Raw genomic sequence first — 44,146 nt, forward strand, 5'->3', positions numbered from 1 at the left:
CTTCATCTGCTTTTACAGTGTTTACAAAGGAAAACACCAATGCAAACAACAGCAGGTATACTGTTTTTTTCATGAAAAAATAATTAGTTAGTGATGCTGTAAAGTTAATCAATATCAGCACAAAACGACAACCCCAATCTATAAAGTGACAATCGGCGATTACGCCTTAATTTCGAACAGGTTAAGGCTTCCGCCCCTGTAGTGCAAAGGCAACTCCTCTTCAAATCCCATTACCGTAATCCCTTTATCCTCAAAACCACAGTTAAAATAGTAGTTATTCAGCTTATCATTGCCGGCGGTAGTATCCATTCTTACAAACTCCTTACCGGTTTCTTTTGCGTGCCCTTTAGCCCATTCTACAATTTGCTTAACAAAAGAACTACCCCTAAATGATGGATTGGTTGCTATACGATGAATATAAATTGAAGGATCAGCATCCCTTTCCTTCCAAATTAACGGATCATTATAAGTGATTACAAAAACACAGGCAATTACACCATCCACTATAATTTTGTACTGTCTCTGTTCTTCAATCTCTCTTTTAACAAGCGATCTTTCAAAGCCTTTCCAATAATTAATAGTTTGTTTCTTCTGATACTCGGTAGCATCATCATAGATTTTAAAAATAGAATCTAAATCGTTCTGGGTGCTGTGTAAAATAGTCATATCTGCACTGTTAAAATAATAAAACAAAATTGAACAATATAATTACACCAACACAGATACAATTTTATTAAATTTGACCAATACAGCTGTAACCTATGGAAATAAAGCAACAACCTAAATCAGCGCCTTACTTATACCTTCAAATAGCTGCCCGCATCGAGAAACAAATCATGAGCGAGGTGCTAAAAGCAGGCGACAAACTACCTTCTGTAAGGATGCTTTGTCGAGAACTTGGCCATAATATGAGTACAGTTACGCAAGCCTATTATGAGTTAGAAAGCCGATCATTGATTGAAACAAGGCCCAGATCTGGTTATTACGTTTCTGTTCCTCCTAAAAAACGTTTAGCTGTACCCGGAACGAGCAACCCCTCTGCCGAGGCTACGCTGCATAATCAGGATGACCTGATTACTAGGGTCCATAAGGATAGCGAAAACCCTAATGTAACGCTGCTTTCATTAGGAGTGCCCGACAAAAGCCTCCTTCCTATTGCAAAGTTAAACAAGGGAATGTTGCAAGCCATGAGAACACTGGATGGTAGCGGAACTGCTTACGATCATGTACAAGGGAACGATAAGCTAAGAAGAGAAATTGCAAAATGGTCGCTCTCCTGGGGTGGCGATCTTGACGATACAGATATCATAACTACCTCCGGCTGCATGAACGCCGTTGCCTACTGTTTACACGCATTAACCAAACCCGGCGACACGGTAGCTGTTGAAAGCCCTGCTTATTTTGGCATCCTTCAGCTTACCCAAACCATGGGGTTAAATGTTTTGGAACTGCCAACAAATGCAACTACAGGAATAGAACTTGAAGCTTTAAAAAAGGCTTTAACACAGAACAAAATCAAGGTATGTCTGTTGATTAGCAATTTTAACAACCCTTGTGGCGCCTCTATGCCTAATGAACATAAAAAAGAAGTAGTTAAATTACTGGAGCACTTTAATGTGCCCTTAATTGAAGATGATCTTTATGGCGATCTTTATTTTGGCAGCAACAGACCAACCACTTGCAAAACATACGATGAAAGTGGAATGGTGCTTTACTGCAATTCCATATCTAAAACACTAGCTCCGGGCTACAGAGTTGGCTGGGTTGCCCCCGGAAAGTTTAAAGATCAAGTGTTGAGATTAAAACTGAGTCACTCTATTTCCTCTACCACAATCACTTCCGAAGTTGTTGCCGATTTTTTAAAGAATGGTCGCTACGAGAACCATTTAAGAAAAATACGCCAGATACTCCACAACAACAGTATGAAGTATAGCCGTGCCATTGCCAATTACTTTCCGGAAAGCACGTGTGTAAGCCGACCCGAAGGCGGTTATTTTTTATGGGTTGAGCTCGATAAAGACATCAATACGCTCGATTTATATGAACGTGCAATAAAACACAACATAAGCATTGCTCCCGGAAGAATGTTCAGCTTGAAACAGCAGTTCGATAATTGCTTAAGATTAAGCTTTGGACTGCCATGGAGCGATGAGTTAGAAAAGAAAATTAAGCTACTAGGAATACTGATTAACAAGGGATAGCACTATGGAGAAATAGTCTGTCCCTCAAGCCAGGCCTTAAAACCACTAACCCGTTCCCTACTAATAATCGCTTCTACATCAACTGCCGGTTGCAATTGCAAAATAAACCGGCTATTATAATAGGTGGTAATTTTTTTAATCGCATCAATATGAATAATCAGTTTCCGGTTAATCCTAAAAAACAGATTCTTATCCAACATTTTCTCAATCTGATCTAAAGAATAATCCAAGGGAATCCTCTGATCCGTCATTGTAGTAGCCCATGTTAACCCATCAGCAAAGTAAATATGTGCAATATCTTTGGCCTTAACATAAATAAGCTGATTGTTGATTTTACCTATAAAACGCGTGTTTTCGCGCTTTGAAAACTCTTCTGCAATTTTAGAAATATTAACCCCTGAGTTTGCCGGAAGCTTAAAATATTCATATTTCTCAATAGCTCGCTTAAGGTCTTTTATATCAATAGGCTTCATCAAATAATCAACACTATAAACCTTAAATGCCTGTAAAGCAAAACTATCATAAGCGGTAGTAAAAACTATAGGAATCTGAACATCTCTCCTTTCAAACAGCTCAAAACAATTACCATCCGACAGCTGAATATCCATAAATATCAAATCAGCTTTACTAGCCTGATTGTCGAACCATTTAACCCCATCCTCAACAGATTCAATTATAGCCACCACATCAATTTGAGGCAAACACTTTTGCAGAAGCTGAATCAATCTTTCGGCGTTATGCCTTTCGTCCTCAAATATTACAATCTTCATAATCAAATATTATAGTCCTCATAATTACGTATTATTGGTAAACGCACAGTAAATGTATCTTTTGTTTCGGTTACTGTAATTCTTTTATCACTTGTTAACTCATACCTTTTGCTAATGTTATCAAGGCCAACACCAATAGAATTCTGAATACTGGCACGTTTCCTTAAATCATTGGAAACAACCAGATAGTCGTCCTCATCCATAATACAAATACGCAAGGGATCATTAGCCGAAAAACGGTTATGCTTTACAGCGTTCTCTACCAGCATTTGTAAGGTTGCCGGAGGCACCATACCTGTACACTGTACCTCCTCGCTAATGTTTATATGGAACTCTATACTACTCTGATGCCTTATTCTTATCAGAAAAGAGTAAGACTCTAAAAACTCCAGCTCCGTTTTAATGGTTACCAGATTATCAAATTTCTTATCCAGTATATACCTGTAGCTTTTAGCCAACTGAGTAATATACTCGGCCGACAAATCCGGACTTTTATACACTAAATTGGTAAGCACACTAAGTGAATTAAAGAAAAAATGAGGATCTATCTGACTTTTCAATACATCGTATTTGGCCTGAATATTCTCGCGCATTAGCCGCTCGGCATTCAACTGCGATTCTTTCCAGTTTTTATAATAAAGTACCACCCCATTGTAAGCAAGCAATAGCAGATAGAAAATGAAAGTACCAAAGTTTAAATCGTAGCTAAAAGCTACAAACTGATTCCAGGCTTCATATTTTTTAAATAAAACGATGTCAAATACCGAGTAACAAAGGCCAAACAAATAAGAGATCAGCAAACCATACAACAGCAAACTGATACACAGAAACAACAACTTAGAAGAAACACTTTTATTAAAAACATTTCTTTCGATGTACTTTGAGAGCCACACTGCCCCCTCCCATGCAATCAACCCGAAAACAATGTACAATACACTAAAAGCCTGTCCTCTAAATAAAAACGAACCAATCTCGTGCGGAAACGTCAGGTCAAAAGATTTAAATATCAGGCTAAAAGTATAAAGCACCAATATCCTTAAACCGTATTTGAAGTATTTGTTCTGAAAAATCTGTTCAGCCTTGGCAGGATTCATCCTTAACAGCATTATTATAAAACCAATTAACATAGTATTAGCAGTAATTATTTTCTTTAAACCATGTTAATGCACTCCTAATAGCTTTGTCTATTGGAGTATATTTTACGAATAACTCCCTTTCAGATTTTTTGCCAGAATAGTAGTTGTATAAACACAGCATATAAGCCGAAGAATAAGTCAGCTTACCAGATGTTTTGCTTAATACTCCAACCAATGTACCCATTATTCCTATCATTTTTAAAACCAATTGAGGGATACGAACCATCGTAGGATCTTGTCCTGCTACCCCATTTAACAACTCAAAAAACTCTTTATAGGTTAAATTCTCTCCGGCCAGCAAATAGCAATCGCCTATTTTGCCCCTTTCCAATGCATTTGCTATTCCAGTGCATACATCATTTATGTGTACAAAGTTTTTGCCTCCCGGCGGATAAAAAACAAGCCGCTTATTTATGCCATGCAGTATGATTTTTCCGGAACTTGGCTTTACATCATATTGCCCAATCATAAAAGTCGGATTAACAATAATTGCCTGCAGATTCTTACGCTCAATCTGCTCCAGAACATACTGTTGAGCTATATATTTACTATTGATATACCCTGAATTTACATGAAGCAGCGTAAAAGAATTTAACTCATTAGCAGGCTTAGCCCTATTACCCGGGCCAATGGTATTGGCCGTACTAACATGGATCAGCTTTTTTACATTATGCTGCAAACAAGCATTTACCACATTTATAGTTCCTTGTACATTAATTAACTCATACTCCTTAAAAGTTACCGCCCATTGTTGTGTTATAGATGCCGTGTGTACCACATAATCACATCCTTTTACAGCCATTAATACCTCCTGCGCGTCGCTGATATCGCCATGATAAATCTCACAAGGAATATCTGCCACTACACTGGCATCAGCTGTGCTTCTCATCATTAGCTTCACCTCATAGCCGCGCCTAAACAATTCACGGGCAACGTTAGAACCTAAAAAACCGTTGCCTCCCGTTATTAAAACTCTCATTATTCTTTCGGATTTTTATTTAATTGCTATTTCCTTTTTGACCGCGCGGGATACTATTCTAAGCTTTGTTTCTAAGGGTAAAATTCCCATCAGCCTATGATTTATCTTATTCCAAAAACCGGGAATAATTATGGCCTTATTAAGCTTTGTTTGTTTCAGCGCAATGCGAACAATTTCGGAGGTTGTTAGCAATCCAATTCTTCCTTTTGCACCTTGCCCCATTATCCTTGTAGATACGCCTGAATTTGTCATTATTGGCCCAGGGTAAACCACGCTAACCGACAAATTGGTATCAAGCAATTCTTCTCTTAAACCCAACGAAAACGAAGAAATAAATGCCTTTGATGCAGGGTACACTGTTTTATAAGCTATCGGAGTAAAAGCAGCCATGCTTGAAACATTTAGGATATAGCTTTTTTGATGCTTTAGCAAATGAGGCAAAAGCATTTGAGTTATTGACACCATACTCCGGATGTTAACCTGCAAAATTCTATCCATTGCCTCTAAAGAGCTCTCCGTAATAGAAGCAGTACCACCAATGCCGGCATTGTTAATTAAAAAGTCGACCTCAAAATTTTCAATAATATGATTCAATTTTTCTATAAGCAAAATGCCATCGGTAATATCAAATTCAAATACCTTAGCATCAATTTTATATTCAAGAGCAAGACTCTCAGCAATAGAAGCCATATTGCTCCCCGGCAGCGCAACCATAATAATATTCCTACCCATGGCCGCGCATTGAACAGAAAACTCTTTTCCCAAACCTGAACTGGCCCCGGTTATCAATGTATATCTAATGCTTTTCATCGTGTTTAATATCAACAATGGCCATTAAACAATTAAGATTACCATACACACTTCTCTTTCTTAAATTTTGCACATTACAGCTAAAACTCTTTATGAACTGTTTAATGTTTACGTAAGAGAACCTTTTCCCTAAATAATTACTGATAATCTGATATTCTTCTTCGCTAACCGTAGCTATTGTTTTGCGGGTAATATATTCCAGCAATCGCATGTTGATTTCATCCAGCTCATCTGTTACCACATAATCGGCCAAATACCTTAGCAAGTTGCTAACCATCAACAGCTCTATCCAACTGATTTCTAATCCGTAGCACACAACCCTATTTTTATGAATTATTTTTTCCTCGCGAAGAGCGACGCCGGTATAAGCCTTTTCCAGACACTCCAAAAAGTCGACCAACAGAGTTGAAACTTCTGTATCTTCCAACTCGTAATCAACAATTAGCATGGTTACTTTATGCACCGTTCTGTGCAATGAAATCAAATCAGAAGTATCGCCAAGTATCTTTACTCCAGCTCCATTATTAAAAAGACATCCTGTTAACATAAATCAGCTTATTACTTATCTGTACAAAGCTGTAGATATGCGGATTAAGAAAAGACAAATAACTGATGAAGCGTAGATATTTCGCCTTGAGTTGTACTTATTTACTACCGAGCCAAATTAAGCTATTGATGATTAGTTTATTCTGAATTTCATTATCAAATGTGAATGATAACTCTTTGTTATGTGGTGGGTGCTCATAATCAATATCGTTATGCCCCATATTCACATAAATCATTTTATACTTGGTATTTGTCCACACTACCGGATAATATCCGCTATGCCAAATTTCGTAAGCTTTAGGCCCTGTTCCTAGCGGAAAACTACTGCTATCAATAGACAATAGTATTTTAATATCAGGGTTCTTAGTAAGATCATTTGACCATTTATACCACTCATTAGGAGCCGTTTTAAATGTTTGAGGCAAGTTCTTAGTGGCAGGGTGCTTTTTATCTTCTACCTTAAGGATGGCAGATGTTGGTCGCCAGGTATTGCTACCATAAGCCCCAGAGCCAAGGAACTTATTATGATACCAATCCCAATTTTCTGGAAAATCTGAAGGTGATAATGCAAAAGCAGAAAAGTGAAAGCCCATCCATGCCCCTCCATGTTTCATATAATTTTCGAATGCTTCACGTTGTTCCGGCTTGTCTGGTCTGGTATCTAAAAAGAGTACAACCTGATACTTGGAAAGAAAATTTGCATTAAGATTATCCCAGTTACTGGTAGAATCATAGCTGAAATTATACTTTACGCCCATTTTTGGGAACCATTTATTGGCTTCATGGACATAGCTTATATGTGCCTGATCGTTTTTACCGGTATAAAATGCAATTACTTTAAATTTAGGACTACCAATCTGGGCATTTGAAAAAAGGAAAAGGAAGCAAAATATGCTGCATACAAACACGCTTTTTAATAAAGCCTGAGTACATAAAAAGGAATAGGTTCGGTTCACAATTTGGAGGCGTTTATTCTTAACTTTATTGAAAAGAATTGGCTTACAAATCCAAATTACTAAATTTAATTAGCATTAGCTATTGAGGCATTTATCACATTTATGAGTAGTTGAATTAAAACTTGTTTTTAGATGCTAACTGCTCTCTTCAATTTTCTCAAAAAACTGTTTTAGTTCATCAAAAAATATCAGTGTTTTAAGTCTTTCTTCAGTTTCAACCTGAACTGCAGCATGGCCGGCCCATCCGCTATAAAGTTTGTCAAGCATCTCGTGGATTTCTTCAAAAGAATGCTCATCAAAGAATTCCCTTGTCATCACGTGTAGTTTTTCTGATTCTCTAATTTCTAATGGCATGGCAATTCCTCCTTATATTTTTCGGACCTCGACTGTAACTTATTTGTTGTATAACGCCAAAAAAAACAGAAATGATATGACCAATTGTCATTTGATTAAAAATTAACTAATAACCCGGTGGCCCTGCTATTTAAAGGAAAAAATTTAAAGCATCTGTAAACCATTGCGAGGAAAAACGAAGCTAATTGGGCTTAGGAGTCAGTCCACATTCATCGTGCGCTGAATGTGAAATAACATCAGCGTCACCTTAGTCCTCTATTAATTTCCTAACAGTTAAATTATTAATTGCATCAACAGGCTGAAAACAACCAAGCATCAGTTAATGCCCTAGCTTAATTGAATTAAAAGGTGTAAAAAAAAAGGCTAAAACATTTTTTAAGATGCTTGAGCCTTTTTAAGCGGATATTAATCCTTGTTAGTTAAACAAATATCTAACTCCGATTTGTCCTTGCCATCTTGAATCGAAAGATTCTGTAGAGGTATTAGCAGGAGTTGTTGGAGAGAAGTTGAATCCTTTTGCTGATGAATTGTATGAAATCAACTGATAAGCCTGGTTACCGTAGCTGTATTGACGACCCCATTTCTTATTTAATAAGTTGGTGAAGTTAAATACATCAAACGATAATTGTAAACGGTTTTTAGTTGAACCAATCATAGTACCAATATCTTGCATTACACGTAAATCAACTTGGTGTTGCCAAGGCAAACGAGCACCGTTTCTTTTCGCATACTGACCTCTGATAGTTTTAAGGTAAGAATCGTTGTTGATGTAGGTATTTAATGCATCCCATTGCTCTTGTGGAGTATAGGTTTTAATAACTGTACCTTTTGCATCTTTAATATCAAGTTTCACCATATTGATATCGCTCATTGTTCTAGGAACAAACAATAAATCGTTACCAAAAGCTCCGTCACCATTTAAATCACCATTGTATAGGTAGGTAAAAGGTGTACCTGAAGTACCTGCATAGAATATAGAGAATGTAGTACCACTTGCTTTTTGACGGCCATAGTTAAAGGCGTATGATAAGCTACCTAAAATTCTATGACGAACATCCTGATTAGAATAAACTAGATCTGGGTTATTAGGATCGTTAACGATCTGAACAAACTCCCAGTTAGATTGAGCTGTACTGTTAGCACCAGAGTTTACATCTTTAGACTGACCGTAGTTATAAGCTACAGTAGCAAATAAACCATTAGTAAAGTTTTTCTTCAATTCGGCAGTTAAGCTATAAGAATAACCTTTGCTTGTATTATCTAAAAGATAAGCACCAGTATAAGTTGGATCTACTTTGTTAGCGTAAGCTGGACGTAAATCTGCTCCGTTACTTAATGCAGAGCTAATTGTTGTACCTTTTGCTTTAACATTTAGATCTTTGTAAAGAACGTTATTTACAGTTTTAGAGTAAATACCTTCTAAAGTACCTACCATACCTGCAGGTAATTTAAAATCAGCCGCTAAGTTGGTACGGAATACCTGAGGTACTCTAAATCTAGGGCTCATTAAGTTAACCTGGTAAGTATTTCCAGCTGAACCAACTGTAGATTGTTTGTTTGGATCAGGCTCAAAACCTGCATTGTTAGCTGCAGTTCCAGATAATGCAATAGATTTATAATCTAAACCAGTATTTCCATATTGGTTAGAGAACCATACGAATGGAGCACGACCGGTAAATAATCCACTACCACCACGTACTTGAATTGTTCTGTCACCAGTTGCATCCCAGTTAAATCCGATACGAGGAGAAACTAAGATTTGTCCGCTTGGTAAGTTGCTTGTACCATAACCTGGGAACGAAGCTGCAACAGCTGGGTTATTAGCTGGTTTATCAAAGAATAAAGGAACATCTAATCTTAAACCTGCAGTTAATCTGAAAGTAGGATCAACCTGAATCTCGTCTTGGAAATAAAAGCCTAATTGAGCTGCTTTAAATGCCGCAGGTGGAAGAGTACCAGCAACTGAAGGATAAGTAACGTCGATATTTTTTGGTTTATCCTTATAGAAATCATCAAGATTATCAAAACGGTAACGACCTCTATAGTTGTTTACGAACAAGTTACTGAATTTGAAAAACTCATTGTGTGTACCTAACGTGAAAGTATGGTTACCTGCTAATAGTTTTAAGTTGTCAGTAAATTCGACAACATCCTGATCAAGTGAGTTTGCTGTAGAGCTTCTTTCTGAACCGAATTGAAGCGTGCTTCCAGCTTGTCCGCCCCAGTTTTGAATTTCAACTTGTGGGAATAAAGAACCGTTTGTAGCACGTGAATCTCTGATTCTTGAATAACCTACAATAAGGTTGTTTGATAAGTTAGAGTTTATTTGAGATCTTAACTCTAATACACTGATGTTTTGACTGTTCTCGAACTTATAACCATTATTTCCTAAACGGAAGAAAGAAGGGCTTCTGCTAAGGTTATCATCAGATGCTTTAATATAGTTATGACGTAAAGTTAATTGGTTTTTGCTATTGATATTCCAATCTAAACGTGCAAAGATCTTATCACTTTTAGTTTCTTGATCAATTTTATCAAAGCTACCAACATTGTAGCCATATGTTTTTTGAACAAAATCAGCTAATGTATTAGCATCAGATGCAGAAAGCATTGCATTTGCATCGCCAACATTAAATGATGTAGGAACTTTATCTCTTGTTTGCTCAGCATTTACAAAGAAGAATAGTTTGTTTTTAACAATTGGAGCACCTAAACGGAAACCATATTGAGTCCTGTAAAAGTCGTTAGCTTTTTCTCCTGCAAAGTTTTTACCTACTAATTTTTGGTTTCTACCGAAAAAGTAAGCTGATCCCTCTACATTATTTGTTCCTGAACGTGTAATAGCATTAATACCACCACCTGTAAAGTTACCGTAGCTCACATCGTAAGGAGCTAAAACAACTTGAATCTCTTGAACAGCGTCAAGTGAAATAGGTTGAGTTTTTGCTAAACCACCCGGTGCCGGAGAACCAGCGATACCGAAAATGTCATTGTTCATGGCACCATCAATGTTGATGCTGTTGTAACGAGTACTTGATCCAGAGAAAGAGTTACCGTTTGCCTGAGGCGTTAAACGCGTAAAATCCTGTAAACTACGGTTTAAAGTAGGCAGATTTTGGATTTGCTCTTTCGAAATGGTTGTTGCAGCACCAGTTCTCTTGCTGTTCATAGTTGCATCTTTTTTACCAGATACTACTACTTCTTCAAGACTTTTGCTGTCGTCACTTAATACAACGTTTAAAGTGTAAGGATCACCTAACTTTAAATAAACATCAGATGCGGTTTCTTTTTGAAAGCCTACATAGTTTACTTCAATAGTGTATGGGCCACCTGGTCTCATGTTTGCAATGCTAAATCTGCCGTCGTTGTTTGTAGAAACAGAATATACAGTACCTGTAGGAACGTGTATAGCTTTAACACTTGCACCTGGCAAAGCTCCTTTAGAGTCTTTGACTGTACCCGTCATAGCAGATGTGGTTACTTGTGCATTTACTGCAGAAATAGACCCTACAAACGCTAAAACGATTACTACCATCTTGAATAGTAAAGATTTCTTCATATTGTTTTGTTTTTTTATGAATAACACTAAAAATTAGTGATATCGGCAAATTTAAATATTAATTTAATGCTCACTTTATTTTTCATGTTAAATAATTATTAAATATGCCAGAACTTTTCAACATTTAACACAGTAATTAAATATATAACCAACAGTTTATCAGTCGATTGTTTTGCAGTTATAATTCAACTAACACTTCAACATTACCGTCTCTTAATATTTCATTCTATTAAATCACTTGCTCAAAAATCTTTATGGAGGTATTAACGAACATTTTTTTTTATTTTTGGGCGTTTATTAAAGTTAAATTCCTTTATAATAAGATATGAACTACGATGTAATTGTAATAGGCAGCGGTCCCGGTGGATACGTAGCTGCAATCAGAGCTTCTCAGTTAGGTTTGAAAACTGCAGTTGTAGAGCGCGAATCCTTAGGTGGGATATGCCTTAACTGGGGCTGTATACCTACTAAAGCATTACTAAAAAGTGCACAGGTTTTTGAATACATTAACCATGCTTCGGAATATGGCATTAAAACCGCTGAAGCTGAGGCTGACTTTGCAGCAGTTATTAAGCGTAGCCGTGGTGTTGCTGATGGTATGAGCAAAGGGGTTCAGTTCTTAATGAAAAAGAACAAAATCGATGTAATAATGGGTTCGGGTAAAGTAAAACCTGGAAACAAAGTTGAAGTTAAAGCAGCTGACGGTTCTCAAAAAGAATATACAGCTACAAGTATAATATTAGCTACCGGCGGAAGATCGAGAGAACTTCCTAACTTAAAACAAGACGGTAAAAAAGTAATCGGATACAGACAGGCCATGGTATTACCTGAGCAACCAAAATCTATGGTTGTTGTTGGTTCTGGTGCTATAGGTGTTGAGTTTGCTTATTTCTATGCTACTTTAGGCACTAAAGTTACTATTGTTGAGTTTATGGACAACGTTGTTCCTGTTGAGGATGAAGACGTATCTAAACAACTATTGCGTAGCTTTAAGAAAGCTGGTATCGAGATCATGACTTCATCAAGCGTTGAGTCTGTTGACACTAGCGGTGCTGGTTGTAAAGTACAGGTTAAAACTGCTGCCGGTGTGCAAACTCTTGAGTGTGATATCGTACTTTCTGCTGCTGGTGTTGTTGCTAACATCGAAAACTTAGGTTTAGAAGAAACTGGCATCAAAACTGAAAAAGGTAAAGTAGTTGTTGACGAGTTTTACAATACTACTGTAAAAGGTGTTTATGCTATCGGCGATATCGTTGGTGGACAGGCATTGGCTCACGTTGCTTCTGCTGAAGGTATTATTTGTGTTGAAAAAATTGCTGGTCATAAACCAGAGCCTTTAGATTATAACAACATCCCAGGTTGTACTTATTGCAGTCCTGAAATTGCTTCAGTAGGTTATACTGAAAAAGCTGCTAAAGCTGCCGGATATGAGTTGAAAATTGGCAAGTTCCCATTCTCTGCTTCAGGTAAAGCTAGTGCTGCCGGTGCTAAAGATGGTTTCGTTAAGTTAATCTTCGATGCTAAATACGGCGAATTATTAGGTGCCCACATGATTGGTGCTAACGTTACTGAAATGATTGCTGAGATTGTTGTTGCCCGTAAATTGGAAACAACTGGTCATGAAATGATTAAATCGGTACACCCTCACCCTACTATGAGTGAAGCGATTATGGAAGCTGCTGCTGATGCATATGGTGAAGTAATTCACTTGTAATAACAAATATTACATTAACATATTTTGAAAAAGGCCACGTAATGTGGCCTTTTTCATTAATTTTAAAATATGAATTTACACACAATCAATACAGGTTTATTTAAACTCGATGGTGGCGCTATGTTTGGCGTAGTTCCTAAATCTGTCTGGCAACGCAGTAATCCGGCAGATGCAAATAATATGTGCACCTGGGCTATGAGGTGTTTGCTAATTGAAGACGGTGATAGATTAATATTAATAGATAACGGAATTGGTGATAAGCAGGATGAAAAGTTTTTAGGTCATTATTATTTGCATGGTGATGACACTTTAGATAAATCATTAGCTGCAAAAGGCTTCTCAAGAGATGATATCACTGATGTTTTTTTAACTCACCTGCATTTTGATCATTGTGGCGGTTCTATAACTCGCATCGGCAACAAACTTAGGCCGGCATTTAAGAATGCTTTCTACTGGAGTAACAAAAAACACTGGGATTGGGCTGTAAATCCAAATGAAAGAGAAAAGGCCTCCTTCTTAAAAGAGAATATCTTGCCGATTCAGGATAGTGGGCAACTTAGGTTTATTGAAGACACTGACGGTGTTCAATTTCATGATGGCATAAACATCCGCTTTGCGTATGGACATACTGACGCCATGATGTTGCCTCAAATCCATTACAAAGACAAAACGATTGTGTACATGGCAGACCTTTTACCTTCTGTAGGACATATTCCTTTGCCTTATGTTATGGCATACGACATGTTTCCTTTGCAAACGTTAAAGGAAAAGAAGTCGTTTTTACAGGAAGCGACGGACAATGGATACATCCTTTATCTTGAACATGATGCCGTTAATGAATGTTGTACTTTACAGCATACAGAAAAAGGTATAAGACTAGACCAAACTTTTGATTTAAAAAGCATTACCGCTCTGTAGCTAAAAAAACTGCTTCATAAACAAAATAAGAATAATCACTTTGTTTTGTTTAGTTTTTTATAAATTGGATTAATAAAACAATCTACTGTAAAACCAAATTAAAAAAGATTATGGGCAAATTTGAAATCACAACAAGAAAGAATGGAGAATTCCAATTCAATTTAAAGGCAGGAAACGGCCAGGTAATTTTAACTAGCGAAGGTTATTCGAGCAAAAGCGGATGTACCAATGGGATAGAGTCTGTAAAGAAAAACTCTCAGGATGACAGTAAATATGACAAAAAAACATCTACTAACGGCAAACCATACTTTAATTTGAAAGCAACTAACGGACAAATTATTGGCAATAGTGAAATGTATGAAAGTGTTGCCAGCAGAGACAATGGCATTGAATCTGTTAAAAAGAATGCTCCAGAGGCAGAAATTTCGGATTTGACCTAAATAATATTGCGCATCGTCATCCTGAATTCGTCATGCCGGCGAAGGCCGATATCAGGACCTCGCATAAGCAAGGTTTTCTTTCTCTTGAGGGGTCCTGAAATAAATTCAGGATGACGTGACGCTACAACTTCACGCAACATTAAGGTATGACGATGCGCTAAACCAAACACCGCCCCTACCCACCAGAATACCTTCGAAACTCCAATATATCTCCGGGCTGGCAATTCAAAGCACTACATATAGCCTCCAGAGTGTCCAACCTTACTGCCTTTGCCTTTCCGGTTTTCAATATGGAAAGATTAGACATCGTTACCCCTACCCTTATACTAAGTTCGGTTAACGACATCTTTCTTTTTGCTAACATCACATCTAAATTTATAATTATAGGCATAATATGATTTTATAATAAGTCACCAATTATGAATTAATGTTCACTATTTTCCCCAATTTTGAGATTGCTTACACATGTTTATTTTCCTGACATGAGCAAGACAAACTTTTATTTTGGCAAAAGTTAATCTATATTATTATTAATTTACAAAGAATAAATATTGTAAATCAATAATAGTATTATGTTTTACAATATAACGATATTAATACTGACAAAAGTATTTTGGAATAATTTTTGCTGATAAATTATTGTATAATTAATACGTGTAAAGTGTAACGTTTTCAGTAATTTATGTTTTCTAATTGGCTTAAAATTCTTACTTTTGCACGTTCAAACACATAAAGGGTACCAAAGCATATAAATGAGACAACTCAAAATCACGCAATCGATTACCAATCGCGAAAGTCAATCTCTAGACAAATACCTTCACGAAATTGGTAAAGTGGATTTAATTACCGCGGAAGAAGAAGTAATATTAGCAAGAAAAATACGTGAGGGCGATCAGGCGGCGTTAGAACGTCTAACTAAAACCAATTTGCGCTTCGTGGTTTCTGTAGCAAAACAATATCAGAACCAAGGTTTAACTTTAGGAGATTTAATTAACGAAGGAAACTTAGGGTTAATTAAGGCTGCTAAGCGTTTTGATGAAACAAAAGGTTTTAAGTTTATTTCGTATGCTGTTTGGTGGATTCGTCAATCTATTCTACAAGCAATCGCAGAACAGAGTCGTATTGTTCGTTTACCGCTTAACCAGGTTGGATCTTTAAGCAAAATCAGTAAAGCATTTTCAAAATTAGAACAAGAATATGAGCGTGAGCCTTCTCCGGAAGAATTGGCAGATATTCTGGAAACAACTGTTGATAAAATTTCTGACACTTTAAGTAATTCAGGAAGACACGTATCGATGGATGCTCCATTTGTTCAGGGTGAAGAAAATACATTACTAGATGTACTTGAAAACCATGAGCCAAATACTGACAGTAGCCTTATCAACGAATCTCTTTCAGAAGAGATCAAAAGGTCATTGTCTACTTTGACAGAAAGAGAACGTGAAATCATTGTCCTATTCTTCGGATTAAGTACAAATCATCCTCTATCTCTTGAAGAAATAGGTGAGAAATTCAATTTGACTCGCGAGCGTGTACGTCAGATTAAAGATAAAGCACTGCAACGTTTACGTCATACCTCAAGAAGCAAGATCTTAAAATCTTACTTGGGATAATAAGTTAAATTGCAAAAAGGCGCAAAATAAAGCAACCGTCATCCTGAATTTATTTCAGGACCTCGCAAGAGAAAGACAGCCTACTTGTAAAAAAGCATAAGAAATATATAAAGTAAAAAGATTGGGCGAATGCCCGATCTTTTTTACTTTTATGGCATTCTAACCAAATTTCATAACATGCTAAATAAGTACCAATCTGAATTCCAAAGCTGGATTGAAAAGGAAAAAAAAGCAATTCAATTAATCAATATCGTTGGACAATTATGGTTCGACAAATCAATTGAACTGGTGCTATTTAGAAAGCCCTTATTTGATGTAAGTAGCAGCGAGATACTCTCCTACCATCAGTACGCCAAGGAAGTAAGTGGTAAAGACATCAGCATTTATGAAACACTAGAATTAGCTACTACAATAGCAAACAGCAACCTCGCCCCTTCTCGCATTGACATAGGAAGATTAGCCAGCGAATGGCTTGATGACAACAACACTCCTATTCAGGACTTTATAATCAGTAAGCTAAGCAAACATATCGGCAAAGACAAGATTACCTTAACACCTAAAGATGTAGTGTTATTTGGTTTTGGTCGTATCGGTCGTATTGCGGCCCGAGAATTAGTTTTACAGGCCGGTAAAGGAGAACAACTACGATTGCGTGCAATTGTAACCAGAAGCAACGGCGATGAAGAACTTATTAAGAGAGCTGAGTTGTTGCGCACAGATTCTGTTCATGGCCCTTTTAATGGTACCATCACCGAAGATTTTGAAAACCACGCACTAATTATAAACGGGCAAACCATTTATTTTATTGAAGCGGAACAGCCAGAAGATATTGATTATACAGTATATGGCATTCAAGATGCCTTACTAATAGACAATACAGGAATGTTTAGGGAGCGGGAAGGCTTAAGCAAGCATTTACAGGCAAAAGGAATAACCAAGGTGCTATTAACTGCTCCAGCCAAAGGCGATGTACTAAACATAGTAACCGGTGTAAATGACGCAGGCATTGACTTTAACAATGAGCGTATCCTTTCTAATGCATCTTGCACGACAAATGCTATAGTTCCGGTATTGAAATTAATTGATGATGCCTTTGGTGTTGAAAAAGGACATATAGAAACTATACACTCTTATACAAACGACCAAAACCTTCTGGATAATTACCACAAGAAATACCGAAGAGGACGGGCTGCAGCATTGAACATGGTTATCACAGAAACAGGCGCGGATAGGGCAATCGCCAAAGTGCTCCCTCATTTAGGCGGCAAATTGACAGGAAATGCAGTGCGCGTTCCTACGCCAAATGTATCTTTGGCCATATTAAACTTGTCGCTTAACAAAGTATCATCCAAAGAAGAGATTAGCGAAATACTAAGGCAAGCATCTCTTTTTGGCGACTTATCCGAACAAGTCGAATATTCAATCTCCAATGAACTGGTAAGCACAGACCTGATTGGCAATAGTCATTCGGCCATTATAGATGGGCCAGCCACAATAATGGCCAAAGACAATAAATCGGTAGTAATATATGTATGGTACGACAATGAATATGGCTACACCAGACAAGTTATCCGCCTCGCCAAAAAAGTTTCAGGCGTTGTTAGGCTAACCTATTACTAAAAATCTATATCAATAAGACTACTTAATGGAATATGAATCCCATTTTTTAACTGAAGGTAAGTATCTGTAACTGACCAAACTGTAGTATTAACCGTTTTTGGTCCTTCTGTAGTGTTAAACGTAATATCTGCTTTTGATTTAAATTCATTTCCCAATCGTTGTGCAGAGTTTAATTTATCCCTTAATTCTTCTGTGTGATTCTGATCGGCTGAAACGATTTTACTAATATCTATTGATTCTTTTTCTATTAATTCCCCTAACATAGTATAATGGCTTATTCTTACTTAAATATGCATTTATTCTATTTAAATAACAATAGACCACGAAAAGAGTTATAAAAGAATCACATATTCCATCAGTTTTATTACAAAGTCATGATATGTTCTATATCTTTACTCATAGAACTAATTTAACAAAATGAGATTGTACCTTTTAATATCACTTGGCTTTATATTGAGCTGTAGTTCTGTAAAAAAAACGGATGCACAAATTGGCAATCAACTACTTAAGGATGTAGAGGTATTATCTTCTGATGCTTATGAAGGAAGAAAAACAGGAACCAAAGGGGCTGAAATGGCGCGCACCTATATTGAATCTCGCTTTAAAGAAATCGGTATAAAAACTTTACCTTCTCTTGCGAACTATGAAATCCCTTTTACTTTTAAAGACAGCAAAGGAGTAACAATACAAGGCAAAAACCTAATTGCTTATGTTGAAGGAAAAACTGAAAACGCTATAGTTATATCTGCCCATTACGACCATATTGGAATCATTAATAATGAAATTTATAATGGAGCTGACGACAATGCTTCGGGAGTAGCTGCTTTACTTAAAATTGCAGCTTACTATGCAAAGAACAAACCAGATCATACCTTAATTTTTGCAGCCTTTGATGCAGAAGAAATGGGGTTAAGAGGATCGCAAGCTTTTGTAGAAAACTCCCCTATCTCTATTGACAGAATCAAGCTAAACATTAATATGGACATGGTTAGTCACAATGACAAGGGAGAGCTTTATGCTTGTGGCACATTCAAGTATCCTCAATTAAAGCCATATGTTTTCAGTGAGAATACCAAAATAAAGATCCGGTTAGGTCATGATGACCCTAAATTAGGCAGCAATGACTGGACGAATCAAAGTGATCATTCAGCTTTCAACAAAAAAGACATTCCATTTATTTATTTTGGAGTGGAGGATCACAAAGATTACCATAAAGCTACTGATGAATTTAAAAACATCAATACTCCCTTTTTTATTAATGCAAGTGACGCTATTCTTGAAATAACGAAAAGGTTAGACAACAAGCTTTACTTAAAAGCTATAATAAAGGAGAAGAAAACAATTGATTAATCTGTTATTTTCTATTCTCAATCATCCCTACAAACTCACCACCAGATCTGTTTCCAATTGCTTGTAAACGCGTTGAGGTAGATCTATTTGCAGTTGCAGATACTTTTGCCTGACCAGTAACCGTAACGTTGGGGGCTAAAAGATTAATGGCCACGGCGGTACAATCGTCTTTAGCATTACCGAAGTCATACATCTTATCATCTGCTGCAAACTCATAACCTTTCATATTAGGAATCATTCCGGTATAATAACCACCTTCATCCTTAGAGTTTCTAGTTTCAAACATTGAAAGGTAAACGTCATATTTATTCTCCAATGTTATAGGGAAGAAACCAATCGGCTTTCCATAAGTGGTTTCTCCAACCAATTTTACAGTAATTATTGGCTTAAGGCTATTTATTACCAACTCACTAGCAGAAGCTGTGTTTTTGGATACAATAAACACAACATTTTTTATTCCACTTAAATTACCCTTCTTTTGAAATGTAGTTGTATTACCACTTATAGTATAATCGTCATCAAAAAGCGTCCCTATCACTGCCCCTCCAGTACTAAGAAGTGGCTGATTCTTCAAAATTGTAGCCTTTTTATTCTGCATAGTTGAGTTATAGTGCTCTGTAAACATTACCCCCGAAGTTCCCGAAGGAGCTATAAGGTTAACCATATGCTCTGCTGTACTAATATAACCACCACCATTATACCGTAAATCAACAATAAGGTCTGTTACTCCTTTAGTGGCAAAATCATTGAAAGCAGTAGTTAACACAGTTTCTGAATTCTCTTTATTTGAGAATCTTGCGTAAGCCAAATACCCTATTTTTTTATCACCGGCTGTAAAAACAGTAGTTTTATATATAGGATTACTCTTATAAACCATCTTATTAAGAGTTTTGGTAGTACTTACTCCAGCTTTTAACAATTTAAGGGTCACAGATGCCCCTTCAAGTGCATTTTCAACCTGAATTACATCCGAAGAAAAATTTGTTCCATATTTAACACCATTCACCTCTTGAACTTGATCACCCCTGGCAATACCGGCTTCCGCAGCTGGCGAATTCGGGTAAACAGCCGTCACGTAAATTGAATAATCAGAATCACTATTACCAAAATATCCAAACCTCAACCCCACATCATTCCCATTCCCATCCAGATCAACCGATAGTGTGGTATTTGGAATACTTGCAGTAGGATTCTTGTCTGCCTGATCAAAAATATAAGAGTATTTAGGGTAAGGTTTATCAGTTAAATAATCCTGAGAATTTGAAGATTTAACCAGATTATACAAGTTCGTTTCGTACTTAACTAAATCCGTTCCACTAGTTGTACTATATTGCCTTGGATTAAACGCATCATAAGTAGGCAAAGCTGTATTCCAAAAATAAATTTCCTTAGCATACAGGAATAAAGAATCATTAGTTAAATCTGTCCTGTTAGTAGTTGGAGTTTGTTTGGTATTTTCCTTAACCTCAGGTTCAGGTTGTGGCTCCGGGTTAGTTTTGTTCTTCTTACAAGCGCCAAACAAAACGCTCATTACCAACACCGAACCAATTACATATCTTTTTAAGAGGCTATTTTTCATCAATATAGTTTTAGGCACCAACACCCGGTCCGGAGGTATAAACGGAATTAAGTTAACAATAGTTTATCAACATTCAAATATTCTATCCCTGCATTTGCTGCACATTCCTCATCTGATTTCACTTTACCTATCAATAACAGATCTTCCTTTTTTAGGTCATGCTTTTCCAAAACCTCCTGAATCCCATCAACAGCAGGCTTAGGAGCTGTTTCGGCAGCAAAATAAACAGTAAGGCAGCTTTCTAATCCATGCCATTCCATCTGCTTAATCTTATTAAGCTGCATGATAGGATCCCCATTGGTAAATATAAATATCTGCTTACGTTCAACAGTTATCTCCTGCAAAAAGTTTAACATTTCGTTAAACATCAATAACTTTAATGGCAAGCGTGCACTAAGAAAAAGTAAATCAAAATTCACTTTATACTTTAACGGTATGTTAAACTGTTCAGCAGTTTTTTCAAAAATACCTTCACTACCGCTTGAGGCGTAAGTAAGCTGCATGCTTTTAACAATCTCCTCAGCACTTATTTGTTCGGCATACTCAATAAATTGGGCAAATAAATAGTAAACCTGCAATAAATAGTCCTTTTGCGGATACAGAACGTCGTCAATCTCAAAAACAAAGGCTTTCTTATCTTTTATATACTGTTCAAATGCCATTAAATATTTGTTAAATGGATAATTTGGTCATTTTCGGGCATTAACACCTGAATATTAAATTCCTCAAAAAGCACTTTAGACTTTGCGATATCGGCTATCTCAAATTCATGTAGAGGCAAAACCGCATCTACACCTTCATTAAGACAATGATTTAGCAAATTGTGAGCTATAATCTCATCATTTCTCTCTCCTAGAGAAATGAAATAATATCTAGCTGAAGGAATAGAAGGCATATCGCCGTAATCAGCCAGTACAATATTATCATCTGCAAAAGTTTTAACCAGTTTTAGCGACTGAGCAGACTTCCCCCCTGTTATTAGTATTTTCAAAACTTAAATTATTAAACCGTCTTTCATAGTAACTACCCTATCACTAATTTTTGCTAATCCTTCATTATGTGTAACGATAACAAATGTCTGTTTAAAATTATCTCTTAGGGTAATAAAAAATTGATGTAATGCACTCGCATTTGCTGAATCAAGATTGCCGGAAGGCTCATCAGCAAGAATAATTGCAGGGTTATTTATTAACGCCCTGGCCACTGCAATACGCTGTTGCTCGCCTCCTGATAGCTCAGTTGGCTTATGATCTGCCCTATCCTTTAAACCTAAAAGATCTAAAAGCTCTGTTGCCCTTGATGTTGCTTGCTTTGTTGGCACTTTAGCTATAAATGCAGGTATGCAAATATTCTCTAAAGCAGTAAACTCAGGTAAAAGATGATGAAACTGGAAAACGAAGCCTATATTTTTATTTCTAAAAACACTTAACAATTCGCCAGATAGTTTATTGACTTTAGATCCGTTAAGTTCCACAGTACCCTCATCAGGTTTATCTAATGTACCTAATATATGAAGCAAAGTACTTTTACCAGCACCTGAAGCACCTATAATACTTACAATCTCACCTTTTTGAACCTCAAAATCTACCCCTTTTAAAATGGGTAAGTTCCCATACGCTTTTTTTATCCCTGTGGCTTTTAGCATAAATGCAAACTTACAAAAACATAACACAAGGTTAAACAAATATACAATAACAAATAATACCAACTTTTTCTTGCAAGTTCAGATTTAACAATTAACTTTGAAACACAAAGTACTTTTAATACAAGCAACCAAAATGAATAATTAAGAAGATGTAAGGTCTTTATTTTTTTACTCAATCACTTTGAAACGCAAAGAACTTTTAAAAAAACATCAATCAATGGAAACAACGTCAATTAATCAAATTACGATAATCGGTAAAGTATGCACCAAGTATTCATTTATTATCGGATCAACACTATTCCTATCCTATTGGATAACAAGCTTTAGCCCTTTAATTACAATTGGGTTAGTATATATTACCCTCGCTCTGCTTATCAACTCCATTGTCTTTCTTAGTCTACTGACTATGGCAATCCTTTACTCCCAGCATTTTCTTCAACTCTTAAAGACTGCCGGCATCATGTTGTTTAATCTTCCCGTAGCTTTTGGGTATTTTCTAATACTTACAGAATCACCACTTACCTAACAATAATTTACAACCTTAAAACCTAAGTTATGCACGACTCACTGTATTGGACAAACTACTTTGACCACAACCTTAAAAACCAAAGAATCGATTGGAGCATTAGCCCTAATTTAACTCAGTTAGAAAGAAATAACATATTAAAATCATTACAAGCCTGGCAACTGGGAGAGACATCGGAAGGGATAAATTTGGTAAATGCAGCTACTAAACATGCAAAGAAATTAAACGACCTACTTTATGTAGATGCCATCAAACTGTTTATAAAGGAGGAGCAGAAACATGGCAATAATTTGGGGCGTTATATTGATCTTATTGGTGAACAAAGAATAAAAAAAGACTGGGGAGATAGTCTATTTAGAAAAATTAGGGGCTTAAATACCCATATGGAGTTTTGGACTATAGCTGTAATTACTGTAGAAAGCACGGCTCAAATATTTTATCAATGCCTAAAGGATGCGACCAAATGCAAACTTCTTCAGCAAATATGCACGGATATTCTAATTGATGAAGCAGCTCATATCACTTTTCAAATTGAGAGATTGAGCTTAATATATAGTGATAAGGGACCTTTAATGAGAACTATCACCTATTATTTCTATACAGCTTTCTATTTCTCGACAGCGATGGTGGTTTGGCTCGCTCACAGAAAATTATTTAATGCAGGCCAGGTGCACTTTAGCAATTATTGGCTCAAGATGAAACTAAAGTTTAAAAAGACTATTAAAAAACTTAAACCTGAAAGCGAAAATATAAACATTGAAAATACCTTTAGCCATTTGCTATAAAGCTTTTGAAATTGTAGATTTGGACAAATTTTTTCAGCAAATGAATATCCACGAATATCAAGGTAAAGAAATACTTAAAAGTTTTGGTGTTGCCGTACAAGAAGGCATAGTTGCCGACACGGTTGAGCAGGCTGTAGAAGCTGCTAAAAAAATGAAAACCGACTATAACTCTGACTGGGTTGTAATTAAGGCTCAGATTCACGCAGGTGGAAGAGGTAAAGGTGGTGGTGTTAAACTAGCCAAAAACCTTGATGAGGTTAAAGAAAGAGCTACCGCTATTTTAGGCATGCAATTAGTAACCCCACAAACAGGCCCTGAGGGTAAAAAGGTTAATAAAATTCTTGTTGCACAAGATGTTTACTATCCTGGAGCTTCTGAAACTAAAGAGTTTTATGTGAGTGTTCTTTTAAACCGTGCAAACGGAAGAAACATCATTATGTATTCTACCGAAGGTGGAATGGATATCGAAGAAGTTGCTGAGCATACACCACACTTAATCTTCAAAGAAGAAATTGATCCTAAAGTTGGTTTACAAGGATTCCAAGCTCGTAAAATAGCTTTCAATCTTGGCTTAAGCGGTCAGGCCTTCAAAGAGATGGTAAAATTCGTTTCTGCACTTTACAAAGCTTACGACAGTACTGATTCTGCAATGTTTGAGATCAATCCTGTTCTTAAAACATCTGACGATAAAATCATTGCTGTTGATGCTAAGGTAGATCTAGATGAGAATGCGTTATTCCGTCATCCTGATTACGCTGCAATGCGTGATAAATTAGAAGAAGATCCTACTGATGTTGAAGCAAGCGAATCAAACCTTAACTATGTTAAACTTGACGGAAACGTAGGTTGTATGGTTAACGGAGCTGGTTTAGCAATGGCAACTATGGATATTATCAAAATTGCAGGTGGAGAACCAGCTAACTTCTTAGACGTTGGTGGAACTGCAAATGCACAAACAGTTAAAGCTGGTTTTAACATTATCCTTAAGGATCCTAATGTAAAAGCAATTTTAATTAACATTTTTGGTGGTATTGTACGTTGTGACCGTGTTGCTCAAGGTGTTATTGATGCTTACAAAGAAATTGGAGATGTTCCAGTTCCTATCATTTGCCGCCTTCAAGGTACAAACGCTGTTGAAGCTAAGAAATTGATAGATGACTCAGGATTGAAAGTTTTCTCTGCTATCGCATTAAAAGATGCAGCTGACTTAGTTACTAAAGTATTAGCGTAAACTACAGCTATTCAAAATAAATCTTTATTAAAGATTAAAGCCAATTGTTAACTCAATTGGCTTTTTTTTATTTACAAAAAAATTAAACAGAGCTCATTTCTGTTTAAAAACACACAAAACAAATTAAATATCACTTTTAAAATAAGAAGAGGCATACAACCATCCAGTTGTATGCCTCTCTAACCAAATATAAATTAAACGAGCATTACAAATATAGAGTTTTAAATTAAAAAACAATACAAAATTCAAATATTTAACTATAAAAATCAAAATAAACACAAAAACCAAACACAAAACCAATAAAAACAACAAAAAACTCACATAAACTACACTAAAAATAAAAACAAAAACACATAAAATCAAAAAACACCCGCAAAAACAACTAAAACAAAAATAAAAACACTTAAAAACAAAACAATACAAACAAAAAACAACACAAAAACAAATATATAGCACACAAAACCAACAATCACTTAAAATACATCTAAATTCGAACCATAACCTTTTTAATTCTTCTCTAAAATATTCCCTCTCATTTATTAAAGGAAATCCTTATTTTTGACGCTCTCCACAAGAAAATCATGATTAAAAGAGAAAAAGTAAAAAGTTTGTTAAGCACAAACGAATTCGACAGAGAAGTTACAGTTATGGGATGGGTGCGAACATTTCGCAACAACCAGTTTATTGCAATAAATGATGGCTCCTGCCTTGGAAACATCCAAATCGTAGTTGATTTTAATAATACTCCCGAAGAACTTTTAAAACGTATTACTACAGGAGCTGCAATTTCTGTTAAAGGAACAATTGTAGAATCATTAGGAAAAGGTCAGAGAGTTGATATTAAAGCAGAAACCATTGAAATACTAGGCGATAGTGATCCTGAAAAATTCCCTCTTCAACCAAAAAAACATAGCTTGGAGTTCCTACGTGAAATCGCTCACTTGCGTTTCCGTACTAATACTTTCAATGCTGTATTTAAATTACGTCATGCATTAGCTTTTGCTATCCATCAATTCTATAACGAAAGAGGTTTTGTATACATGCACACTCCCGTTATTACAGCTTCAGATGCAGAAGGTGCCGGTGAAATGTTTAAAGTTACAACCCTTGATTTCGATAACACTCCTCGCACTGAGGATGGTAAAGTAGATTTCTCACAGGATTTCTTTGCCCGCGCAACCAACTTAACCGTTTCTGGTCAGTTAGAAGGTGAGCTTGCAGCTATGGCTTTTGGACAGATCTATACATTTGGCCCTACTTTTAGAGCAGAAAACTCAAACACAACGCGTCACCTTGCTGAGTTTTGGATGGTTGAGCCTGAGGTTGCTTTCGCGGATCTAGATGACAACATGCAACTTGCAGAAGACATGTTAAAATATGTGATCAGCTATGCGCTTGAGCATTGCAAAGAAGAGATTGATTTCTTAAACAATCGTTTACTTGAAGAAGAGAAAACAAAACCTCAGAATGAGCGTAGTGAGCTATCTTTAATAGAAAAGCTAAACTTCTGTTTAAATAATGATTTTGAGCGTTTAACATACACAGAAGCTATTGCAATATTAAAGTCTTCTAAACCAAATCAGAAAAAGCAGTTTAAATACCTTATTGATGAATGGGGAGCAGATTTACAATCAGAGCACGAGCGTTTCCTTGTTGAAAAGCACTTTAAAAAACCTGTTATCTTAACAGATTATCCTGCTGACATTAAATCTTTCTACATGCGTCAAAACGAACCTGATGCACAAGGCAGAAAAACAGTTGCTGCTATGGATATCTTGTTTCCAGGCATTGGTGAAATAATTGGTGGTTCTCAAAGAGAAGAACGTCTTGACAGATTAACTCAAAGAATGGAAGCTCTTGACATCCCTCAAGATGAAATGTGGTGGTACCTGGATACCAGACGTTTTGGATCGGCACCTCACTCAGGTTTTGGATTAGGTTTTGAGCGATTGATATTATTTGTAAGCGGAATGACAAATATCAGAGATGTAATTGCTTTCCCTCGTTTCCCTAAAAACGCAGAGTTTTAACGAACTCTGGATCATACAGAAAAGCACTGTTTCACATACGAAACAGTGCTTTTCTATTATACACGCGCCATCCTGAGTTTATCTCAAGACCTCGCACTGGCTAACTCCACTTTCACTTGAGGGATCCTGAAATAAATTCAGGATGACGAAAGATGAAGCTTTACCCATTTCTTTACCTGTTCTGATTTTGATTTAAATCATCAGCAAATGAGTTTGCATGCGTATAATCAACCAACGAAACCTTATAATCAGAAGGCACAAAACTCGTAGATACACTCAATGCCATTCCCAATTCAAATCTTATAGGATAAGGCGACTGCAATAAACTTCCTTCAGGAATATAAGGGAAACTCTCCATATACGACTGCATTACATTCGGCGCAACCCTTCTATTGATATAAGCCCTGGTCAATTGATATGGATGATGTAAACCCGCAGCACCAAGCAACTCCACAGCACTACCAACTGTAAGTTTATGGAAGTTATGCACCCTTACCGTTTTATCCTCCACTACAAGGCCTTTCATCAAACTTGGGTCTTGTGTTGCCACACCAGTAGGACAAGTGTTGCTATTGCACTCTAAAGCCTGTATACAGCCCAATGCAAACATCATTCCCCTGGCTGAGTTACATAAATCAGCACCAAGCGCTATATTTTTTACTAAATCGAATCCTGAAGCCACTTTACCCGATGCAATAATCTTGATGTGCTTTTTTAAATTAAAACCGACCAAAACATCATAAACAAAGGCAACTGCTTCTCTCAATGGCATACCAACTGCATTAGAAAACTCTTGTGGCGAAGCTCCTGTACCACCTTCTCCCCCATCAACAGTAATAAAATCTACATATGTACTTGTTTCCACCATTGCTTTACAAATGGCAAAAAACTCGCTTCTTCTTCCAATACACAACTTAATACCCACTGGCTTACCACCAGAAAGCTCTCTTAGCTTCTTTACAAACCCAACTAACTCTAATGGTGTTTTAAAAGCAGCATGAGCTGGTGGAGAAATTACATCGAATCCCTCCTTTACAAGTCTTATTCTTGCGATTTCCGGAGTAACCTTTTTAGCTGGCAATATACCGCCGTGCCCTGGTTTAGCGCCTTGAGATAGTTTTATCTCGATCATTTTTACCTGATCTGTACTTGCCCGTTCAGAAAATGCTTCATAATTAAACGTACCATCGTGATGACGGCAACCAAAATAACCTGTACCAATTTGCCAGATTAAATCTCCACCCGGATTAGCATGGTAATCACTTATACCACCTTCACCTGTGTTATGTGCAAAATTACCCAATTTGGCGCCACCGTTTAAAGCCAGAATCGCATTCTGACTTAACGAACCAAAGCTCATTGCAGATATATTATAAATACTTGCAGAATATGGCTTTAAGCAATCAGGCCCACCTACAAGCACACGAGGATCTTCATTCAGCTCGGTATGGCTAATTGCAGAAATACTATGACTTAACCACTCATAACCATTCTCATACACATCTAACTGAGTACCAAATGGAATAGTGTCATTTTCTCTTTTTGCACGCTGGTAAATTAATGAGCGACTAAGTCTGCTAAACGGTTTACCATTGGTATCACTCTCTACAAAATACTGATATACTTTAGGTCGTAAATCTTCCATAAAATACCTCAACCTACCTACCACCGGATAATTCCTAACTATACTGTGTTTTGGCTGATACAGATCATAAATACCCAACAAAACAATTGGTCCGGTAAAAATGAACAACCACCATAAAGGCGGATAAGTAAGGCCCAACATTACAGTAAGTGCCACTAAAAACGCTGCAATTGCGACAAATGCTTTTCTCATATTCCTTAATTTAATAAAAACATGCCAATAGAACAATTATAATCTGATTTCGGATCAATATTTTGTAAATTTACATATGCTTATTAAAATCTATCCTGAAAACCCAAATCCCAAGGCGATTGAGCAAGTTGTTGAAGTATTGAAAAAGGGAGGTATAATCATCTATCCAACCGATACCGTTTACGGATTGGGTTGCGATATTACCAATCATAAAGCCATTGAGAAAATCTGTCGTTTAAGAGGTATCAAACCCGAAAAGGCTAATTTCTCATTTATCTGCTCAGATTTAAGGCATATCTCTGATTATATAAAACCTATTGACACCACAACATTCAGGGTATTAAAAAAGGCACTACCAGGACCGTTTACATTTATATTTAATGCAAACGGAAATGTTCCAAAGCTTTTAAGCTCCAATAAAAAAACTGTAGGTATAAGGGTGCCCGACAATGATATTGCGCGTGAAATTGTTTTACAGCTTGGAAACCCAATTCTCTCTACCTCTATCTACGATGACGACGAGGTAATAGAATACTCAACAGATCCCGAATTGATCCACGAAAAGTATGAAGATACCGTAGATATCGTAATTGATGGTGGATACGGAGATAACGAACCCTCAACAGTTGTAGACTGTACATCGGGAGATTTTGAAATAATCCGTCAAGGAAAAGGAAACCTGGAAACCCACTTATAATGGCTAAACTAATAAACCTACAAGCATTCAAAGACTTTTTACGTTCAGGGCAAATTGGAGGCATACTGCTTATGATATGTGTTGCAATCTCACTATTCATTGCAAACTCAAGCTACAAGGATGCCTTTTCATCCTTTTTGGCTACAGATTTCGGTTTTACATTTGGCTCCGGCTCTTATGTTTTTAGTGTTTCAGCCTGGATAAACGATGCCTTAATGGCCGTATTTTTCCTTTTGGTAGGTTTAGAAATTAAAAGAGAGCTTGTAGAAGGCGAATTGTCATCAATTAAAAAAGCTTCGTTACCAGTGGTGGCTGCCCTTGGTGGTATGCTTGTACCTGCTTTTATCTATTTCATTTTAAATAAAGATACCGTTACTGCATCAGGATGGGGAATCCCGATGGCTACAGATATTGCCTTTGCTCTCGCCATCATATCTATGTTGGGCAAAAGTGTTCCGGCATCTTTAAAGATATTCCTTGCTGCTTTAGCTATAGTCGATGATCTTGGAGCTATACTCGTTATCGCCCTGTTTTACACCAATGAAGTGCATTTTGATTACTTGCTAATGGCAGGTGGTGTACTTGCGCTATTGCTTGTATTTAACTTCTTCAACATTAAACCGCTATTTTTTTACCTGATACCAGGAGTGTTTTTATGGTATTTCATCCACCATTCGGGTATACACGCTACAATTGCAGGGGTACTACTTGCACTTACCATACCAACCAATTCACTCAGCACCGAATCGCCATTAGAAAAGCTAGAACATCTATTAAACGGGCCTGTAAACTATTTTATCATGCCAATATTTGCATTAGCAAACACCAACATCACCTTTCAGAAAGAGATGCTTGGTGGCTTGGTATCGCCTTTGGGATTAGGAATTGTAACCGGACTATTTGTAGGTAAAACAGTAGGTGTTACTGTATTCTCCTGGCTGGCAGTAAAATTTAAATTAGGCACACTCCCCTCACAATCAGGCTGGAAACATATTATTGGCTTAGGTATGTTGGCAGGTATAGGATTTACCATGTCAATATTTATATCACTGCTTTCATTTAGTGATGAAATGCATGTAACCGAAGCAAAATTTGCCATTCTTTGTGCTTCGGTTATTGCAGGATTAGTTGGTTTTGTTTTCCTAAAATCTATTAAGAAAAAAGCACCGGTTACAGCGTAAATTCTTTCATGAACTGTTTAACACTGGCCTGAACATCATCGGCAGATAAACTTTTCACAAAAGCAGTACCTATAATTGCACCATTTGCATATTTACAGGCTTTATCGAAGGTTTCTTTACTACTGATACCAAAACCTATCATTGTTGGGTTATTAAGTTTCATCGAAGCAATCCTAGCAAAATAAGCTTCTGTAGTATCAGATACCTGCAGGTTCTTTCCTGTGGTTGCTGATGATGATATCAAATAAACAAAACCATTGCTTAAACCATCAATTTTACGGATTCTCTCTTCGGAAGTTTGAGGAGTAACTAAAAATATATTGCTCAAATCGTACTTAGCAAACACAGGTGAGTAAAGTTCCTCGTACTCAACCATCGGAAGATCAGGAACGATGCAACCATCAACACCAACTTCTGCGCAAGCTTTACAAAAATTCTCTACACCAAACTGAAGCATTGGGTTTACATACCCCATTAATAAAACTGGGATACTTACTGTTTTACGCAAATCTTTAAGCTGCGCAAACAGTGTTTTCAAATCCATACCATTATCCAGTGCCTGCTTACTGCTAGCCTGAATAACCGGCCCATCAGCAACAGGATCAGAATACGGGAAACCTATTTCTAATAAATCAGCACCTGAACGTTCTAACTCTTCGGCAATTGCCACTGTATCTCCTAAATTAGGATAACCAGCTGTATAATAAATTGATAATATATCTTTCTTTTCCTGAAATAACTTTTTAATTCTATTCATTTCTTATAATCCAAAATATTTCATGTAAGTATCCATATCCTTGTCACCGCGGCCTGATAAGCAAACCACTACATTCTCTCCACCTTTAAAGTTCATTTTTTCCAAATAAGCCAATGCATGCGCACTTTCTATGGCAGGGATAATACCTTCCATTTGAGTAAGCAACAAACCAGCCTGTAAAGACTCATCATCGGTTATAGAAACATACTGACCACGACCAGTTTTAAACAAATGAGCATGCTGAGGGCCAACACCCGGATAATCTAACCCAGCTGATATGGAATGCGGTTCAACAACCTGACCATCTTCAGTTTGCATCAAAATACTTCTACTACCATGCAATACTCCCTCTTTACCTAGTACAGTTGTAGCAGCCGAAAAGCCACTATCAACACCTTTACCGCCAGCTTCAACAGCAATGAGTTTCACTTTTTCATCATCAATAAAATGATAAAACATACCCATTGCATTACTTCCACCACCAACACAAGCCAATACATAATCGGGCTGATCGTTGCCTGTTTGCTCTATAAGTTGCTTTTTAGTCTCTTCAGAAATGATAGATTGAAAAGTAGCAATCATATCAGGATAAGGATGCGGGCCTACAACAGAACCTATAATGTAATGCGTATCCACGGGATTATTGATCCAGTCGCGCATCGCCTCATTGGTAGCATCTTTTAACGTTTTACTTCCAGAAGTTGCAGGGACAACCTTAGCACCCAACATTTTCATTCTGGCAACATTAGGTGCCTGACGCTGAATGTCAACCTCCCCCATATACACCACACATTCCAATCCGCGCAATGCACACACTGTAGCAGTAGCCACACCATGCTGTCCGGCTCCGGTTTCAGCAATGATTCGTTTCTTACCTAGGCGCTCTGCAAGTAATATCTGACCTACGGCATTATTAATCTTATGTGCACCTGTATGATTAAGATCTTCACGTTTCAGAAAAATATTAGCATTGTATTTTTGCGATAAACGTCTAGCTAAATACAATGGCGAGGGTCTGCCAACATAATCCTTAAGTAACTGATGAAATTCCTTTTGAAAATCTTCATCATCAATTATTTTAAGATAATTCTGTCGTAGTTCTTCTACATTTGGATAAAGCATTTCCGGAATATAAGCTCCGCCAAAATCTCCGTAGTATCCTTTTTCATTTACAAAATAGTTCATAGTCTTGTTCTTAAGTCCTTTATTGAGCAAACTCAATAGGACAACATATTTTTAAAGTCAATCAATTTATCTATATCCTTTAGCCCAGGCTCCAATTCAAATTTACTATTGATGTCTACGGCATAAAAACGTGTATCTTTTATTCTATTGATCTCATCGATACTTTCCAGATCAATGCCTCCACTTAAGAAATAAGGTTTATCCAATACATATTTCTTAAGTAAATCCCAGTTAAAAGTTCTTCCTGAACCACCATGATCAGGTGTTTGCGTATCAAACAAGAAGTAATCAACAGAGTCTGAGTATCCTTCCAGCTTATCGAAATCAAATTGTTCATCAACTCCGAAGGCCTTTATTACCTCAACATCCATCAAAGCCTTTAGCTCTGCACAGTAACTAGCAGGCTCACTTCCATGTAATTGAACTGCATGTAATCCATATTCCAGAACTCTCTCAACTACTGTTCTAAGTTCTTCATCTACAAACACACCGGTTCTTTTGATATTAGATGGCAGACTCTTAACAAAATGTGCTGAAAGATCTGCAACATATCTTTTCGAGCCTTTATAGAAAATAAATCCCATATAATCAGGCTGCAAGTCAGCCACCATTTCAATGTTTGATGGCACCTTCATTCCGCATACTTTCAGTCTTTTGTCCATTACCTTGCTATTAAGTTTTTAAAACTGTTCAGTGCACTCTTGCTCATTAAAGAAGCCTCTGCTTCATAAAAACAATCAGCAAAAGATTTAGTGTTATCTATTGTTTGAATAGCCAATGCAGCATTGCAAAGCACAACATTTCTCTGCGCATCAGTACATTCATCATTAAGTACATTCATAAAAATCTTTGCCGATGATTCAACTGTATCACCACCTTTAATCTCCTGCTCATCAATCTGCGCAAAGCCAAGTTCCGCAACAGTTACCAGCGACTCTCCTTTTTTACTGAAAGTTTTAAAATCGCAACTCAAAGATACCTCATCAAAACCATCTACTGCATGCAGAATCGTATAGTTTTTATCTGTATCCTGATATAAATAAGCATATAACCTGGCCAGTTCCAAACTAAATACCCCAACAATTTGATTTTTCGGCTGCGCCGGATTAACCATTGGTCCAAGCATATTGAAGAAGGTTTTTACCCCAAGCTCCTTACGTATTGGCGCAACAATTTTCATTGCCGGATTAAACAACGGCGCATGGATAAAGCAAATCCCTGCTGAATCTAAGCTACGTTTTAAAACATCCTGATCATTGGTAAATGTATACCCTAAATACTCCATCACATTCGAAGAACCGCAGCCCGACGAAACACCATAATTACCATGTTTAGCTACCTTATGACCAGCACCTGCAACTACAAAAGAAGCAAGGGTTGATATATTAAAAGTATCTTTCCCATCACCACCGGTTCCACAAAGATCTACAAGTTCATAATCAGAAAAATCTAGCTTTACGCAAAGGTCAAGCATGGCATCACGAAAGCCCTGAAGCTCTGCCACAGTGATATTTCGCATACCATAAGCGGTAATAAATGCAGCAATTTGCGAAGTATTAAATTCGCCCATAGCAATCGAAGTAAGTATCCTTTGTGCCTCTGATCTGGTAAAGGTTTTGTTTTCGAATAAGTGGTTAAGTATTTTCTTCATGTTATTTACTCCCAAAAGGAGCCTTTTCAAAATGTCGTAAAACAAAAAAGGTTGCCTTAAGCAACCCTCAAAATATTTTTATATAAAAAATAACGTTCAAAACGGGGTTACACTACGCATTTGCGTTGTGCCACCACCAGTTGTTAAGTCCGTTTGTAAGTATCATTAAAGCAAATATGGAATTGTTTTTGCAAAGCAGCAAATCTTTTATCAAAAAAAATAAAATTTATTACTCTTTGCAAGAGGGGTTTACTTAATTAAGGCGTTCTTTTCTTTGGTAAAATGATTAAAAACCAGTTTATCAGCCAATGCAGGCAATAATTTATTAATCCACACGGTAAGCTTGCCTTGCCCGGTCATTACTAAAGTCCGCTTTCTCGCAGCAATACCATCCACTATTCGGGTAGCAACCTCTTCGGCCGACATCATTTTACCTTCTTCCATACTTGTTTCGCCATGCGAAGCACCATCTTTAGCCAAGGCCGTAACACGAATATTAGAAGCCGTAAAACCCGGACAAGCCACCATCACATGAACTCCCGTTTTAAGCAATTCAGTTCTTAATGATTCCATGAAACCGTTCATCGCAAACTTAGAAGCAGAATAACCAGTACGACCAGGTAAACCGCGGTAGCCCGCAATAGAAGATACTCCTATTACACTACCCTGAGTTTTTAAAATCTCCGGCAATGCATACTTAGTACAATAAACCGTACCCCAGAAATTCACGTCCATCAGATTTTTCAATACAGATAAGTCCAGGTCATTAAACAGTGCACGCATAGATAAGCCAGCATTGTTAACTAATACATCTATCTTGTTAAAAGTGACTGAAGCATTTTTAATCAGGACTTCGCAATCCTCTTCTTTACTAACATCTGCCTGTACCGCAACCGCTCTTATTCCATATCTGGCCTCCAGATCGGCAGTAATTTCACAAAGTGTAACGTATTGTCTGGCACCTAAAACCAGGTTGGCACCTCTTTTTGCAAACTCTTCGGCACATGCCTTACCAATACCAGATGATGCACCGGTAATTATGACTACTTTATTCTTAAAATCCATTCTAATTATTTAATTAATGAGTTTTCATAAGGCACTCTGGTAATGATAGACCTTCCCAGCGTAATCTCATCAGCATACTCCAGCTCTCCGCCAAAGGCAATACCTCTGGCAATTGTGGTAATTGGTATTTGAAAATCTTTAAGTCGTTTGTATAAATAGAAGAGTGTGGTATCCCCCTCCATGGTAGCGCTAAGTGCCAATATCACCTCTTTTACAGGAGTGGTAGCCACGCGCTGCACTAACGAATCAATAAAAAGATCGGATGGCCCTACCCCATCCATTGGAGAAATCAACCCGCCAAGAACATGATAAACACCAAAATACTGCGAAGTATTTTCCACAGCCATTACATCTCTGGTATCCTCCACAACACAGATTACTTCCTTTTCACGCTTGTTCGAAGCGCAAATTTCACAAATCTGGCTATCCGAAATATTATGGCAAATGTTGCAGTGCTTAATTTCCTTTCTAAGCCTTACAATTGCATTCCCAAAATGCTCCACTTCCTCCTGCTCTTTATTCAATAAATGCAGAACCAACCTTAAAGCCGTCTTTTGTCCAACGCCCGGTAACTTCGAAAATTCGTTAACGGCATCCTCAAGCAATTTAGAAGAAAAGTTCATCTTACAAACTTAGATAAATTGTGAATGTAAATTTATATTTATCTCTTGATATTTACTTTTTATAAGTAGAAACTCATGATGGTTTCTTACATTTAGAATCTTAACTAATCATAAAAAATGAGTCCAATAATACTTTTGTCTTTTCTGCTCGGCTACTTTGCACTGCTAATTGGTGTATCTTATTTTACTTCCCGAAACAATTCAGACAATGCTTCATTTTTTATAGCAAACAGAAATTCTAAATGGTATCTGGTGGCATTTGGAATGATTGGAACAGCGCTTTCCGGTGTTACTTTCATTTCCGTTCCAGGAGCCGTAGGCAAAAGTGAATTTGGTTATTTTCAGTTCATACTGGGTAATGCAGTCGGCTTTGTTATTATCGCAACGGTATTACTGCCACTGTATTACAGGTTAAATATTATATCAATATACACTTATCTGGAAAGGCGTTTAGGCTTTTGGAGCTATAAAAGTGGCGCTGTTATCTTCTTAATTTCACGTACCATTGGCTCATCTTTCAGACTATATCTTGTGGCTATTGTGCTACAGAAATTCATATTTGATGCATGGAATGTACCCTTTTGGCTTACAATAGTTATTTGCCTTGTACTCATATGGCTTTACACTCATAAAGGGGGATTAAAAACAATCATCATTACCGATACACTTCAAACCGTATTCTTACTCCTATCAGTAGTACTATCCATCATTTTCATTTCCAAATCATTGCACTTAGATATCGCTGGCACTTTTGAAGCTGTAAAGAATAGCAGTTATTCCAAAATCTTCTTCTGGGAAAACTTTATGGGCAGTAAAACCCACTTTATAAAACAGTTCCTTGGAGGTATTTTTGTTACCATTGCCATGACGGGATTAGATCAGGATCTGATGCAAAAGAACCTGAGCATGAAAACCATAGGCGAAGCACAAAAGAACATGTTCACCTTTACTGCTGTATTCATCATCATGAACATATTCTTTTTAAGCGTAGGTGCGCTTTTATACCTATTTGCAGCCAAGAACGGAATTGATGTAGCGGCATTAAAAACACCGGATCACCTATACCCCGAAATTGCTTTAAACTACCTTAACGTTGTACCAGGCATTATTTTTATGCTAGGTTTAACTGCAGCAACATTTGCGACAACAGACTCAGCCTTAACTGCTTTAACTACATCGTTCTGCGTAGACTTTCTACATTTCGATAAAAAAGCTGACCAAAACGACCCTAAACTCGTTAGCCAAAGACATTACGTACATGTTGGTTTTTCGGTGCTGATGGTCGCCGTTATCATGGTTTTTAAACTAATTAATGATGATTCCGTTGTTAATGCCATATTTAAAGCCGCCGGCTATACCTATGGTCCATTGGTAGGTTTATTCGGTTTTGGCATGTTAACCAGAAGAGCGGTAACAGATAAACTTGTACCTTACATCTGTATTCTTTCGCCAATACTATGCTATGTAATAGATATAAACTCACTAAGCTGGTTTAGCTACGCTTTAGGCTTTGAGCTTATCATATTAAATGGCCTGATTACGTTTATACTACTTTGGATAACCGGGAAACAAGCGACAACCCAGACCAAATTTTAAATACTTTAATACCTATTAGAATGACAAGTGAAGAGAAAATAAGAAGCGCATTTGAAAACAAAGACTGGCAGGAAATAAAAGTTACTGACTCCTGGCAGATCTTTAAAATAATGGCCGAATTTGTTGACGGCTTTGAAAAACTGGCTAAAATAGGCCCTTGTGTAACCATTTTTGGTTCGGCAAGAACTGCTGAAACCAATAAGTATTACCAAATAGCTGTTGAGTGTGGCAAACTCCTAACCGACCGAGGTTACGGTGTTGTTACAGGTGGCGGCCCAGGTATTATGGAAGCCGGAAATAAAGGCGCACATACAAACGGCGGTAAATCAGTTGGTTTAAACATTGAACTACCATTTGAGCAATTCCACAACAAATACATAGACCACAACAAACTGCTAGAGTTTGATTACTTCTTTGTAAGAAAGGTAATGTTTATGAAGTACTCGCAAGGTTTTATTGTACTACCAGGCGGTATGGGCACTATGGATGAACTTTTTGAAGCAATCACCTTAATCCAAACAGGTAAAATTGCAAGGTTCCCTATTGTACTTGTCGGCAAAGATTACTGGAGCGGATTGGTAGATTGGATAACGAACACCATGCTAAACAAAGAGCACAACATCCATGCAGAAGATCTAAACCTATTCAGATTGGTTGATACTGCCGAAGAAGCAACTGAGCACATCTTCAGATTCTACGAGAAGTACGTATTGAAACCAAACTTCTAATCGAGCCTTTAAATAGGCTCTTAGGCTTCAACAAGCTTTCAACTAAGCTTGAAATTAGCCTTAACCTAAAATATCATAAATCTTTTCTGTTGGTCTTGCTATTACGGCAAGATCATCAGAAACTAATATCGGGCGTTCTATAAGTATTGGATTTTCAACCATTGCAACAATCCATTCTTCCTCAGAAAGAACCTTACCCTTATATTTCTCCTTATAAACAACTTCCGATTTACGGACAAGTTCATGAGCCGAAATCCCCAATTTACCAACAATAGCTCGTAACTCATCTACAGTAGGAACTGTTTCCAGGTAATTAACCACTTCAAATTCCTTTCCACTTTCTTCCAGAACCGTCATTGCGCAACGGCTTTTACTGCACCTGTTATTATGATAAATCTTGATCATTTTCTCTTAACTAAATTTAAAGTTTAACAACTTCTTCTTTTCCCCTCTTCCCCTTCTGTCCGGAGTTACATTCATTCCTTAAAAAATCAACTGTTGAGAGACGACATGCAGATATTTTGCCCTTCCGCAAAATATCTGAGGAGGCGAGCAATGGTTGATTTTTTTTAGAAATGGCTAACTCCGCCAGATACCACCAACTTCATGGCGTCAGCCGCACTCATATTCAACGGCTTAATCTTTTCGTTTTTAACAACATAAACCTGACCGGCAAAAGAATAAGAAAACGGGAAATAAACAATTGCTTCACCGGGAAGGCCGATAGACTTAAGATCAGATTGCGTAAGAAACCCAATCCTTTTCAAATCCCCTTCAACCTCAACAAGTACAGGATGATTAAACTTCTTCTCATCACCAACAAAAGCTTCAGTAAGATCTTTGATAGAAGAATAGATAAATTTCACCACCGGAAGCCTATCTAAAGCCTTCTGAAACCAATTATACATTGGCTCAGTAACAAAGTTAGTTACAAAAATTCCGGCAATCAGAATGATCGAAACTACCAATGCCAAGCCTAATCCGGGAATATTTCGGCTGGCTCCCGTTCTGGGATCTACGCCAAGAATATTGTTTATATTTAACCAGCTGTCAACCGTAGTAACAGCCCAAATCACGATAAAAATACTTAGTGCAATAGGCAGCACAATCAACAACCCTTTAATCAGGTAATTTAACAACGCCCTACCAATTCTATTCATGCTGCAAACTTATGTAAAACTACTCATAAAAATACACTCGTTTTACCCTTTGAGATACATTTGTTAATATTTCATACGGTATAGTGTCAATTTGTTTTGCCAATTCGGCGATGGTAAGTTCACCATTAAAAACAATCACCTCATCGCCAGTTTTCACGCCCAAACCAGTAACATCGAGCATACACATATCCATACATATTACACCTACGGTAGATACCAAATTGCCATTAATCAACATTTTACCCACACCATTGCCAAATTTGCGATTATAACCATCAGCATAACCAATTTTAACAGTAGCAATCATGCCTCCTTCAGGTAAAATACCACGGCGACTATAACCCACCGTTTCATTAGGCTTTATCGGTTTCACCTGAGTTACCGTAGTTTTTAAAACAGCAACAGTTTGCAGACCTTTATTATGAGACAAGCCGCCATCAAAACCATACATTCCAATACCAAGCCTAACCATATCCAATTGAGCTTCAGGGTGACGAGAAATGCCGGATGTATTAGAAATATGCCTGATAAACGAATATCCCACCCCCTCTTTAATTTGATCAGCAACAGCTGTAAACCTACTCAGCTGATGCGCTGTAAATCCATCATGATCAGCACTATCACTACCTACTAAATGAGAAAAAACAGAAACAACCTTTACCTTTTCGGTTTCCTTTAATTGTTGTAAAAGATCAGTTAAATCAGCCTCTTCAAAGCCCAATCTATGCATTCCCGTTTCAATTTTCAGGTGTATAGGGTAACTCTTTGTATTTTCACTTAAGAAATCGATGAAGCTTCTTAAAATATCAAGATTATATATTTCAGGTTCCAGCTTATGCTTTACTATGGCATCAAAAGCAGACGGCTCCGGACTCATTACCATGATAGGCATAGAAATGCCGCCTTTTCTAAGCGCAACCCCTTCATCTGTATAAGCCACGGCCAGATAATCAACTTTATGGTACTGTAACAGATTAGCAATTTCGAAACTACCGCTACCGTAAGAAAAAGCTTTAACCATTGCCATTACCTTAACTCCCGGGCGTAATTTATTCCTATAGAACTGCAGATTCCCTGCCAGCGCATTTAAATCTATCTCCAGAACCGTATCATGTATCTTTTGTGTAATCAGTTTACTGATACGTGCAAACTCGAACCTGCGGGCTCCTTTAACCAAAATTGTTTCACTACTAAAATGTAGCGATGGAAAGTTCTCTACAAAGGCCAATGTACTCTCAAAAAAAGAGGTCTCCATATCAAACAATTCTGCTGCTGCAGATATATGCAGACCAACCCCTATCAACCTATTCACGTTCTTTTGCTTAAGCAGAGCCGCTATTTCGGCATAAAGATCCTCATCATTTTTCCCTGTTTCATACAGATCAGAAAGGATAAGTGTTTTTTTAGGATGCTGGTTTTGAAGATTTAAAAAATCGAGCGCAATGGCTAAAGAAGAGATATCAGCACTGTAAGAATCATCGATAACAGAACATTGATTGATGCCATTTTTCAGTTCTAAGCGCATGCTAACCGATGTTAGCTTTTCTAATAAAGCATCAGTTTGCTGTGGATTGTACCCCAAAGCAAGCAAAGTGGCCCAGCAAATCACTCCGTTTTCTAGAGATGCCCTATCACTAAATGGAATTAAGCATTCTATTTCATCGCCTTTAAACTTTGCTCTAATATAGTTTCTGCCATCAATTTGCTCTACAAATAAGATTTGCAGGTCTGCCTTTTGTTTAAAACTCCATGAGAATTTTGACTTACCCGGTAAATCAGTTAAACCGAGTCCTTCAGTATACTCCGGAGAATAAATAAACAGCTCTGAATTTTTAAAAAGCTTTAATTTTTCGAGCAGTTTTTCTTTAATAGATGAGAATCCTTCAGCATGTGCTTCGCCAATATTGGTTAAAATACCAACTGTTGGCTGTATAATTTCGGCAAGGCTATCCATCTCACCGGATTTAGAAATTCCGGCTTCAAATATCCCCATGGTATGATCTGAATCGATTTGCCAAACAGAAAGCGGCACCCCTATTTGAGAATTGAAGCTTTTAGGACTGCGAACAATATTAAAATCGGCAGCAAGTAATTGATATAACCATTCTTTAACTATAGTTTTCCCGTTACTACCGGTAATTGCAAGCACTTTTAGGTCGTACTGCTCACGATTGTATTTCGCTAAAGTCTGAAGAGCGGCTAATACATCAGTAACCAACAAGATATTGGCATCAGGGAAGTTATTCAAATAGCTTTCATCGCTGATTACAAAATTCTTAATCCCATTTGCATAAGCATCTTTAAGGTACTCATGACCATTTCTTTTTGCATCTAAAGCAAAAAATAAAGATTCATCAGGATCTATTACACTCCTGCTGTCAATTACCAATTTAGTAATTACAGCATTATTGTTTACGATGAAAGGTTTTGCAGTTAAAACAGTGGCAATAAGAGAGATAGAATAGTTAGCATTACTCATGCCCAAAATTAAACATTTTTCGGCTCAATTAGGTAAGGCAAAACTAGCTTACTCGATGTGTCAGTCAGTCCACGGTCAGTCCACGTTTTACTAAGAAAAAGGTGGACTGACCGTGGACTGACCGTTTGGTCAATGTGGAGTAATTCTACCCCCCTTCATAAACCGAATTAAATGGCTATTAAATTGTATTCAAAAAAATGAAATTGAAATTTTCTGACTGTTAAAACTGAATATCGGTAAACCATTTTTTATAAATGGTTTGATAGGTTCCGTTCTCTTTTAAAAGGCTCAAAACTTCATTAAACTGATCACGCAGTTGAGTATCTCCTTTTTTCATAGCGATTGCATATTGAGAATCTGTTTTTGGTAAATACATACCCACTTTTAATTTCTTGTTTTTTTGCAAAAACCCACCTGCTATTGGCGAATCATCGATGAGTAAATCTATTTTTCCGGCTTGCAGTTTTCTATACAACTCTTTATTGGTTTCGGCGTGCACCATATTGTTGCCAGGAAAGTTTACATGAACGTATCTTTCTGCTTCTGTTGCCTCTCTAATGCCTATTGTTTTATTTTTAAGGTCGTTAATATCTCTTAAATCACCATCGCTATTAACCACAGCACACAATCTGAAATGTAAATATGGATTGCTAAATTCAAGGATATGTCTGCGTGAAGGTGTAACAGTTACTGCAGAACAGATCAGATCTAACTCCCCTTTAAACAGTTTCTCGAGAATGGTTGCCCACAATGAAACCTCATATTCTACCTCTATATCAAGATGTTCGGTGATGGCTTTCATTAAGTCGACTTCGAAACCTTCAAATTTTTCAGAATTATAATCTGAGTGCATAGGAAATGGAGCTGCAGAATCTAATCCGACTTTCAATACTTTTTTTGGTTCCATAAAAGGAGAGTTAACTAAATGACATCCGAACGTAGCTAAAATACGCCTTTAAAACAATAATTTAACAGAAAAACCACCGAAACAACTGAAATGTTTGAAAAACTTATCTCTTTTTATTCATTTACAGTGAATTAAAATCAATTAAGATCAAATATTTGATAAAAAACAAGATCCGCATCTTGTTTTAAGATAAATCATACTTATGACAGGCACATTTAGTAATATTGTAAATGCTGGATTCATCAAAACAACAAACTGTAAAGTTAGATAAGAAGGCGGCTTTGGCAAAAGCCGAGCATTACTGTGCTTATCAGGAAAGGTCTCAACAAGAAATTCGGAACAAGCTTTATGAGTGGGGTTTGTGGAAAAACGAGGTTGAGGAAATCATTTCAGAACTGATACAAACTAACTTTTTAAATGAAGAGCGTTTTACGATGGCTTATGTTTCTGGAAAATTTAAGATAAAGAAATGGGGCAAGATGAAAATTAAACAGGGGCTTAAGCTAAAAGGTGTAACCGAAAAGATGATTTCCAACGCACTAAAAACGATAGATTATGACGAATATCTAGAAACAATACTCGTTTTGGCGAACAAAAAGTTACCTTCTATCAAAGAAAATGATGCTTACAAGAGGAAATATAAGCTCACTTCTTACTTAATGGGCAAAGGCTTTGAAAGCAATTTAATCTCGGAAGTCCTAAACGCCAATGGCTTAGCTTAAGTTCAATATTTTTTCTAAAAAATAACTTGACAGTAATACAAAAGTATTTATATTTGCAATCCCAAACGGAAACAAGGTTAACAACTTAATTCAAGTTTCAAAAAGGGAATCATTGGATAATGATTTAATGAAACCAATGCGAAAGTAGCTCAGTTGGTAGAGCACGACCTTGCCAAGGTCGGGGTCGCGAGTTCGAATCTCGTCTTTCGCTCTAAAAACCTGAAAAGGTTTTTAAGTAAACAGTCATCATTTCAATAGATGTTGAAATAGGACTATGCTCAGATGGTGGAACTGGTAGACACGCAGGACTTAAAATCCTGTGACCTTAAAAGTCGTGCGGGTTCGATTCCCGCTCTGAGTACAATAAAACAACAATACCAACGCGAAAGTAGCTCAGTTGGTAGAGCACGACCTTGCCAAGGTCGGGGTCGCGAGTTCGAATCTCGTCTTTCGCTCCAAATGCCTTCAGTAGAAGGCATTTAATTTTAAAAGGTTATTCACCTGCTCAGATGGTGGAACTGGTAGACACGCAGGACTTAAAATCCTGTGACCTTAAAAGTCGTGCGGGTTCGATTCCCGCTCTGAGTACTTCAAATCTAAAGCCCCTAAAAGGGCTTTTTTTATTTCCTCATTATTTTCTCCAAAAGATTCTTAAACAATTTCAAGCTTCTATAAATGGATCAAGCGGAATTCTTGGGGGGAAGAAAATAATTTCTTTCTTTTGCGATTGTAAATCAAACGACAATTTTCATTTTGAGCGCAGCTGCAGAAACCCTTATCAGTTTATTATTACCAG

42 protein-coding genes and 4 tRNA genes (1 of these 46 running past the window's edge) are annotated in these 44,146 nt (G+C 37.1%); 19 read left to right on the top strand and 27 right to left on the bottom strand.

All coding sequences use genetic code 11. The features are described 5' to 3' along the window. Together HQN83_RS22145 and HQN83_RS22150 are read right to left on the bottom strand one after the other, a co-directional pair. Positions 1-73, bottom strand: the beginning of a protein-coding gene (locus HQN83_RS22145; RefSeq protein WP_173093452.1) for a S46 family peptidase. Its footprint begins 2,090 nt before the window's first position; 73 of the gene's 2,163 nt are visible here — the first part of the coding sequence; the start codon lies at positions 71-73; its stop codon lies off the left edge, out of view. Between the two features lie 86 nt (positions 74-159). Further along, a complete protein-coding gene (locus HQN83_RS22150; protein ID WP_173093454.1) occupies positions 160-666 on the bottom strand; it encodes a GNAT family N-acetyltransferase in 507 nt (168 codons plus the stop codon). Positions 667-761: 95 nt separating this feature from the next. Here HQN83_RS22150 and HQN83_RS22155 point away from each other — a divergent pair, with 95 nt between their 5' ends. Further along, a complete protein-coding gene (locus tag HQN83_RS22155) occupies positions 762-2,201 on the top strand; it encodes an aminotransferase-like domain-containing protein (RefSeq protein WP_173093456.1) in 1,440 nt (479 codons plus the stop codon). A gap of 2 nt (positions 2,202-2,203) precedes the next feature. Here HQN83_RS22155 and HQN83_RS22160 read toward each other — a convergent pair whose 3' ends face one another. From HQN83_RS22160 to HQN83_RS22195, 8 genes are all read right to left on the bottom strand, one after another. Then, a complete protein-coding gene (locus HQN83_RS22160; protein WP_173093458.1) occupies positions 2,204-2,971 on the bottom strand; it encodes a LytR/AlgR family response regulator transcription factor in 768 nt (255 codons plus the stop codon). Positions 2,972-2,973: 2 nt separating this feature from the next. After that, a complete protein-coding gene (locus tag HQN83_RS22165) occupies positions 2,974-4,065 on the bottom strand; it encodes a sensor histidine kinase (protein WP_246254569.1) in 1,092 nt (363 codons plus the stop codon). A gap of 37 nt (positions 4,066-4,102) precedes the next feature. Then, positions 4,103-5,086, bottom strand: a complete 984-nt coding sequence (locus HQN83_RS22170) for an NAD-dependent epimerase/dehydratase family protein (RefSeq protein WP_173093462.1) — start codon at positions 5,084-5,086, stop codon at positions 4,103-4,105. 15 nt (positions 5,087-5,101) lie between these two features. Next, entirely contained in the window at positions 5,102-5,896 is a 795-nt protein-coding gene (locus tag HQN83_RS22175; protein ID WP_173093464.1) for an SDR family NAD(P)-dependent oxidoreductase, read from the bottom strand. Beyond that, positions 5,883-6,443 (bottom strand): DUF6904 family protein, encoded by a 561-nt coding sequence (locus tag HQN83_RS22180; RefSeq protein ID WP_173093466.1) that lies wholly within the window; start codon positions 6,441-6,443, stop codon positions 5,883-5,885. Before HQN83_RS22180 ends, HQN83_RS22175 begins: the two co-directional genes overlap by 14 nt. A 97-nt stretch (positions 6,444-6,540) precedes the next feature. Further along, the gene (locus HQN83_RS22185) at positions 6,541-7,398 is read right to left on the bottom strand and encodes a ThuA domain-containing protein (RefSeq protein WP_317172532.1); all 858 of its coding nucleotides are present in this window, start codon (positions 7,396-7,398) and stop codon (positions 6,541-6,543) included. A gap of 135 nt (positions 7,399-7,533) precedes the next feature. Further along, the gene (locus HQN83_RS22190; protein WP_173093468.1) at positions 7,534-7,713 is read right to left on the bottom strand and encodes a hypothetical protein; all 180 of its coding nucleotides are present in this window, start codon (positions 7,711-7,713) and stop codon (positions 7,534-7,536) included. 454 nt (positions 7,714-8,167) lie between these two features. Continuing rightward, positions 8,168-11,311: a TonB-dependent receptor gene (locus HQN83_RS22195; RefSeq protein WP_173093470.1), complete on the bottom strand. Its 3,144-nt coding sequence runs from the start codon at positions 11,309-11,311 to the stop codon at positions 8,168-8,170. Between the two features lie 325 nt (positions 11,312-11,636). Between HQN83_RS22195 and lpdA the strand changes: the two genes are divergently transcribed. From lpdA to HQN83_RS22210, 3 genes are all read left to right on the top strand, one after another. Next, the gene (gene lpdA / locus HQN83_RS22200) at positions 11,637-13,025 is read left to right on the top strand and encodes a dihydrolipoyl dehydrogenase (protein ID WP_173093471.1); all 1,389 of its coding nucleotides are present in this window, start codon (positions 11,637-11,639) and stop codon (positions 13,023-13,025) included. Positions 13,026-13,094: 69 nt separating this feature from the next. Continuing rightward, positions 13,095-13,943: an MBL fold metallo-hydrolase gene (locus HQN83_RS22205; protein ID WP_173093472.1), complete on the top strand. Its 849-nt coding sequence runs from the start codon at positions 13,095-13,097 to the stop codon at positions 13,941-13,943. A 110-nt stretch (positions 13,944-14,053) separates the two neighbouring features. Continuing rightward, positions 14,054-14,383 (top strand): YegP family protein, encoded by a 330-nt coding sequence (locus HQN83_RS22210; RefSeq protein WP_173093473.1) that lies wholly within the window; start codon positions 14,054-14,056, stop codon positions 14,381-14,383. A gap of 175 nt (positions 14,384-14,558) precedes the next feature. On the opposite strand, the gene HQN83_RS22215 is transcribed toward HQN83_RS22210, so the two are convergent. Further along, a complete protein-coding gene (locus HQN83_RS22215) occupies positions 14,559-14,774 on the bottom strand; it encodes a helix-turn-helix domain-containing protein (RefSeq protein ID WP_173093474.1) in 216 nt (71 codons plus the stop codon). Positions 14,775-15,135: 361 nt separating this feature from the next. Here HQN83_RS22215 and HQN83_RS22220 point away from each other — a divergent pair, with 361 nt between their 5' ends. Both HQN83_RS22220 and HQN83_RS22225 read left to right on the top strand, forming a co-directional pair. Beyond that, positions 15,136-15,996, top strand: coding sequence for a sigma-70 family RNA polymerase sigma factor (locus HQN83_RS22220; protein ID WP_008242129.1), 861 nt, complete (start codon positions 15,136-15,138; stop codon positions 15,994-15,996). A gap of 177 nt (positions 15,997-16,173) precedes the next feature. Then, positions 16,174-17,616, top strand: a complete 1,443-nt coding sequence (locus HQN83_RS22225; RefSeq protein ID WP_173093475.1) for a glyceraldehyde-3-phosphate dehydrogenase — start codon at positions 16,174-16,176, stop codon at positions 17,614-17,616. Here HQN83_RS22225 and HQN83_RS22230 read toward each other — a convergent pair. Further along, positions 17,613-17,879, bottom strand: coding sequence for a hypothetical protein (locus HQN83_RS22230; RefSeq protein ID WP_173093476.1), 267 nt, complete (start codon positions 17,877-17,879; stop codon positions 17,613-17,615). The two genes, HQN83_RS22225 and HQN83_RS22230, sit on opposite strands and share 4 nt — an antisense overlap. 154 nt (positions 17,880-18,033) lie before the next feature. On the opposite strand from HQN83_RS22230, the gene HQN83_RS22235 reads away from it, so the two are divergent. After that, complete coding sequence (locus HQN83_RS22235; protein ID WP_173093478.1) at positions 18,034-18,966, top strand: M20/M25/M40 family metallo-hydrolase; 933 nt, start codon at positions 18,034-18,036, stop codon at positions 18,964-18,966. 4 nt (positions 18,967-18,970) lie between these two features. Here HQN83_RS22235 and HQN83_RS22240 read toward each other — a convergent pair whose 3' ends face one another. Genes HQN83_RS22240 through HQN83_RS22255 form a run of 4 tightly spaced genes read right to left on the bottom strand, consistent with a single transcriptional unit; the run spans position 18,971 to position 22,190 of the window. Beyond that, a complete protein-coding gene (locus HQN83_RS22240; protein WP_173093480.1) occupies positions 18,971-20,545 on the bottom strand; it encodes a S41 family peptidase in 1,575 nt (524 codons plus the stop codon). 47 nt (positions 20,546-20,592) lie between these two features. After that, positions 20,593-21,207: an HAD family hydrolase gene (locus HQN83_RS22245; RefSeq protein WP_173093482.1), complete on the bottom strand. Its 615-nt coding sequence runs from the start codon at positions 21,205-21,207 to the stop codon at positions 20,593-20,595. After that, on the bottom strand, positions 21,207-21,536 hold the full coding sequence (locus HQN83_RS22250; RefSeq protein ID WP_173093484.1) for an ATP-grasp domain-containing protein: 330 nt from the start codon (positions 21,534-21,536) through the stop codon (positions 21,207-21,209). Before HQN83_RS22250 ends, HQN83_RS22245 begins: the two co-directional genes overlap by 1 nt. 3 nt (positions 21,537-21,539) lie before the next feature. Then, the gene (locus HQN83_RS22255) at positions 21,540-22,190 is read right to left on the bottom strand and encodes an ABC transporter ATP-binding protein (RefSeq protein WP_173093486.1); all 651 of its coding nucleotides are present in this window, start codon (positions 22,188-22,190) and stop codon (positions 21,540-21,542) included. Between the two features lie 555 nt (positions 22,191-22,745). Here HQN83_RS22255 and HQN83_RS22260 point away from each other — a divergent pair. From HQN83_RS22260 to asnS, 3 genes are all read left to right on the top strand, one after another. Then, positions 22,746-23,501, top strand: coding sequence for a ferritin-like domain-containing protein (locus HQN83_RS22260; RefSeq protein ID WP_173093488.1), 756 nt, complete (start codon positions 22,746-22,748; stop codon positions 23,499-23,501). 40 nt (positions 23,502-23,541) lie between these two features. After that, positions 23,542-24,732 carry an ADP-forming succinate--CoA ligase subunit beta gene (gene sucC / locus HQN83_RS22265; RefSeq protein WP_173093525.1) on the top strand — a complete coding sequence of 397 codons (1,191 nt, stop codon included), beginning with the start codon at positions 23,542-23,544 and terminating at the stop codon, positions 24,730-24,732. 581 nt (positions 24,733-25,313) lie between these two features. Continuing rightward, positions 25,314-26,762 carry an asparagine--tRNA ligase gene (gene asnS, locus HQN83_RS22270; protein ID WP_217277450.1) on the top strand — a complete coding sequence of 483 codons (1,449 nt, stop codon included), beginning with the start codon at positions 25,314-25,316 and terminating at the stop codon, positions 26,760-26,762. Positions 26,763-26,934: 172 nt separating this feature from the next. Here the strand turns inward: asnS and HQN83_RS22275 are convergent, their stop codons facing one another. Then, positions 26,935-28,599 (bottom strand): FMN-binding glutamate synthase family protein, encoded by a 1,665-nt coding sequence (locus tag HQN83_RS22275; protein ID WP_173093490.1) that lies wholly within the window; start codon positions 28,597-28,599, stop codon positions 26,935-26,937. Between the two features lie 76 nt (positions 28,600-28,675). On the opposite strand from HQN83_RS22275, the gene HQN83_RS22280 reads away from it, so the two are divergent. Together HQN83_RS22280 and nhaA are read left to right on the top strand one after the other, a co-directional pair. Next, entirely contained in the window at positions 28,676-29,296 is a 621-nt protein-coding gene (locus HQN83_RS22280) for an L-threonylcarbamoyladenylate synthase (protein ID WP_108203691.1), read from the top strand. Then, a complete protein-coding gene (gene nhaA, locus HQN83_RS22285; protein ID WP_173093492.1) occupies positions 29,296-30,477 on the top strand; it encodes a Na+/H+ antiporter NhaA in 1,182 nt (393 codons plus the stop codon). Before HQN83_RS22280 ends, nhaA begins: the two co-directional genes overlap by 1 nt. Here nhaA and trpA read toward each other — a convergent pair. The 6 genes from trpA to recR all read right to left on the bottom strand — a co-directional run bounded on the left by trpA (position 30,467) and on the right by recR (position 35,758). Then, complete coding sequence (trpA, locus tag HQN83_RS22290) at positions 30,467-31,234, bottom strand: tryptophan synthase subunit alpha (protein WP_173093493.1); 768 nt, start codon at positions 31,232-31,234, stop codon at positions 30,467-30,469. The genes nhaA and trpA overlap by 11 nt on opposite strands. A 3-nt stretch (positions 31,235-31,237) precedes the next feature. Beyond that, positions 31,238-32,419 (bottom strand): tryptophan synthase subunit beta, encoded by a 1,182-nt coding sequence (gene trpB / locus HQN83_RS22295; RefSeq protein ID WP_173093495.1) that lies wholly within the window; start codon positions 32,417-32,419, stop codon positions 31,238-31,240. A 32-nt stretch (positions 32,420-32,451) separates the two neighbouring features. Next, positions 32,452-33,081, bottom strand: coding sequence for a phosphoribosylanthranilate isomerase (locus HQN83_RS22300; protein ID WP_173093497.1), 630 nt, complete (start codon positions 33,079-33,081; stop codon positions 32,452-32,454). Then, positions 33,081-34,070 carry an anthranilate phosphoribosyltransferase gene (trpD, locus tag HQN83_RS22305; protein WP_173093499.1) on the bottom strand — a complete coding sequence of 330 codons (990 nt, stop codon included), beginning with the start codon at positions 34,068-34,070 and terminating at the stop codon, positions 33,081-33,083. Before trpD ends, HQN83_RS22300 begins: the two co-directional genes overlap by 1 nt. A gap of 249 nt (positions 34,071-34,319) precedes the next feature. Next, positions 34,320-35,135 (bottom strand): SDR family oxidoreductase, encoded by an 816-nt coding sequence (locus HQN83_RS22310; RefSeq protein WP_173093501.1) that lies wholly within the window; start codon positions 35,133-35,135, stop codon positions 34,320-34,322. Between the two features lie 5 nt (positions 35,136-35,140). After that, a complete protein-coding gene (gene recR / locus HQN83_RS22315) occupies positions 35,141-35,758 on the bottom strand; it encodes a recombination mediator RecR (RefSeq protein WP_108203684.1) in 618 nt (205 codons plus the stop codon). Positions 35,759-35,875: 117 nt separating this feature from the next. Here recR and HQN83_RS22320 point away from each other — a divergent pair, with 117 nt between their 5' ends. Both HQN83_RS22320 and HQN83_RS22325 read left to right on the top strand, forming a co-directional pair. Next, complete coding sequence (locus HQN83_RS22320) at positions 35,876-37,354, top strand: sodium:solute symporter (RefSeq protein ID WP_173093503.1); 1,479 nt, start codon at positions 35,876-35,878, stop codon at positions 37,352-37,354. Positions 37,355-37,374: 20 nt separating this feature from the next. Then, positions 37,375-38,082, top strand: coding sequence for an LOG family protein (locus HQN83_RS22325; protein WP_108203682.1), 708 nt, complete (start codon positions 37,375-37,377; stop codon positions 38,080-38,082). A 60-nt stretch (positions 38,083-38,142) separates the two neighbouring features. Here the strand turns inward: HQN83_RS22325 and arsC are convergent, their stop codons facing one another. The 4 genes from arsC to HQN83_RS22345 all read right to left on the bottom strand — a co-directional run bounded on the left by arsC (position 38,143) and on the right by HQN83_RS22345 (position 42,628). After that, positions 38,143-38,487 carry an arsenate reductase (glutaredoxin) gene (arsC, locus tag HQN83_RS22330; protein WP_173093505.1) on the bottom strand — a complete coding sequence of 115 codons (345 nt, stop codon included), beginning with the start codon at positions 38,485-38,487 and terminating at the stop codon, positions 38,143-38,145. Positions 38,488-38,651: 164 nt separating this feature from the next. Continuing rightward, positions 38,652-39,242, bottom strand: coding sequence for a DUF502 domain-containing protein (locus HQN83_RS22335; protein WP_173093507.1), 591 nt, complete (start codon positions 39,240-39,242; stop codon positions 38,652-38,654). A 19-nt stretch (positions 39,243-39,261) separates the two neighbouring features. Next, complete coding sequence (locus HQN83_RS22340) at positions 39,262-41,721, bottom strand: bifunctional UDP-N-acetylmuramoyl-tripeptide:D-alanyl-D-alanine ligase/alanine racemase (RefSeq protein WP_173093509.1); 2,460 nt, start codon at positions 41,719-41,721, stop codon at positions 39,262-39,264. Between the two features lie 220 nt (positions 41,722-41,941). Next, positions 41,942-42,628, bottom strand: a complete 687-nt coding sequence (locus tag HQN83_RS22345) for a substrate-binding periplasmic protein (RefSeq protein WP_173093511.1) — start codon at positions 42,626-42,628, stop codon at positions 41,942-41,944. A 230-nt stretch (positions 42,629-42,858) separates the two neighbouring features. On the opposite strand from HQN83_RS22345, the gene HQN83_RS22350 reads away from it, so the two are divergent. From HQN83_RS22350 to HQN83_RS22370, 5 genes are all read left to right on the top strand, one after another. Further along, positions 42,859-43,350: a regulatory protein RecX gene (locus tag HQN83_RS22350; protein ID WP_173093513.1), complete on the top strand. Its 492-nt coding sequence runs from the start codon at positions 42,859-42,861 to the stop codon at positions 43,348-43,350. A gap of 138 nt (positions 43,351-43,488) precedes the next feature. Further along, positions 43,489-43,561: transfer RNA gene (locus tag HQN83_RS22355), tRNA-Gly, on the top strand. A gap of 65 nt (positions 43,562-43,626) precedes the next feature. After that, positions 43,627-43,711 (top strand) — tRNA-Leu (locus HQN83_RS22360). 21 nt (positions 43,712-43,732) lie between these two features. Continuing rightward, positions 43,733-43,808 (top strand) — tRNA-Gly (locus HQN83_RS22365). A 45-nt stretch (positions 43,809-43,853) separates the two neighbouring features. After that, positions 43,854-43,938: transfer RNA gene (locus HQN83_RS22370), tRNA-Leu, on the top strand. Positions 43,939-44,146: the final 208 nt, after the last annotated feature.

It is taken from the genome of Pedobacter foliorum, assembly GCF_013266735.1.
Classification (GTDB): domain Bacteria; phylum Bacteroidota; class Bacteroidia; order Sphingobacteriales; family Sphingobacteriaceae; genus Pedobacter; species Pedobacter foliorum.

What these genes read in the sequence shown, in the direction of transcription:
- HQN83_RS22150 (WP_173093454.1), bottom strand. Translation starts at nt 666, where the DNA reads ATGACTATTTTACACAGCACCCAGAACGATTTAGATTCTATTTTTAAA.
- HQN83_RS22155 (WP_173093456.1), top strand. Translation starts at nt 762, where the DNA reads ATGGAAATAAAGCAACAACCTAAATCAGCGCCTTACTTATACCTTCAA.
- HQN83_RS22160 (WP_173093458.1), bottom strand. Translation starts at nt 2,971, where the DNA reads ATGAAGATTGTAATATTTGAGGACGAAAGGCATAACGCCGAAAGATTG.
- HQN83_RS22165 (WP_246254569.1), bottom strand. Translation starts at nt 4,065, where the DNA reads ATGAATCCTGCCAAGGCTGAACAGATTTTTCAGAACAAATACTTCAAA.
- HQN83_RS22170 (WP_173093462.1), bottom strand. Translation starts at nt 5,086, where the DNA reads ATGAGAGTTTTAATAACGGGAGGCAACGGTTTTTTAGGTTCTAACGTT.
- HQN83_RS22175 (WP_173093464.1), bottom strand. Translation starts at nt 5,896, where the DNA reads ATGAAAAGCATTAGATATACATTGATAACCGGGGCCAGTTCAGGTTTG.
- HQN83_RS22180 (WP_173093466.1), bottom strand. Translation starts at nt 6,443, where the DNA reads ATGTTAACAGGATGTCTTTTTAATAATGGAGCTGGAGTAAAGATACTT.
- HQN83_RS22190 (WP_173093468.1), bottom strand. Translation starts at nt 7,713, where the DNA reads ATGACAAGGGAATTCTTTGATGAGCATTCTTTTGAAGAAATCCACGAG.
- HQN83_RS22195 (WP_173093470.1), bottom strand. Translation starts at nt 11,311, where the DNA reads ATGAAGAAATCTTTACTATTCAAGATGGTAGTAATCGTTTTAGCGTTT.
- lpdA (WP_173093471.1), top strand. Translation starts at nt 11,637, where the DNA reads ATGAACTACGATGTAATTGTAATAGGCAGCGGTCCCGGTGGATACGTA.
- HQN83_RS22205 (WP_173093472.1), top strand. Translation starts at nt 13,095, where the DNA reads ATGAATTTACACACAATCAATACAGGTTTATTTAAACTCGATGGTGGC.
- HQN83_RS22210 (WP_173093473.1), top strand. Translation starts at nt 14,054, where the DNA reads ATGGGCAAATTTGAAATCACAACAAGAAAGAATGGAGAATTCCAATTC.
- HQN83_RS22215 (WP_173093474.1), bottom strand. Translation starts at nt 14,774, where the DNA reads ATGCCTATAATTATAAATTTAGATGTGATGTTAGCAAAAAGAAAGATG.
- HQN83_RS22220 (WP_008242129.1), top strand. Translation starts at nt 15,136, where the DNA reads ATGAGACAACTCAAAATCACGCAATCGATTACCAATCGCGAAAGTCAA.
- HQN83_RS22225 (WP_173093475.1), top strand. Translation starts at nt 16,174, where the DNA reads ATGCTAAATAAGTACCAATCTGAATTCCAAAGCTGGATTGAAAAGGAA.
- HQN83_RS22230 (WP_173093476.1), bottom strand. Translation starts at nt 17,879, where the DNA reads ATGTTAGGGGAATTAATAGAAAAAGAATCAATAGATATTAGTAAAATC.
- HQN83_RS22235 (WP_173093478.1), top strand. Translation starts at nt 18,034, where the DNA reads ATGAGATTGTACCTTTTAATATCACTTGGCTTTATATTGAGCTGTAGT.
- HQN83_RS22240 (WP_173093480.1), bottom strand. Translation starts at nt 20,545, where the DNA reads ATGAAAAATAGCCTCTTAAAAAGATATGTAATTGGTTCGGTGTTGGTA.
- HQN83_RS22245 (WP_173093482.1), bottom strand. Translation starts at nt 21,207, where the DNA reads ATGGCATTTGAACAGTATATAAAAGATAAGAAAGCCTTTGTTTTTGAG.
- HQN83_RS22255 (WP_173093486.1), bottom strand. Translation starts at nt 22,190, where the DNA reads ATGCTAAAAGCCACAGGGATAAAAAAAGCGTATGGGAACTTACCCATT.
- HQN83_RS22260 (WP_173093488.1), top strand. Translation starts at nt 22,746, where the DNA reads ATGCACGACTCACTGTATTGGACAAACTACTTTGACCACAACCTTAAA.
- sucC (WP_173093525.1), top strand. Translation starts at nt 23,542, where the DNA reads ATGAATATCCACGAATATCAAGGTAAAGAAATACTTAAAAGTTTTGGT.
- asnS (WP_217277450.1), top strand. Translation starts at nt 25,314, where the DNA reads ATGATTAAAAGAGAAAAAGTAAAAAGTTTGTTAAGCACAAACGAATTC.
- HQN83_RS22275 (WP_173093490.1), bottom strand. Translation starts at nt 28,599, where the DNA reads ATGAGAAAAGCATTTGTCGCAATTGCAGCGTTTTTAGTGGCACTTACT.
- HQN83_RS22280 (WP_108203691.1), top strand. Translation starts at nt 28,676, where the DNA reads ATGCTTATTAAAATCTATCCTGAAAACCCAAATCCCAAGGCGATTGAG.
- nhaA (WP_173093492.1), top strand. Translation starts at nt 29,296, where the DNA reads ATGGCTAAACTAATAAACCTACAAGCATTCAAAGACTTTTTACGTTCA.
- trpA (WP_173093493.1), bottom strand. Translation starts at nt 31,234, where the DNA reads ATGAATAGAATTAAAAAGTTATTTCAGGAAAAGAAAGATATATTATCA.
- trpB (WP_173093495.1), bottom strand. Translation starts at nt 32,419, where the DNA reads ATGAACTATTTTGTAAATGAAAAAGGATACTACGGAGATTTTGGCGGA.
- HQN83_RS22300 (WP_173093497.1), bottom strand. Translation starts at nt 33,081, where the DNA reads ATGGACAAAAGACTGAAAGTATGCGGAATGAAGGTGCCATCAAACATT.
- trpD (WP_173093499.1), bottom strand. Translation starts at nt 34,070, where the DNA reads ATGAAGAAAATACTTAACCACTTATTCGAAAACAAAACCTTTACCAGA.
- HQN83_RS22310 (WP_173093501.1), bottom strand. Translation starts at nt 35,135, where the DNA reads ATGGATTTTAAGAATAAAGTAGTCATAATTACCGGTGCATCATCTGGT.
- recR (WP_108203684.1), bottom strand. Translation starts at nt 35,758, where the DNA reads ATGAACTTTTCTTCTAAATTGCTTGAGGATGCCGTTAACGAATTTTCG.
- HQN83_RS22320 (WP_173093503.1), top strand. Translation starts at nt 35,876, where the DNA reads ATGAGTCCAATAATACTTTTGTCTTTTCTGCTCGGCTACTTTGCACTG.
- HQN83_RS22325 (WP_108203682.1), top strand. Translation starts at nt 37,375, where the DNA reads ATGACAAGTGAAGAGAAAATAAGAAGCGCATTTGAAAACAAAGACTGG.
- arsC (WP_173093505.1), bottom strand. Translation starts at nt 38,487, where the DNA reads ATGATCAAGATTTATCATAATAACAGGTGCAGTAAAAGCCGTTGCGCA.
- HQN83_RS22335 (WP_173093507.1), bottom strand. Translation starts at nt 39,242, where the DNA reads ATGAATAGAATTGGTAGGGCGTTGTTAAATTACCTGATTAAAGGGTTG.
- HQN83_RS22340 (WP_173093509.1), bottom strand. Translation starts at nt 41,721, where the DNA reads ATGAGTAATGCTAACTATTCTATCTCTCTTATTGCCACTGTTTTAACT.
- HQN83_RS22345 (WP_173093511.1), bottom strand. Translation starts at nt 42,628, where the DNA reads ATGGAACCAAAAAAAGTATTGAAAGTCGGATTAGATTCTGCAGCTCCA.
- HQN83_RS22350 (WP_173093513.1), top strand. Translation starts at nt 42,859, where the DNA reads ATGCTGGATTCATCAAAACAACAAACTGTAAAGTTAGATAAGAAGGCG.